Consider the following 57,671-nt stretch of genomic DNA (forward strand, 5'->3'; position numbering starts at 1 on the left):
ACGAAAAATCTATGCCAATCTGCAGGATTGTTTTATCAGTGATTCCCTAAAATGTCGTAAATCAAAAGCCTCCCCTGCCGCAGCGGGGGAGGTGGCGAACGAAGTGAGCCGGTGGGGGCGCTTTGAGCAATCAAGGAAGATCATCATAGGAATGGGAAACGGAACGGAGGGCATTTCACCCGATGAAGCGGATCGTTGTATCGGGGTACTACGGAGCGAAGAACGCGGGCGATGAAGCCATGCTCGCGGCAATGCTTGAGGTACTCGCGGATTTGGACCCGGAACTTCATATCACCGTAATCAGTGCGGACCCTGCCGACACCGAACGGCGCCACGGCGTGCACGCCGTCGGTTCGTTTGATGTGGGCGGGATCCTCGGCGCACTGCGCCGCGCAGACCTGCTCATCAGCGGCGGCGGCAGCCTCCTCCAGAACGTCACGAGCCGCCGCAGCCTCTACTACTACATGGGCATCATCCTGCTCGCCCTCCTGCTCCGCAAAAAGGTCATGCTGTATGCACAGGGCATCGGCCCCGTTACGGGACGTTTTGCCTGTCGCTGCATGCGCTGGCTCGGCAACCGCGTCTCCCTCATCACGGTACGCGACGAGGGATCCATGGCGGAGCTGCGCCGCCTCGGCATCACGCACCCGCCGATGGAGTGTACGGCGGATCCCGTGCTCGGCATCCATCCCGTCGGTCGCGGGGCAGGGCGTGCCATCCTCAGCCGCTATGGGGCGGACGGCGCAAAGCCCGTCGTCGGCATCTCCGTGCGCGACTGGCAGGGCTGGCAGCACTACAAGGAGATCCTCGCAGAGATCAGCGACGCCATTGTCCGTGAGCTGGACGCGCGCGTCGTCTTTCTCCCCATGCAGTACCCCGAGGACGTGCGGACGGCAAAGACCGTTGCCGCATGGACGCGCGAGGACTGCACCGTCCTCGCCGATGAGTACACGACGGGCGAGCTGCTCTCCCTCGTTGCCAACATGGATCTGATGATCGGCGTGCGCCTCCATGCGCTCATCTTCGCCGGCGTCATGGGCGTTCCCATGATCGGGATCTCCTACGACCCGAAGGTCGACCGCTTCCTGCGCTCCATCGGCGAAAAGCCCGTCAACGACCTGCAGGACATCACCACCGCGAGCGTCCTCAAGGAGGTGCGCCGCAAATGGGCGGCACGCCACGCGTTTACGGAGGGAAATGCCGAGCTCCTCGCCAAGATGCGCAGCCTCGCCGCCCGCAACGCCGAGCTTGCGATGGGGCTGGTGCGTTGAATTAGTATAATGATACGTTTATATGCAAGGATGATTCCTGTGGAGATGACAGTATTTCATGGAACCTGTTCTGCGCATAGAAGATCCATAGAGGAGTGTGGTCTCGACCCTGATAAGACACAGTATAGTGAACAACATTGGTTGGGGCAGGGACTTTACTTTTTTGAGGAAACATCAAAAGCGCAATGGTGGGCAACAAATATTTCCAGGAAATACCCGGACAGCTTTGTACTTATATATCAAGCGCTGATCAAAGCACCGACAAACAGAGTGCTGAATCTTGATAATTCGTGCGAACTGGATGCTTTTTGTACGGAAATGGCGGACTGTTTGCGCCAACCGTCACAGGGAAGCAGCGGGAAACAGCCAATTCTGTCGATGGATATGGGACGCGCTGTTTTTCTGGATTATTATAAAAAGAAGCATGATATAGCAGTCACTATTTATACGTTTGAAAAAGAATACGCAGGATACACCAGGCCAAGAAGCAGAGAAGATCTAGAGCTTCAAAAAAAGCTTTTGCAGAAGTTGCATATCAAACATCACGAAAAACAAATTTGTGTGTCGGATAAGACGGTCATTCAGAATACGCAACTGTACTATGATGAAGAGGAGGAAATACTGTGAAATTTGATAGAGCGTTATTTGACGCAATCTGCGAATCATACGGTGTCGAATTTTGTGAAGGTTATGATCGACCTATGCTGAGAGAAGCGGATGGCAGTATTCATTCTCTTGGAGAAAATGATGTGAAGCGCATGTTTTCTTCTCGCGTTTATAATATTCCTCAACAATGTGTCTATGAAAGTAATGATATACTGGCTGTTGCCTGTTAGGAGAGTATCATGAAGTTGAATGTCATGACAGAATATCATAGCCCACTCACATTGGAGAAACTGGAAATTGTAGAAGGGATATTTCGCAAGAAGGACAGCGTAGTTGACGAGTTGGATCTTACAATTCGTCCGCAATATCGTGTGGAGGAACAAAGCGGCGATTTCTACTGCGTTACGCTGTCTTTGACGCTTGCGGATAAAAATGAAGAAATCTACATTCATGTCAAGGGGAAAGCGTTGTTTCATACAACATCCGATAACCGAATCCTGATCCAAAAAAATACACTTGCGATTATGTTTCCTTATTTACGCAGCTACATAACGTCTCTTACAGCAAATCCTGGCTTCACGCCTATCGTGCTGCCTCCGATGAATATTGTTGCGATGCTTGAGGAGATGGATAAATCGTAAGATGGATCTGCTATTCAGCGCAACAAAACGGCTCCGCTGGAATCATCATTCCGCCGGAGCCGTTTTGTTGTGCTGTTATTCGTACGATTGGTGAACCCGTTTTGATCCTGCTACCCACGCAGCGTCTGCATCAACGCCTCTTTATTCTCGATTGGTGTTGTGGTTGGCCGCCCAAGATCGGCGCGGGAGCCGATGGCGGTGCGCACCTCAAGGAAGGTCAGTCCATCGCCCTGTGCGAATCCTGTGAGGGCGCGGGTCAGCTCCTCTGCCGTCGTCGCCGACGGCAGGACGCGATAGCCGAAACTCTCCGCAAGGGCGGGAAAATGGACGCTGTGCGCCGCCGTCGGAGCGCCGCCGACGCTCTCGTGTGCCTCGTTATTGAGGAGGATGTGCGTGAGATTCGGCGGAGCGGCGGCGCCAATGGTCGCCATTGCGCCTGTGTGCATGAGCGCCGCACCGTCGCCGTCGAGGACGATCACGCGTCGCTGCGGACGGTGCAGGGCAATGCTGAGCGCTATGGCAGAGGCATGCCCCATCGAGCCGACGGTAAGGAAGTCATGCGCGTGCCCCGCGCCGCGTTTCTCCCGCAGCTCGAACAGCTCGCGCCCCGTCTTGCCCGTTGTTGCGACGATGACGGCATCCCCTGCCGCATCGAGGATCTGGGCAATCGCGTCCTCACGGCGCAGGGTGTAGGCATTCGCGTATTTCCGTTTCGGATAGTCCAGTGCCCCGTCACGGACGAGGAGGGCGCACTGACCGCCTTCTTTTAGATGCGGGCGCATCGTCGCCATCCATGCCGCGACCTCTGCGGGCGTGCTGTCACGCGTCAGCACCATCGTCCGCACCCCCATCGTTTCAAGAAGCGGCAGAGAGAGGCGTCCCTGCACAAGATGCTGCGGCTCATCGTGCAGATCCGGCTCGCCGCGCCAGCCGATGACGAAGATGCACGGGATGCCGTAGACCTCCCGATGCAGCAGTGAGAGCAGGGGATTGACGAGGTTGCCGAGGCCGCTGTTCTGCAGGTAGACGAGCGGTACTTTGCCCGTTGCGAGGTGGCAGCCCGCCGCGAGCGCCGCCGCACTTCCCTCATTGGCAGCGATGAGATGCGCAGGGCTGTTTGCCCCGTACGTATCCATCAGATAATCCACGAGCGGGCGCAGCTTCGAGTCGGGGACACCCGTGAAGCACTCCGCACCGAGCACGGAAATCAGTTCGTTTACGTTCATGGTTACTCCTTTTCACACCGACCCGAACCACTGCGGGCGTGCCGCACGCATCGCCGGCCAGAACTCACCGTTGTTTGCGATCGCGCGCACAATTTCTCGGGCGCGCGGGTAGAAGAAGCGGCGGAGATCCGCGCTGTCCAGCGCATAGTCCTCCTCGAGTTCGTGGGCGCGCGGGTAGATTGCCACCTTTGCCTCGGCGAAGTCCACTGTTCCGTCCTCGTCGACCACCTCTTTCGTCTCAAGGCGCAGCGTATGCTCGTGCGTGCGCACGGCGAGCTTGTACGTCTGCCCCGGGAACATCGACATACTGACCACAGCATCGCGCTCCCGACCGCCAAAGACGGCGGGGAGGTTCCCGTCGATATCGGCGGCGACGGGAAAGCCTGCGAGGTGTCCGAGCGTGGGGTAGAGATCCGCCGTGCTCGTCAGCTCGTCCGTGACCACACCCGCAGGGACGCCCGCACCGCGCATCATCCACACGGCGCGCGTCGAATTTTCGCCGATCACATCCACCACGCCGCCCGTCGGGGTCGTGAACACCGAGTTCCCGTGATCGGAGTAGAGGCTGACGATGTATTCGTCCTCCGCGAAATGTTCCTCGATGTAGGCGAGCAGGTATCCGACGTTGCGGTCGACATGGCGGAGGCTCTGCCAAAACTGCTCCTGATAGATTGCTAGCTTCGGCAGACGCACGCTCGCGACGTGTTCGTCAATCTCAAAGAGGCGAGTGGCAAGTGGCAGATGCGTTTCCACCGCAGGATAAAATTTGAATCCCTTTGCATTCCATGGATGTACGTCTGTTGTATGGAGATAGAGAAATTGATCCGTTTCGTCCAGTGCTTCGAGCTGCATGATTGCACGGTCAGTCATCTCTGCGGACGGCAGCTTCCATGCGGCGACATTCATCATATCGTAGCCGCGCAGTGCGCCGCAGTAGACACTGTCGCTTGCACCCATCGGCGCAGCACAGTAGTAGCCGAGATCCGCCATGCACTCCGAGAGCGTCTGAAAATCAAGCGGAATCTCATGGCTGTCGCGCTCATTAAACACCTGCGTATGATGCGGCCAGCGTCCCGTCTCGATCACGGGCAGGGAGGGATAGGTACACTCGGACGTGGAGAAGTGCTGATCGAAAATTGTACCGCGTGCAAAGAAGCGCGCAATGTTCGGCATACAGTCAGGGAAACGTGTGCGTACCACATTCCATGGGAGTCCATCGACGAGGAGGTTCAGCACGAGCTTCTTCCGTGCGGGACTGTGACCGAGGCGGATCGGCGTGCCCACGGCGTAGGGCGTATCATCTGCCGCCGCGAGGCGTGTCGTTTCTCCGAGCCGAAAATGGCTGAACGCCCATTTGCCGAGATAGGCCGCTGCGGGCGGCGTGGATGCCGTCTCCACCGTCAGCTCCTGCAGATACTCTGTCCCCGCAACGGGGACAATGACCTCCGTCCCCTCTGGAACCTCGATGGTCACCGTGCCGCGCACCTCCTCCGCACGCTGCAGCTGAAAGGGGAAGTCGCGCTGCATCTTGTCAACGAAGACCGCCGTGTGGCGTACCTCCTCAATGAGCGCGCTCTTGTCCGAGAGGAAGGCGTTCTCCACGTAGGCAGCGACCCAGTGACGCGGCTTTCCTGCGGGCGGCGTCAGCGGCAGATGCTCGCCGACAAAGGCATCGAGGTCAAACCGCAGGCCAACCTCATCGAGAACGGCGCGGCTCTGCGTCATGGGGGCACCCGTGCCAAGCCCTGCGGCGACGGAGAGGCGATTCAGCCCCTCCGCTCCGCCGCTTGCGACCAGCTCAATGGGGATCTCTGAGCCGAGGTACAGCCCGTGGGCATAGCCGTACATCGTCAGCGCGTCCGCCGTGCGCCCGCGCCGCGCATGGATCGCCGCGAGCAGCTTCCACACCTCATAGTTTACGGGGCGGCGGCGATTGGCACGCTCCGCGCAGATCGCAGCACTTTCGACATCGTCATGGTGCAGGAGGTACATGGCGGCAAAGAGATCCGCACGCTCGGAGTCCGGAGCCGCTCCCCGATAGGCGGCGAGCAGCGCAAGGAAATCATCATCATACGCCCCGCGCTCCGTGCACGCCAAAAGGTCGTAAAAAAGCGCTTGGGCACGTTCGTCATTTTGCCAAAATACGCTGCAATCGTTCGTCATCTAAATCTCCTCCGGCAGCGGGAACATCTCCCCGTTGTTGCCGATCCCCTGTAAGAACTCCCGCACGCGTGGGTAGAAGAAGGAGCGCAGAGCGGGGGTATCCACCGCACGCCCCGGAATCCCCTCGTATGCACGCGGATAGATCGCAGCCTTTACCCGCGCGAGATCGGCCGTTCCACTGAGTGATACGGGATCGAGCGTTTCAAGGCAGAGTGTATGATCCTGTGCGCGTGCCGCGAGATAGTAGTGCTTGCGTGGGAAGAGCGAGTTGCTGTACGCGATCTCCCGCCCCGTTCCGCCGAAGATCTGCGGGAGCATACCGTCCACCGTTTCATCCACGGGGAAATCGAGGAGATGTGCAAGGGCGGGGTAGATGTCGACGGCGCTTGTCAGCTCATTGGCAACGACGCCCTCAGGAACGCCCGCGCCGCGCATCATCCACGCCGCCCCCGTCAGCTGCGCGTCCACGATGTAGTGTGCCTCACTGAAGATCGGCACGCCGTGGTCGGAGCAAAGACAGACGAGATAGTCCTCTGGGGCATAGTGCCGCTCAAGATAGCAGAACAGTGCGCCGAGTGCGCGATCCGTATCGTGCACCGCCTGCAGGAATGCCGTCTGGTAGAACGCACTCGGGCGCAGATAGGGGCTCGCCACCTTTTCCTTTGAACCCGAGAGGCGTCCCGCGAGCGGCAGGCGCATCTGTGCGGCAGAGGAGATCTGGAACGTCTCGCCGCCCCACGGGTGTACATCATTGAAATGCAGGAAGATAAAATGATCCGCCTCATGACACCCATTCAGATAGCGGATCGTGCGCTCGACCCCCTCGTATGCAAAGGTGCGATAGGGCGAGACGATGAGGCGGTCATAGCCGCGCGTCACCCCGTTGTAGATGCCGATGCCGTCGCCCATGAGGCTCGCTGTGGCATAGCCCGCATCACGCGCCCGCTCGGAGATCGTGATATATTCTTCGTTCAGCTCAATCGCAGCCCACTCACTGAAGATGCCCGTGTGCTGCGGGTACATCCCCGTCTCGATTGTCGCGAGTGATGGGTAGGTGTACTCAAGCACGGAGAAATGCTGGTCGAAGATTGTGCCGCGCGCGAAAAAACGCGCCGTCTCGGGCATGTGCTCGGCGAACGATGTGCGCAGCACCTGCCATGGCAGCGCATCCACAAGGACATGCAGGACAAGTTTTTTCCGTGCGGCATTGTGCCGGAGGCGGATCGGCGTGCCGACGATAAAGTCCTCCGACGAGGTGAGCTTCGTATCTTCATCGAGCCGAAAATAATTCGGTGTTGCAGGATTCAGCCAAATACAATCGTCCACCGTTCCTGTCGTTGCCGTGAGCACCTGCCCGTCCGCCGTACCGAAGATGGGAATGATCGCCTCCGTGCCCGCCTCAATGGAGATCGTCGCTTCCTTCGGCGCACGTGAGCCGCGCATGATGTCAAAGGTGAAATCCCCGCCGACATTGGCGGAGAGCCCCGCCGCATTCCGGATTGCATTCATCAGCCAGCGTTTGTTCCCGTGCACCTCCTGCTCCGTATAGGCACCGACATAGTAGTGCGGCGCAATGTGCTGCGAGACGGGCAGAAACTCCTCGAAGAACACCGTCGATTCTGCCGTAAGCCCCGCCTCGGGGGTGTACCGCATACGGCTCAGTGCGTATGGCGCGTAGTTCGCCTTGCCCGTCGCCCGCGAGAGGCGGGCAAGCGTCTCCTCCGTCAGCACGGAGGAGGGAACATCGAGCGTGATGGGCACATGGAAGAAGTTCAGCGCATACCCCTGCATGACGAGCGCGTCCGCATAGCGTCCGCACGCCGCATAAGCACGGGAGAGCACGTCCCAGACACGCGGCTCGACGGGGCGATGGCGGAAAGCGCGCTCTGCGCAGGCAGCGGCATCCGCTGCGTCACCGCTATGAAGCAGATACTCAGCGGCAAAGATATCCGCATGAACAGCATTCCCCTCTGTCCCCCGATAGGCGGCAAGTCGGGCGAGAAAGTCATCGTCGTATTCTTCTTTTTCCGCGCGTGCAAGGAGATCGTAAAAGAGATCATAGGCGCGCGCGTTGTTCCGCCAGAATACCGTGAAATCGTCCTGCATCGTGCTGTCCTTTCTTTGAGGATGTCGTGAGAGAGCGCCGTTTAGCGCTCTCTTATGCAAACACTTCCCCGTTATTTGCGATCCTCCCGTGCCGCACGGGGGGTTTATTCCTTCCCAAACCACTCCGGCCTAGCCTTTCGCATCGCCGGCCAGAACTCGCCGTTGTTGGCGATCTCACGCAGGAAATTGCGCGCACGCGGATAGAAGAAGCGACGCAGTTCCTCACTGTCCACGGCATAGCCGTCCTCCGCCTCATGTCCGCGCACGAAGATCGTCGGCTCACACCCCGCGAAGTCGACCGTGCCGTCGTCATCGACGACCTCGTCCGTCTGGAGTCGCAGCGCGTAGTCGTGCGTGCGCATGGCGAGCTTGAACGTCTGCCCGCGATAGAGGGAGGTGGTATAGACCGCATCGCGCGCCGTGCCGCCGAATGCGGCGGGCAGATTGCCGTCGATGTCAGGAGCGACGGGGAAGCCGCAGAGATGCCCCAGCGTCGGATAGAGGTCGATGGAGCTGGTCAGTTCGTGGGTGACGCCCTGCGGGATCCCCGCACCGCGCATCATCCATGTCGCTCCTGTCGAGTTTTCGCCCGTGACATCGACCGACCAGGTATCCGTGTCTATGCTGAAGATTGAAACCCCGTGATCCGAATAGAGATTGACGATATACTCGTCCTCTGCGTAGTTTTCCTCGATGAAGGAGAGCAATGTGCCCATCGTGCGGTCGACATTGCGCGCCCCATCGAGGAACTGTTCCTGATAGATTGCGAGGCTCGGCATGCGCACACTTGCCACGCCGTCCTCCGCAGCAAAGAGCCGCTCGGAGAGCGGCAGCTGCGTCTCCACCAGCGAGTTGAACTTATAGCCCTTCGCATTGTAGGGATGCACATCCGAGACATGGAGGAAGAGAAAGAGATCCGCCTCGCCAAATGCCTTGATGTAGCGGATCGTACGGTCTGCACCTGCATAGGCGGGATCGCTCCACGAGCAGGATGTAATCTGATCATAGCCGCGAAAAACATCGCTGTAGGTGCAGTCCGACATGAGCATGGGGGAGGCGCAGTGATAGCCCAGCTCCTTCATGCACTCGGCAAGAGTCTTATAGCGTGGGGAGAGGCGATGATAGTGCGCTCCGTTGAAGATCTGCGTATGGTGGGAGTAGCGTCCTGTCTCGATCGAGGGGAGCGCAGGATAGGTGAACTCGGATGTGGAGAAATGCTGGTCAAAGAGGATGCCCTTCTCGAAGAATGCGGCGATGCGCGGCATATCCTGCGCAAAACGAGCGCGCATGACCGGCCACGAGAGTGCGTCTACGAGAATGTTCAGCACGAGTTTTTTGCGCTGCGGACTGTGCCCGAGGAGGATTGGCGTGCCGACGGCAAAAGAGGCATTTCCCTCGGACTTAAGCGTCGTATCCTCATTCAGGCGGTAGTAGCCGAATGACCATTTGCCGAGATAGGCTGCGCGCTCGCCCATAGTCTTTGTCGAGATCAGAAACGGCTGGTCTACCTCGGTTCCCGCGAGCGGCAGGATCGCCTCCATCCCCTCGGGCACCTCGATCTCTACCGTACCCTGTGCCTTGCGTGCCTTCTGTATATGGAATGTGAAGTCGCGATGCCCGCAGACGGAGAACCACTTTGTGTGGCGTGCGTCCTCGATGAGGAAACTCTTCTCCGAGAGGAATCCGTAGTCCACGTAGCAGCCCACCCAGAACGGATCGCTGCCGGGCAGCACGGGGAGCGGCAGATCTTCGCCGATAAAGACATCGGGGCAGAACGTGATTTCTCCGTTTTCGAGATGGGCGCGTCGTGTCGCCATCGGCGCGTACGTCGTGTTCTCGATTGCGGCGGAAAGGTACGCGAGCGCCATCTCCTCGTCCGTATGCGTGAGGCAGAGCGGCGGGAGGGGATCGCCATAGAGGTTGAAGCAATAGCCGCGCATCATCAGCGCATCGAGTTCGCGTCCGGTCTTCTCGTAGGCGGCGGCAAGCACCTTCCACACCTCATAGTTCACGGGACGCTTCGCGTAGGCACGCTCCCCACAGACGAGTGCCGTTTCCGCATCGCCGTATGCAAGGAGATACTGTGCGGCAAAGATATCCGCCTTTTCGCTTTCGGGTGCTGCCTCTCGATAGGCAGCAAGCTGTGTCAGAAAATCGTCGTCGTATTCTTCTTTTTCCGCGCGTGCGAGAAGATCGTAAAAGAGATCACAGGCGCGTGCATTGTTGCGCCAGAATACCGTAAAATCGTCCTGCATGTCATATCCCTTCCCTCGTTCAAAGCGCCCCTCAGCCGAACACTTCCCCGTTGTTTGCGATCTCCCGCACGAAGTCCCGTGCACGCGGATAGAAGAAGCGGCGCAGTTCCTCACTGTCTACGGCATAGTCGTCCTCTAGCTCATGTCCGCGCAGATAAATGCGTGCTGTCGCCCCTGCAAAGTCCGCCGTCCCATCCTCCTGCGTAAAGCCCTGTGTCTCCACGCGCAGCGTATGCGTCGCACTCCGCACGGCGAGCTTGAACGTCTGCCCCGGGAACTGGGAGGCGGAATAGACGGCATCGCGCGCCGCGCCGCCGAAGACGGCGGGCAGATTGCCGTCGATATCACCTGAGATGTGGAAACCGCATAGATGTCCGAGGGTCGGATAGATGTCAACGGAGGAGGTCAGCTCGTCCGCAACGATGCCCGCAGGAACGCCCGCCCCGCGCATCATCCACGCTGCGCCTGTCGCATACGTTCCGATCACATCGACCGCCCGTCCGCGCGTGTTCGGATCGAAGATGGAGCAGCCGTGATCGGAGTAGAGATTTACGATATACTCATCCGTGTCATAGCGCTCCTCGATATAGCTGAGGAGGTGTCCGAGCGTGCGGTCGATATGGGCGAGGCTGATGCGGAACTGTTCCAGATATATCGGCAGATGCGGCGTTCTGACGCTTGGCACCGTCGGATCCAGGGGGACAAAGCGATCCGCGAGCGGCACGGAGAGTTCCGCTGCCGTTGAGAATTTGAGCGGGGTCTGTATGTTCAGTGGATGGACATCCGTGATATGCAGGAGCATGAAATGATCCGTTTCAGGGAATGCCTCCAGCGTCCGCAGGGTGCGCTCGACGCCCTCGTAGGCGGGCAGAAATCCATAGCTCGAGATGAGGCGGTCATAGCCGCGGTATGTGCCGTAGTAGCAGCACTGCCCCGTTGCCATCGGGGCGGTGCAGTAGTAGCCGAGCGATTTCATCTGCTCCGCGAGCGTCAGCAGCGTATGCGGCATCTCGTGGCTGTCCCGCTCGTTGAATACGTGCGTGTGGTGAGCGTAAAACCCCGTCTCGATGGAGGGGAGGGAGGGCAACGTGTACTCCGAGGCGGAGAAATGTTGATCGAAGATCGTGCCCTGCGAGAAAAAGCGTGCAATGCGCGGCATGTGCACAGAAAAAAGACCATCTGTAGCGGGGCGGCATAGCCCATCCACGAGAATGTTCAGCACGAGCTTTTTGAGCGCGGGACTATGGCGCAGTGGGATCGGCGTGCCGACGGCATAGGGAACGCCGTCCTCCGAGCGCAGCGTGACGCTCTCATTGAGACGGAAATAGCTGAACGCATACTTGCCGAGATGACCGATGTGCTCCCCGCTGCTGTCTTTGATGGCGAAGCCCTGCGCGAACTTCGTCCCCGCGACGGGCAGCGCGACAGGCACGCCATCCGACAGTTCGATGCGATGCTGCCCCGTGACCGTACTGACACGCTGCAGGTCAAAGGTAACGTCGCGGTCGTTTATCATAAAGAAGTGATCGTGCCGCATCTTTTCGTACACCATGCCCTTCGTCGAGAGGAAGCCCTCGTCCACGAAGAGCCCCGCCCAGAGACGTGGTACTCCCGCCCGCTCCATGAGGGGGATCTCCTCCCCAAGGAAGGTGTCGGGGCGAAAGTGCAGCGTCCCGTTTTCGAGATAGGTACGGCTGCTCAGCATGGGAGCACTGTTACAGGTGTTGGCGGCAAGCGAAAAGCGCTTCAACGCCTCGTTGATCTCTTTTTTGGGCAATGTGAGGGAAATGTCTTCCATCGGATACAGCCCTTGGATATGCCCCTGCATTGTGAGCGCATCCAGTTCGCGCCCAACGCCCTTGTAGGCGGCGGCGAGCACCTTCCACACCTCATAGTTTACGGGACGTTTCGCGTAGGCGCGCTCCCCGCAGACGAGTGCCGTTTCCGCATCGCCGTATGCAAGGAGATACTGTGCGGCAAAGATATCCGCATGCACGGTATTTCCCATTGCCTCACGGTAGGCGGCAAGCTGGGCGAGGAAGTCGTCATCGTAGGCGTCCTTTTTGGCGCGCGCCAAAAGATCCTGAAAGAAATCGTAGGCGCGTGCATTGTTCCGCCAGAATACCGTGAAATCGTCCTGCATCGTCCTGTCCTTTCCGCATCGTGAGAGAGCGCTGTGCGGTACTCCGTAACAAACCCTAGTGGAGCAAGCGGGAAAAAGTGTGCGACCCGCCCCCTGCGGATTTTAACCGGAGGGGCGCAGCGCGTTTGGAATCCGCAGGTATGGGGAATCACGAACGCAATGATGTTGTTCAGATTGGTGCAGATTTTCCGTCCTGTCAAGGAGATAAACCGGAAGCATAGCGGTGGCTATGCTGAGGATTTATCGACGCAGAGAGGGCGAAAAAGATGTGCCAAGATGGAGAGCTGAATGCGTCCGTGATTCCCTCGCGGACGAGCACACGACCGCTTGCGTAACGAGGGTTCTGCGAGGAGTACCGTTTAGCGCTCTCTTATGCAAACACTTCCCCGTTATTTGCGATCTCCCGCACGAAGTCCCGTGCGCGAGGATAGAAGAAGCGGCGCAGCTCCGCACTGTCCACGGCGCAGGCGGGATCGAACTCGTGCCCGCGCGGATAGATCTCTGCCATCGCCCCTGCAAAGTTCGCCGTCCCATCTGTTTCCGTAAATCCCTGCGTCTCCATGCGCAGGGCATAGTCGTGTGTGCGCACAGCAAGCTTGAACGTCTGCCCCGGGAACTGGGAGGCGCTGCACACGCAATCGCGCGGCGTGCCGCCGAAAACAGCGGGGAGGCGTCCGTCAATATCACCGGTGACGGGAAAACCGCACAGGTGCGCAAGCGTCGGAAAAATATCCACGCTGCTCGTCAGATCCTGCACCCGCACGCCCTCGGGCACGCCTGCGCCGCGCATCATCCACGCCGCGCCGGTGGAGTTTTCGCTGATGACATCGACCCTGCCGTCCGGCGGGGGTGGCGCAAAAATCGAGGAGCCGTGATCGGAGTAGAGATTGACGATGTATTCGTCCTCCGTATACCGCTGCGTGATATAGGCAAAGAGCTGTCCTAGGCTTCGATCCACATGGCACAGGTTTGCGAAGAATTGCCGCTGATAGATGGGGTAGTGGGGGAGACGGACGCTTAGCCCGTTCTTTTCGAGTGGAAAAAGCCGCTCCTCAGGCGGCAGATGTGTCTCAACCTCGGGCGCGAACTTATAGCCGACCCCGTTCCACGGGTGTACGTCTGCGCAGTGGAGAAAGAGGAACTGATCCGCCTCGTCGAACGCCTCCAGATGACGGATCGTGCGCTCGACCCCCTCGTGACAGGGAAGATTCCCCGTATGTGTGAGAATACGGTCATGCCCCCGCAGTGCGCCTGAGTAGATGCCGTCTCCACTCGCCATTACGGCGGTACAATAATAGCCAAGATCCTTCATGCACTCGGACAGCGTCCTATGGGCAGGGAGGAGGGGGTGACTGTTCTGTTCGTTGAACACTTGCGTATGATGTGGGCAGCGTCCCGTCTCGATAGCGGGCAGAGCTGGGTAGGTGTACTCGGAGGTGGAGAAATGCTGATCGAAGACGGTGCCGCGCGCAAAGAACTGCGCCGTCTCGGGCATCCGTGCGGCGAAGCATTCACGTACCGCCGGCCATGAAAGACCGTCCACGAGAATGTTCAGCACGAGCTTCCTGCGGTGCGGTGCATGTCCGACGCGAATGGGTGTGCCCACGATGTAGGGGCTATCGTCCTCCGCGCGCAGCGTCACGCTCTCATCGAACCGAAAGTAGCTGAACGCCCATTTGCCGAGTACGGCAGGACGCTCACTGCCTGACACGGAAACAAAGAGTTTTTGCCCCTCCTCCGTACCCGCCACGGGCACATAGACGGCACCGCCCTCGGTCACCTCAATGGCGCTTGTGGCACGGCATTCGTGCGCCTTCTGCAGATCGAATACGAAGTCCTGGCAGCGATACGCGAGAAGGTGTGGGTCGGTTCGGAGCGCGTCCAAAAAGATGCTGCGCTCGGACAAGACCTCGTTTTCAACATAGACCGCCGACCAAAAGGGAATCCCATCGGGCGTGTCTATGGGAAGCGGCTCGCCAAGGAGGAGATCGGGGGCAAAGTGCAGCCCTTCCTCGTCAATGATGGCACGCGTGGGGAGCAGGGGGGCGCAGTTCCCTGTATTGATGGCGACGGAAAAGCGCGCGAGTGCCGCGCGCATATTTTCCTCCGTCAAATGGAGCGAGAGGTGTGCATGAGCAGGATCGTGGCGATAGAGATAGCCCTGCAGGACGGCAGCATCGAGCGTGCGGCCGCACATCGCATAGGCGGCGGCGAGTACCTTCCACAGCGCATGATTCACAGGGCGCTTCGCATACGCGCGCTCGCCGCAGGAGACGGCGTTCTCCACGTCGCCGTGGTGCAGGAGATACTGCGCGGCAAAGATGTCCGCATTCTCACTTGTGGGCGATTCCGCACGGTAGACGGCAAGCTGGGCGAGGAAGTCGTCATCGTAGGCGTTCTTTGCGGCGCGCGCCAAAAGATCCTGAAAGAGATCGTAGGCACGTTCGTTGTTGCGCCAGAATACCGTGAAATCGTCCTGCATCGTCCTGTCCTTTCCGCATCGTGAGAGAGCGCTGTGCGGTACTCCGTAGCAAACCCTAGTGGAGCAAGCGGGAAAAAGTGTGCGACCCGCCCCCTGCGGATTTTAACCGTTCAAGCGCAGCGCGTTTGGAATCCGCAGGTATTTAGGCGGACGAGCACACGACCGCTTGCGTAACGAGGGTTCTGCGAGGAGTACCGTTTAGCGCTCTCTTATGCAAACACTTCCCCGTTATTCGCGATCTCCCGCACGAAATCCCGTGCACGCGGATAGAAAAACGCACGCAGTTCGGGGCTGTTCACGGCATACTCCTTTTCCAGCTCATGCCCGCGCGGATAGATGCGCACTGTCGCCTCTGCAAAGTCCGCCGTCCCATCCTTTCTAACGAAGCCCTGTGTTTCAAGGCGCAGGGCATGCTCATGCGTGCGCACGGCGAGCTTGTACGTCTGCCCGGGGAAATGAGAGGCGCTATAGACCGCATCGCGCTCCTTGCCGCCGAAGACGGCGGGCAGATTCCCGTCGATCTTCGGCGGCACATAGAATCCGCAGAGATGGCCGAGTGTTGGGTACAGATCCACCGTACTCGTCAGCTCCTGTGCGACAACACCTTCGGGCACGCCGGCACCGCGCATCATCCACGTCGCGCTCGTGGCGTACTCGCTCATGAGATCACCGCTATTCCCCGCCGTGCAGCTGAATACGGACGCACCGTGATCGGAGTAGAGATTCACGAGGTACTCCTCCTCCGCAAAGGTCTGCTCAATCTCGGAGAAGAGCAGACCAAGGTTGCGGTCGAGCTGGCGCATACGTTCCAAATACTGCTCCCGATAGATTTGGAGCGCGGCGAGACGTACACTCGGCGCGTCCTTGTCTTGGGCGGGAAAGCGTTCGGCGAGCGGCAGATGTGTCTCCACCGTCGTGTCGATCTTGTACCCGTGTATGTTGTACGGATGCACGTCGTTCGTGACGAGCAGAAGATACTGGTCGCACTCCTCAAAGGCTCGAATCTGGCGCAGGACACGATCTGTGCCATCAAGCGAATGCTGGATCCACGAGGAAGTGACGACGCGGTCAAAGCCGCGCAGCTCACCGTGCAGGAGCAGCTGATTCGCTGCCATTGGCGTAGCGCAGTAGTAGCCCAGATCCTTCATCTGCTCCGCCGTTGTCCGCATGGAGAGTGGCAGTTCATAGCCCGCATCCACGTTGAAAATATGTGTGTGGTGGGGGTAATACCCCGTTTCGATCGCGGCAAATGCGGGCAGCGTGTACTCGGATGTCGAAAAGTGCTGATCGAAGATCGTACCGCGTGAAAAAAAGCGCGTGATGTTCGGCAGATGCGTTGCGGCGTAGGGGCGTGCAATTACCCACGACAGTGCATCGACAAAGATGTTCAGGACGAGCTTGCGCCGCGCGGGGCTGTGTCCGAGGAGAATCGGCGTACCAACCGCGTATGGGGTATCGGAGCGAAGTTCGGTATCCTCGTCGAGACGCAGAAAGCTGAACGTCCACTGACCGAGCGCCGTCTCATGCGTGTCGTCCGCTGTGCGGATGAAGAGGGGCTGATCTTCCTCCGTCCCTGCGACGGGAAGGATCGCCTCACGCGCAGGGACTTTGAGCGAGACGATGCCGCACGCTGCGCGAGCCTTTTGCAGATCGAAGAAGAAATTGCGGTGCCCGTACGAGAGGAACCAGTCGGCATGACGCCCCGCAGCGAGGGTGTGGCTGTGGGCGTAGATCCCCTCGTTCTCAGCATAGACTCCGCTCCAAAAGCGCGCGCTGCCCTCCGGCATCGTCATAGGGATTTCCTCACCGACAAAGGCATCGAAGCGAAAGGAAAGCTCCCCATTTTCCATATAGGCACGGCTCCCCGCAACGGGCAGCTGAAAGCATTTTCCCATCGCAAAGGTGAGGCGTCCGAGTCCTTCCTCCACCTTATCCGCCGTGAGGGATAGGGCGAGCTTCGGCGTGCCGTAGAGTCCGTAGGCACGACCCTGCATGACGAGAGAATCCATCTCCCGATGAAGCGCTTTGTATGCAACGGCAAGGATCTTTAGAACCTCGTGATTCAGCGGGCGCTTCGCATAAGCACGCTCGCCGCAGATCACTGCATTCTCCACGTCGCCGTGGTGCAGGAGATACTGCGCGGCAAAGATGTCCGCCTTTTCGCTTTCGGGCGATTCCGCACGGTAGGCGGCAAGCTGGGCGAGGAAGTCGTCATCGTAGGCGTTCTTTGCGGCGCGCACCAAAAGATCCTGAAAGAGATCGTAGGCGCGGTCGTTGTTTCGCCAGAATACCGTGAAATCGTCCTGCATGATGTCCTTTCGTTTTGAGAAATGTCGTGAGGGAGCACTGCTGCGGAGTACCGCGCTGTCGCATATCGCCTCTACGCCTTTAGTGCCGCTTCCAACACGCGGAAAAAGCCCTTGATATCCGTCTCGTCAATCGCGCCGAGGGCGCAGAGGCGGAACGTCGAGGAGGTCTGCATCTTGCCGGGATAGATGGTGTAGCCGCGCTCGTAGCAATAGTCGTGTACTCGTGTGAAATCAAAGTCCGCCGACGGATATTCCACGGCGACGACGAGCCCCGACTGGATCTCACGGGGGATTGCCTCCGTGAGACCAAGCCTCGCGAGCCCTTCATGAATGGCATTGATGGTTCGCGTATGGCGTGCCCACTTCTTCGCCGCACCCTCGGCAAAGTACTCCGCGAGTGCGCGCCTTGCGGCATACACGGTCTGCACGGGTGGGGTGAAGCGCATCTCGCCCGTCTCCTCGAATCCCTCGTACTGCATGACGAGATTCGTGTAGTAGGAGCGCACGGGATATGCCTTTGCCGCGTCGAGGACGGTCTTTCGCGCGATCACAAAGGACAGCCCCGTCATGCCCTGAATGCCCTTCTGTGCCGAGGACATACAGACATCGATGTTCATCTCATCCACCGTGAACGGGATCATGGCGTAGGTCGAGATCGTGTCCGCAATCATGATGGCACCGTGCGCGTGGGCGAGGGTGCCGATCTCGCGCACGGGATTCAGGATGCCTGTTCCCGTCTCCTGATGCGTCGTGTAGACGGCGGCGATGTCCGGATTCTCATCGAGTACCCGTTCAACCTCCGCGAGATCGGGCAGCCCGTCGATGGGGAACTGTAGGTCGATATGCGGCACGCTGTAGGCGCGCGCCATCGCAGCCGCACGCGCGGAGTACGCGCCGTTGTTGACGATGAGGAGCTTCCCATCCGCAGGGACGAGCGAGCTGACGCAGGCATCCATCGCAATGGTTCCCGAGCCGCAGAAAAGGACGGTCGCCCAGTCCGCAGGATCTGCGTGGACGACCTTGCCGAGATCCGTGCCGAGATCCCGCATCAGCTGCCCGAACTCCCGCTCGCGCGGGCAGATATCGGGGACGAGCTGTGCACGTTTGACCGTGTCGGTGGTCGTTGCGGGGCCGGGGTTGAGGAGAATGTTGCGTTTGATATCCATAGGTCACTTCCGATACATAAAACAGGTAAAGACGAACGGGTTGTTCCAGTAATGCGCCAGTTCGAGACTGGGGAAGAGGATGGAGAGATCATGCGCAGCAGCAAAGCCCTCGAAGAAGGAGCGGCGGTAGAATAGGCGGCTCAGCCCCTCATAGCGTTCGTCATAGTTTGGGATGTTCGCGCGGCGGAAGGCAAGATACTCCTGTCGTGTCGCGCGGTCATGCAGCTCCGTGATGCCAATGGCGTGCGTGCTCTTTTCGAGCATCCGCTCGAGCACGCGGGTCGTGTAGTCATGATCGGGGAAATAGGAGAAGACGCCGCAGGAATAGACCGCGTCGTACTTCTCCTCCGTCGGAATGTCCGCCGCCTCCATCGCGCCCATCTCGCGTGCGTCGGGCACGACCATACGTGCCGTCTCGACCAGTCCCGCGGCATAGTCGCTGCCGCCGACAATCAGCCCCTCGCGCTGCATGAGGTACATATTCGCGCCTGCACCGCAGCCAACCTCATAGACGGACTTGCCCGGCGTGAGGTCGAGCAGCTCCACGAGACCTGCGTTGAAGTTGAGATAGGAGTCCAGCGGGATGCCGCCCTCTATCACATCATAGCCATTGAGGCGCTTCAGTTCGAGAAAGACTTCCTGCCAATCGCCGTCGAGTCCGCCCGTGACGGGTCTCCTGCGGTTCCAGATTTCCTTCCATTTATTTCCCAATTACATTACCTCAATCAGCCGAATGATGTCCTTGATCGGCAGCAGCGTGCTGTCGATCTCGCGCGCGCGGTGGTGCGTGAGAATGGAGCGCGCCGCGCTCTCCATGGCGGGAAATGCCGCGCGTGTCAGCTGGTTCGCGTAGATGACGATGCGCACGCCATGCGCCGCGAGCTCCGCCTCCGTGATCGTGTTGTAGGAGGAGGGGACGGCGACGATGGGGATGTTCGGATGCTTTGCGTGGAATGCGTCGCAGAACGCGATGACCTCGTCGGGGGACTTCGCGCGCGAGTGGATCATGATGCCGTCCGCGCCGGCTGCGACGTATCCCTCCGCCCGTGCGAGTGCGTCATCAAGCCCCTTTTCGAGGATGAGGCTCTCGATGCGTGCGATGATCATGAACTCCTCTGTACGCTGTGCCGCTTTGCCCGCCGCAATCTTCTCGGAGAAATTCTCGATTGTGTCCTGCGTCTGCGCGACCTCCGTGCCAAAGAGCGAGTTGCGCTTTGCACCCGTCTTGTCCTCGACGATGACAGCGGAGACGCCGATGCGCTCCAGGGTGCGGACGTTGTATGCGAAATGCTCCGCCGTGCCGCCCGTGTCCATGTCGAGGATGATCGGCTTCGTCGTCACGTCCATGACCTCGTTGATGGTCTGGATGCGGTCGGAGAGGTCGACCAGCTCGATGTCGGGCTTGCCGCGCGAGGTCGAGTCGCAGAGGCTTGAGATCCACATCGCATCGAACTGGTCAAGCCCGCCGTCGTTCTCGACCACCGTCTTTTCGGCAATCAGCCCGGTCAGGCCGTTGTGTACCTCGATGGTCTTAACGATGGGAACAATGTCCAATAGGCGGCGGAGTCTGCCGCGTCGCGCCTCGGGCATGGCGAGCTGCTCGCGCATCCGCCAGTCCATATTGCGGACTTCGACATTCTCCGTGTACGGCGGCTCTACGAGTTCGCCGCCGCAGCGTGCGAGCGCGGCGAGCACGTTCTTGCGGATGGAGGACTCGGGGCCCTGCGCCCAGTTGCTCCCATGCACGACATAGTCGGGACGCAGCTGCTCGATGATCTCGTCGTACATGATGTGTTCCTGTACGACCACCTCTGCGACCTCGGGCAGCACGCGGATCATCTCCATACGTTCCTCAAGGCTTTTGGTCGGAAAGCGGTTGTAGCGCACCATCTCCGGATCGGACAGCACGCCGACCGTGACCTCGCCCAACTCCGCCGCCGCACGCAGGAGGTTGCGATGCCCCGCGTGAATGATGTCGGTGCAGAAACAGGTGTAAACTTTCTTCATGTGGCAGTTCTCCCTCTATCCCAGTGTAACTTTAAGCCTCCCCTGCCACGGCGGGGGAGGGGGACCGCGTGAGCGGTGGAAGGGGCGCTTTGGACGATTTGCATATCCCTATCGTAAGAAAGCCGCAGTTCCCACCGGCGCCCCTATCGGCTCACTACGTTCGCCACTTACTGACCTGTCCAAGAAGCAAGTCCGTAGGACGAAGCTGATTGGGAAACAGGTCGTATGGGAAAACGTCCCAAGAACACGAGCGACAGCGACGTGTGATTGGATGACGTTGACCGCTCCCCCCGCCGCGACGGGAGTGCTTATTTTTCGCGCATCCGCGCCTCCAGTTCTCGCAGCTCCTCCACCGTGTCGATCTCCCATACGTCCTCCCGCCGACACTCCCGTATGTGGATGGAGAACGCGGGCAGATAGTATTTCAGCGCGATCTCGTCCCAGTAGAGCTGACGATACTGCTCCTCGTGGTAGAGCGCATTCGCACATGCCGCGAGCCGCTGCCCGTCCTCCGCCGTCCAGTAGGACAGCCCGAGCATCTGATGACAGGGGTGGTCGCTCTTTGTGTCGATGTGTGTGATCGTTCCGTCCGCATCCGCGTCGAAGCACCAGTCGTCCGTCGCGGAAACAGGAAATGCGATGTAGTTCGTCCGCGTCTGCGTGGGCGTGATGACGGCGGGATTCGCGAGGTAGAGATCGCCCTCGATGACATAGCTGTCCGCGAGGAGTCCTGCACGCCCCGCAAGCGCGACGGAGGAAATATTATTCGCCGTCGCCCAGTCAGGGTTGTCGATGTAGGCGAGATGCGGATATTTCTCGTGAAGCGCGTCAAACGCCTCGCCAGAGTAGCCCCGTATAATAGTTATCGACGAAACCCCCGCAGCATTAAGCGCATCTAAAATGGTCATGATGATCGGCACGCCATTCACGGGCACGAGCGGCTTCGGCATCCGATCCGTCAGCGGCGCGAGCCGCGAGCCGCGTCCCGCCGCGAGAATGACGGCGCGTGTTACACGGTGCGCACCCATCAGCACAGCCCCATCTTGCGCATCGTCTTCTTCAGCGTTTTCTCCGCGATGTGCGCGGCACGCTCCGCGCCCCTTGCGATCTCCGCATCGAGATATGCCTTGTCCGCGAGGATGCGGGCATACTCCTCACGGATCGGGCGCAGCTCGTCGGCGACTGCCGTGCCGACGGCAGTCTTGAAGTCGCCGTAACCCTTGCCCGCAAACTCATCCGTGATCGCCTCGAACGACTTTCCTGTGACGGCGGAGTAGATCGTCATCAGATTGTTGATGCCGTCCTTGCCCTCGCGGAATGCAACCTCCGCTTCGCTGTCCGTCACGGCGGACTTGAACTTTTTGAGGATCGTCTTCTCATCGTCGAGGATGTAGATTGTCGCCTTCGCATTCTCGTCTGACTTGCTCATCTTCGCCGTCGGCTCCGCGAGACTCATGACGCGCGCGCCCGCCTTCGGGAAATAGCCCTCAGGCAGACGGAACGTCTCGCCGTAGACGTGGTTGAACCGCGCGGCGATGTTCCGCGTAAACTCAAGATGCTGCGTCTGATCCGCGCCGACGGGCACATAGTCCGCCTGATAGAGAAGGATATCTCCTGCCATCAGCGCCGGATACGTAAACAGCCCCGCATTGATGTCCTCGGGGTGCTTCGCCGACTTGTCCTTGAACTGCGTCATGCGCGAGAGATCGCCGAACGGGCTGAGGCAGGACAGCATCCACCCCATCTGCGCGTGCGCGGGGACGTGGCTCTGGATAAAGACAAGACTCTGCGCGGGATCGAGACCGCACGCGAGCAGCAGAGCAAACGCCTCACGGCTTGCCTTGCGGCGCGCAGCGGGTTCGTGGTACACCGTCAGCGCATGGAGATCGGCGACAAAATAATAGCAGTCGTACTCCTCCTGCAGGCGCCGCCAGTTCTTCACCGCTCCGAGATAGTTGCCGAGGGTGAATGTGCCGGTGGGCTGAATGCCGCTCAGGATAATCTTGCGGCGGGAGTTGACTGCTGCTGTATTGTCGTTCATGACGTTCCTTCCTTTACTGTAGAATACTTTTCATTATATACCATGAGAGAAAGATAAGCAAAGGAAGAATGGCGCACCGTTTCAGTGGAATCTTATTGATTCGCTCAAAGCGCCCCTTCCACCGCTTCGCGGTCCCCCTCCCCCGTACTGACGGGGGAGGCCTGAGATCGCTGCATGAGCCTCCCCTGCCGCGCGGGGGAGGTGGCACGCGCCAGCGTGACGGTAGGGGCGCCTGTGGCAGATATGACTTTTGAACGCTAGAACCCTCGTGATTCGCTCAAAGCGCCCCTTCCACCGCTTCGCGTGATCCCCAGGGGCATTTTCTCTACTGCGCTCAAAAATCCCCTTGCCAACATTCCTTCTCTCTGTTACAATATCTTCCGTACCATCAAAAGCAAACCACAATATATAGTATAAGGAGCTCAAATATGACAGTGACGACCGTAACGAAGCGTGCAGGCCATGCCGTCCCTTATGACCGCGCGAAGATCCGCAACGCGATTGCAGCGGCGAGCAAGGAATACGTCCACCCGATGACGGGCATCGAGATCGACAATGTGACAAGCGCCGTCGAGGCGTCGTTCGGCGACCGCACGGAGATCAGCGTCGAGGAGATACAGGATCTCGTCGAGAAGCAGCTGCTTGTGCACGGCTTCCACGACATCGCGCGCCGCTACATCACCTATCGTCAGCGGCACGCACAGCGCCGCCTCGCGCAGAAGCACCTCATGGCGAGCTACCGCGACATCTTCTTCGCGGACTCCGTCGACTCCGACCTCAAGCGCGACAACGCGAACATCAACACGGACGCCTCCATGGGCATCATGCTCAAGCTCGGTGCCGAGGGCGCAAAGCACTTCGTCGACAACTACGTCCTCGACGAACGCTATGCGACCGCCGACCGCGAGAACTTCATCCACATCCACGACAAGGACTTCTCGCTCATCACGTTCAACTGCTGCCAGATCGACCTGCTGAAGCTGTTCCGCGGCGGCTTCTCCACGGGGCACGGCTTCCTGCGTGAGCCGAACTCCATCCGTGCCTACGCGAGCCTTGCGTGCATTGCAATCCAGTCGAACCAGAACGATATGTTCGGCGGGCAGAGCATCAACGCATTCGACTACGCGATGGCGGACGGCGTGAAGAAGTCCTTCCGCAAGGCACTCGTCGAGGAGGCGTGGAAGGCACTCCTCTACCGCATTGGGCGCGGCCATTTCACACACGAGGCGTTCAAGAAGGCACTGCGCAGCGAACTTGACTTTGCCGTCTGCGTCTATGCGGAAAAGCAGGACGAGGCGCGTGCGGAAAAGGCACGTGCAGAACTCGCACGCGCCCTGCACGTCGTCTACAGCACGGCGTTCGAGACACCGGTCGCACAGGAACTCGAAGCGGACGTGCGCACCGTCTATCAGCTTGCGTGTGAGAGCGTCGAGGAGGAGACCCATCAGGCGATGGAGGCGCTCATCCACAACTTTAACACGCTGCACTCCCGCGCGGGCGCACAGGTCCCGTTCAGCTCCATCAACTACGGTATGGACACCTCCCCCGAGGGACGCCTCGTCATCCGCGAGGTGCTCAGCGCAATATGGCAGGGGCTTGGCAACGGCGAGACGGCGATCTTCCCGATCTCCGTGTTCCAGCTCAAGGCGGGCGTCAACTACAACCCCGAGGACCCGAACTACGACCTCTTCATCGAGTCCTGCCGCGTCAGTGCACGCCGCCTGTTCCCGAACTACGTCAACCTCGACGCGCCGTACAACCTCCAGTACTACAAGCCGGGGGACTACAACAGCTGCGTCGCGACCATGGGCTGCCGCACGCGCGTTATGAGCAACGTCAACGGCCCCGAGCAGTCGGGCAGCCGCGGCAACTTCTCCTTTACGACGATCAACCTGCCGAAGCTTGCGCTGGAGGCAAAGGGCGACCTCGATAAATTCTGGGAGCTGTACGATCACTACATTGATCTCTGTCACGACTACCTCCTCGACCGCCTGAAGATCATTGAGGAGAAGCACGTTTACAACTATCCGTTCCTCATGGGGCAGGGCGTGTGGATGGACAGCGAGAAGGCGAGTCCGGTCGACTCGATCAAGGATCTTCTCAAGCACGCCTCATACTCCATTGGCTTCTGCGGACTTGCCGAGTGCCTTGTCGCCCTCACGGGCAAGCACCACGGCGAGAGTGCAGCGGCACAGGAGCTCGGGCTGAGGATCGTCGGACATCTCAGAGAGCGCACGGACGCGTACACCGAGGCGGAACAGCGCAACTGGACGACGTTCGGCACGCCCGCCGAGAGCACAGCGGGGCAGTTCCAGCGTGCGAACAAGAAGGCGTACGGCATCATCCCCGGTGTCACGGATCGCTCCTACATGACGAACTCCAGTCATGTGCCCGTCTACTACGACATCAGCGCGTATGACAAGATCTGCATCGAGGCACCGTATCATGCGCTTGAGAACGCGGGGCACATCGCCTACATCGAGATGGACGGCGATCCGTCGAAGAACGTCAAGGCGTTCGAGAAGGTCGTCCGTGCGATGCACGACGCGGACATGGGCTACTTCTCCATCAACCATCCCGTCGACCGCGACCCTGTCTGCGGCTACACGGGACTCATCGAGAACGAGTGCCCGCACTGCCACCGCAAGGAAAGCTCGTTTGGTACCATGACCGTGCCGCGTATGAAGGACTGAGTAGAATATTTGGGCTGCTGCATGAATTGTTTTGATTCGTGCAGCAGCTCCTCTTTTTATGCAAACATATTTATGGAATCACTGATAAATAGTGGATAATCACAGCCAGCTGATCCGCAGACACAAATTTCACAAATTGCAATACAAACTTACATGCCTAAGGGCACCATCATAAATGAAAAGTTTAGATTCATAGCGGCAATCCGTATGCTATAATTGAATAGACGGTATAAGACCGGTTCTTTTTTGAGCCTAGAGCCCGTGATACAAACTGGTCTGGCCTCTTATTTGTACCACACTTTGTCCAGAGCAGCCGCTCGAAAGGACGTATAACAAAATGAGTTGTTATAGAGAGGCCACGTCGTACAAATCTAGCATGGAGGTGTCAATCATGGAAGTATTGTACGAACGTTGTTGTGGGATTGATGTACACAAGAGGGTTCTGGTTTGCTGCTTGAAATGCGGCAATAAACAGGAAATCAGGACCTTCGACAGCAACAATGACGAGATTCGTGAACTAACCAAGTGGCTGCAGCAGCGCAAATGTCAGATCATCGCTATGGAAAGTACCGGTTCCTATTGGAAGCCGCTTTACAACATTTTTGAACTATCTGGGCTCGACGCTATCGTTGCGAACGCTCGTGACATCAAAAATGTGCCAGGACGAAAAACCGACATTGGCGATGCTGAATGGATCGCTGATCTACTCAGGCATGGACTAATCAAGGCGAGCTATATCCCGAATCGTGAGCAACGTGAGCTCAGAGAACTCTCTAGATACCGTATCAGTCTTGTACGGGAACGAGCACGTGAACTCAACCGATTGCAGAAAATGCTCGAGGGGGGTAACGTAAAGTTGTCCAATGTCGTCTCCAATATCAATGGACGTAGCGCTCGTAAATTACTCCAATCCATGCTTGAAAGCGATGAACCATTGACTCGAGAATGTGTTGAGGGGATGATTCACGGTAAACTTGTCAGGAAAGTGGATGCGATCCTAAAAGCCATGAACGGATTCCTCACACCGTTGCAAAAGGAGCTCATTCGAAGAGTTGTGGATCATATCGATGATATGAGTCAGCGGATTGGCGAAATGGATGACATGTTAAGCCGTTATCTGCAACCGTATCAAGAAGCCATAGAAAAATTAGACGAACTACCGGGCATTGGTAAGCGTAGTGCAGAGACAATCACAATCATCATTGAGACGGGCCTTGATATGAGTCGTTTTGCCACAGACAAGCATTTCTCTAGTTGGGCGGGGCTTGCCCCCGGAAATAACGAAAGCGCCCAAAAAAGGCGAAGGTGCCGTGTTGTAAAGGGAAACCAAACACTTCGAACGACGCTCGTGCAGTGTGCTAAGGCAGCATCACGCTGCAAGTCTTATTTTCGTGCACAATACCAACGGTTGGTTGTACGCAGAGGTGCCAACAGAGCTACAGTCGCTGTTGCACATAGTATGCTCATTGCGATTTATCATATTCTAAAGAGTGGCAAGACCTTTATTGATCTAGGAGAAGATTTTTACACGCAGTTCAACCGCGATAAGAAGATTACTCACCATCTCAAACAATTAACAAAACTTGGTTGGCTTCCTCATGCCGCAGAGGATGTTGCTATTGCATAATTTTTTTCATTCAAGATAGCTATGGGGGACTTTTGCGCTTTTTTATTCTTGTATAAACTTTTCATAACAAAAGAGCGTGCAATGATCTGCCCCCCAAAAGTTAGATCCTATCAGTCTAACTTTTGGGGGTCACTACATAAGAATTTATCAGTGTTTCCTATTTGACTGCTTTCGCGTTCATGACATACTTTCGTCGTTTATGACATACTTTGTTGATATTTCTCGTAGATGTGAGAAAATATTGATAGGATGTATAGGAATCACGCGCAGGAGGCAAATGATATGTATCAGGAAATCAAATCAAGACGGCTGGCGCTTCTCGTCGCAATCGCACTGACGGGCGGCTCCCTCGCGGGGGCGACGAATGCGTATGCGGCAGAGGTGACGGGGCAGAACGTGACGATCAATGCGTCAACCCCGCCGACCAACAATGCCACGGATCCGTACGGCAATACCGGCAGTGCTGCCGGTGCCATCAACGATCCCGCAAATGGAGACGATGTATCGGGCAACACGCTGACCTTGGCGAACTATGACTACAGCGGCAAGAATATATTCGGCGGCTTCACGCGCGGTACGGGGCGCGCGAAGGACAATATTGTCCATATCCGCAGCGGCGGAACAGTCGACAGCGCCGTAGGCGGCGGCACCTACGGCGGCGGCGATGTCGTGGGGAACCGGGTCTATCTCCATGCAGGAGGGCTGGTGGATGGGGTCGTGGGCGGCTACGTCGACGGTGCATCCGGCAGTGCAGAGGACAATCATGTTGTCGTAGAGAGCGGCACAGTGAAGAACTTCATCTACGGCGGCAACATCGGGATCGCGTCCACGGGACATGTGACGGGCAACACGGTCAAGATTGCGGGCGGAGTAATCGGCGCACCTGTGTATGGCGGCTATACCAATGGAAGCGGCCATGTGACGGGCAATACGGTCACAATCACGGGCGGCGAGATTCGTGATCACGTCTACGGCGGCTTTACGAATGGGGATGGCGATGTCAAGGACAATATCGTCAACATCGGCGACGGTGCGCATGACCTCGCGGCAGGCACGCGCATTCAAAAATCCATCTACGGCGGCTCCAACGGCGGAGGTTCGGGAACGATCTCGGGCAACATCCTCAATGTCAATGCATCCGCTTCGGCGCAGAATATCCACAATTTCGACACGATCAACTTCTCCTTTACGAATACGCTCTCGCCCAAGCTCACGCTGAGTGACACTGCGGGCACGACCATTAAGAGCCTGAGCGATATTACCGTGAACGGCTTCTCGACAATCGGTACGAGCACGCTGATCGAGAACGTGAACGGCATTACCGTGTCGGACGGTACTTTATCAGTGACCACTACGGGCGATACCGCAGAGACAATCCTGAGCACAGACACAACGGGTCAAAAAATCGACTATGCGCGCTATATCTTCAAGGGTGCACGCACTGCCGAGAGCAGCATCTACAATGAAACATGGGGCGGACGCTCCGTCATCGGCAACACGACGACGGGCAACGAGATCACGGTTACGAGCGGTACGCATACGGACGTGTACGGCGGCTGGACGAGGGAGGCATCCTCACAGACTGCAACAGCGGACAAGGGCAACAGCACGTATAACAAGGTCACAGTCGACGGCACTGCCACGGTCAGCGGCAATGTCTATGGCGGTATGACGACTGTGATGGACGGCAAGGCATCGAACAACGAAGTGACGATCAACGGGGGCACACTGAATGGCATCGGCGATGTCTATGGCGGAAGTGCCAACAGCGGTTCTTCGGTAGACAACAACAAGGTCTACTTGAACGGCATAAGTACGCCGGGCACTGTTTACGGTGGCTCTGCCGGTCTTGGGACGGCAAATGGCAACGAAGTCCATCTGAACGGCGCGACGGTGGGGGGGACTGTCTTCGGCGGCGCTGGCCCTACCTCGACAAGCAAGAACAAGGTTTACTTGAACGGCGCGCAGGTGACGGGTGACGTCTACGGCGGCAATGCTACCTCGGCAAACGACAACGAAGTCCATCTGAACGGTGCGACGGTGACGGGGGGTGTCTCCGGCGGCGCGGCAGACGGCACGGGCAATCTGCTCAGTGTCAAGGGCGTGAACAGCGCCGGGCAGATTGCGTGCTTCCAAAAGGTCAGCTTCGATACGGCGGGTGTCGCTGCGGGTGCGACTATGCTCACCATTACGAATACCGCCAACCGGACGGCGCTCGATTGGAATGCGCTCACAGCCACAGGCACGGCGCGGGGCATCGATTTGATCTATCACGAGCAGGGCATTGACCTTTCGCACTACACGGCGGGCAGTGTAAAATCCGCATTGAGCGCAGACGGCAAGAGCGAGTACGACATCGAAGCCGTCGAGGCGGGCGGCACTGTCAAGAGAATCGCCTACAACAGCTACCAGTTCAAGGACGCACGCACTGCCGAGACGGTTGGGGGCGAAACATGGGGCGGCCGCTCGAGGGTCGGCAACACGACCACGGGCAACGAGATCACGGTGAGCAGCGGAACGCATACGGAGGTCTACGGCGGCTGGACGAGGGGGGCATCCTCACAGACTGCAACAGCGGACAAGGGCAACAGCACGTATAACAAGGTCACAGTCGACGGCACTGCCACGGTCAGCGGCAATGTCTATGGCGGTATGACGACCGTGGCGGGCGGCAAGGCATCGAACAACGTAGTGACGATCAACGAAGGTGTCACACTGAATGACAGCCGCTATGTCTATGGCGGAAGTGCCACCAGCGGTTCTTCGGTAGACAACAACAAGGTCTACTTGAACGGCATACGTACTTCGGGCACTGTTTACGGTGGCTCTACCGGTTTTGGGACGGCAAACGGCAACGAAGTCCATCTGAACGGCGCGACGGTGAGGGGGGCTGTCTTCGGCGGCGAAGGTGCCTCGGCAAGCAAGAACAAGGTCTACCTCTTGAACGACGCGCAGGTGACGGGTGACGTCTACGGCGGCAATGCTACCTCGGCAAACGACAACGAAGTCCATCTGAACGGCGCGACGGTGACGGGGGCTGTCATTGGCGGCGCGATAGACGGCACGGGCAATCTGCTCAGTGTCAAGGGCGTGAACAGCGCCAGGTGGATTGCGGGCTTCCAAGAGGTCAGCTTCGATACGGCGGGTGTCGCTGCGGGTGAGACCATGCTGAATCTGAACGGCAGCGCGGGCACGACGCTCGACAGGGGCGCGATTGACGCCACGGGCGACACGGTCAGCGGCGGCATTTCCCTCCTGCACAATGCGAACGGCATCACGGTCAACGGGCTTGCTGCGACCGATAACATTCTGAAATCCGAGGCGGATGAGACGACGGAGAAAAATATCGCCGCCCATAGGACGGGCGGCAATATCACGGACATCCGCTACGAAGGCTACCAGTTCGCGGGTGTAACGACCCCTGTCGTCAGTGGCACCGACGCCTACGGCGGCATCTCGCGGGCGGGCAACTCCACGCACAATAATGTGATCACCGTAAACGGCAACTACGCGAACGTCTACGGCGGTCACACGAGCGGCGCAGGTACGACGAGGGCCGACAAGGATAACAGCTACAGCAATACCGTCACCATCACGGGCGGGACGCTTGGCAACGTCTACGGCGGCTATACGGCGGCGGCGGACGGCACGACGAACAATAATACCGTCACGCTTGCGGGCGGCACGGTCACGGGCACAGTCTCCGGCGGCAACCGCACGGCGGACGGCAATACGCTGAACGTCGTGGGCATGAACAACCGTGCGGGCAGTGTTGAGAACTTCCAAAACATGAACTTCGATGCGACGGGTGCTGTGAAGAACAGCACGCTGCTGACCGTCACGGGCGCTAATGCGACCAAGGTGGACTGGACGAAGGTCTCGGCGACGGGAACGTCGGTGAAACCGCTCACCCTGCTGAAGAACGAGAGCGGCATCGACCTCACGGGCTATACGGGCGCGGCGAAGTCCGAGACGACGGACACGGCGGAGACGAACGTCGATGTCCGCAAGAACAGCCTCGGCAGAATCACCGCAATCACCTACGAGGGCTACCAGTTCGCCCGCGCAGAGTCTGCGAGCGTCATAGGTGCTGACGCCTACGGCGGCATCTCGCGGGCGGGCAACGCAACGCATACGAATCATATCACCGTCAACGGCAACTATACGAACGTGTATGGCGGTCACACGAGCGGCATGAGCACAACAGCTGTCGAGAAGAAGAACAGCCATGACAATACGGTCACCATCACGGGCGGCACGCTCGGCAACGTCTACGGCGGCTATACGGCGGCGGCAGACGGCACGACGAACAATAATACCGTCACGCTTGCGGGCGGCACGGTCACGGGCACAGTCTCCGGCGGCAACCGCACGGCGCAGGGCAACAAGCTCGTTGTCAACACAAATGCGCGTGTCGGCAAGATTGAGAACTTCGAGAAATATGTCTTTAACTACAAGGAGTCAATGACTGCAAATCCGATGCTGACGCTCACAGGGGGCGCAGCCTCTATGCGCCTCGACGCCATCGAAGCGAACGGCACGGTGACGGAAACACCTACGACCCTCGTACACAACGCGGCAGGTCTGACCATCGCCGACTATGACAACAAGCCGAAGTCCATGCTGAACGCCGACGGCACGCGCGAGACGAATCTCGACGTGAGGAAGACCGGCACGCTGCTGACCGACATCGTTCGCTACTCCTCCTACAGCCTCAAGGGTACGACGGAGAGCACGACCTCCGGCGGGAACACATGGGGCGGCCGCTCCTCTGCGGGCAACACGACGGCGGAGAACAGCGTCGCCATCACGGGCGGCAATCACACGGACATCTACGGCGGCTGGACGACGGGAACGGGTTCTCAGGCTGCGGCAGACAAGCGCGGCGACAGCATTTCCAACAAGGTCACGGTAAACGGCTCGGCTGCGGTCAGCGGCACAGTCTACGGCGGTTTTACGGATGTTGCAAATGGCAAGGCGACGCGCAACGAGGTCGCGGTTGAGAAGGCAATCGCGGGCAGCGTTGTCGGCGGTCAGTCGGCGGGCGATGCGAAGGGCAATATTGTCAATATCAAGGCAGACAGCGGCGCCATCACGGGCGGCAAGTCCGCAGGCGGCGAAGCCACGGGCAACAGCGTCACGGTCGGCAATGGCACAGTCTCCGGCAATATCGTCGGCGGCGATGGTACGACGACGAATAAAAATATCGTCAGCCTCGCACAGGCGAACGTCACGGGGAGTATCACGGGCGGCAGCGGCACGACTGCAAACGAAAACACGGTCAATATCGACCGCACGAATGTCGCGGGTACAATCACGGGCGGCGCGGCAGACGGCACGGGCAACACGCTGAATGTTGCGGGCACGAATATCGCCGCGAACATTGGCGGCTTCCAGAAGGTAAACTTTGATGCGGCGGGCGCTGTAAAGAACAGCACGCTGCTGACCATCACGGGCGGCGCGCAGACGAAGGTCAACTGGACGAATCTCACGGCGACGGGAACGGCGGAGAAACCGCTCACCCTGCTGAAGAACGAGAGCGGCATCGACCTCGTGGGCTACACGGGCGCGGCGAAGTCCGAGACGACGGACACGGCGGAGACGAACGTCGATGTCCGCAAGAACAATGACGGCAAAGTCACTGAAATTACCTACGAAGGCTACCAGTTTGCGCGCGCAGAGTCTGCGAGCGTCATAGGTACTGACGCCTACGGCGGCATCTCGAAGGCGGGCAACGCAACGCATACGAATCATATCACCGTAAACAGCGACTATACGAACGTCTACGGCGGTCATACGAGCGGCGCGGGCACGACGAAGGACGACAAGGATAACAGCTACAGTAACAGTGTCACCATCACGGGCGGCAAGATTGGCAATGTCTACGGCGGCTATACGGCGGCGGCGGACGGCACGACAAATAATAATACCGTCACGCTTGCGGGCGGTACGGTCACGGGCACAGTCTCCGGCGGCAACCGCACGGCGGACGGCAATAGGCTGAACGTCGATGCGGCGGCGCGTGTCGGCAGGGTTGAGAACTTCGAGAAGGTCGCGTTCAAGGATGCCGCCTCGAAGCTGACGCTGACGGATACGGGGACATTCAACCTCGATACCCTTGCGACGAACTTTGATGCGACGGCGAACCCCGTGACCCTCGTCGAGAGTGCAAACGCGCTGACCCTCGCGGGCGGCAAAGCGTTCAAGTCTGAACTGAATGCCGACGGGACGCAGGAAACGGATCTCGATGTTCGCGGCGGGAAAAAGATTGTCCGCTATGCCTATACCTTTGCAGGTGCGAAGGCGGCGACGACCGTCGGCGCTGACACATGGGGCGGACGCTCGGCGGCGGGCAATACGACGACGAACAATGAGATCACGCTCGCGGACGGCAGCTATACGAATGTGTACGGCGGCCGGACGACGGGCGCAGGCTCTCAGGCTGCTACGGATAAGCGCGGCGACAGCATTTCCAATAAGGTCACAGTGAATGGCACGGCTGCGGTCAGCGGGATAGTCTACGGCGGCTACACCGATGTCACGGGCGGCAGGGCAACGGGCAACGAGGTCACGATTGAAAAGGCGACCGTTGGCAGCGTTGTCGGCGGCTATGGCACGACCGCGAGCGGCAATGCGATCAACCTGACGGATGCGACCGTCTCGGGCAGTGTCACGGGCGGCAGAGGCACGATCACGAACGACAATATCATCCGCCTCCGCAACACCAAGGTTACAGGCACGGTTACGGGCGGCAGCGGTACGATCACGAACGAGAACCGCACCGGCTTCCGCAGCGTGACGGTCAGCAGCACGGCTGCAAGCGGCACGGGCAACACGCTCGCCGTTTACTATGGCACGGGCACGACGTCGATTGGCGACCTCGGCGGCATCCAGAACATCCATTTTGATCTGGAGGATGCGCCGACGGACGGCACGGCACATACGCTGCTGAGTCTTACGAATGCTGCGGGCGAGAAGAATCTTTCCGATATCCATCTCGTGGTTCACCGCAGTGGCGCGACGAAGAAACTTCGGAAGGGCGACACGTTCACCCTTGTGGAGAACAAGACGGCGGGCGGCTCGGTCAGCATTGGCGACAATGTGACGGCCGAGGGCACGGACGGCGTCACGCGCAACTATACGTTTGGCATCGCAAGGAATGCGGACGGCAAGCTCGTTGCGACCGTCACGAAGGCGGGCATGAACGGACAGGCCAAGTCCCTCGTCGAGACGCGCGCGGGCGCGAGCGCATTCCTGAACGACGGCGCGGACTTCCTCGCGGGTGCAGGTATGTCTGCGGCGCAGAAGGAGGCGGCTGCTGCGGCGATGACGAGCGGCGGCGTATATGGTCTCTGGGCAGGCATGGGCGCAGGTTCTCTGCGTCACAAGACCGGTTCATACGTCGATATGAAGGGATGGAATCTCGGCGTCGGCTGGGCGCGTGAGAATGCGGTGAAGGCAGGAACTCTGACCTTTGGCCCCTTCATCGAATACGGGCGCGGCAGCTATGACTCCTACCTCGACGACGGCACGCACGGCAGCGGCAAGACGAGCTATGTCGGCGTTGGTATGATGGCGAAGCTGGAGACGAAGGCGAACAGCTGGATCGACGGTGCGCTGCGCGTCGGCCGCACGAAGAGCGACTATACGGGGCTTGACACCAGCTACGATACAACGAGCACCTACTACGCGATGCACGTCGGCGTGGGCAAGGACTTCCGCGTGCGTGAGGGCGATACCGTCAGCGCGTATGTGCGCTACTCCTACGCGCATACGGCGGGTGCGAGCGCACATCTCAGCTCGGGCGAGACCTGTGACTTCGATGCGGTGAACTCGCATCGCCTGCGCATCGGCACGCGCTACACGCACGGTGAGACGGCGCTGAGTCAGCTCTATGCGGGACTTGCGTGGGAGTATGAGTTTGGCGGCGATGCGCGTGCGACCTACGATGGAGACAGCGCGCCGAGTCCGTCGCTGAGGGGCGGCAGCGGGCTTCTTGAGCTGGGCTATCGCTTCGCACCGAAGGCGGACAGCCGTATCAGCTACGATCTGAACCTGAGCGGCTGGCAGGGCAAGCGTCAGGGCGTCACGGGCGGCATCTCCGTCAAGTGGGCGTTCTAACGACAGCAATAGCCGCCCCGCTGTGGCAGGGAGGCTTGGGAGCATGGCATATTAGCCTCCCCCGCCGGAGCGGGGGAGGTGGCGAGCAAGGCGAGCCGGAAGGGGAGCCATGAACGATGCAGCTGAAGCATCGTATGCGTCACCGAACAACGCTTTACGCATTTCCAAACTCCTGATTTTCTGCTGGAATAAAAGCGAAACGAAAGGAGAAGTTCCCATGCACGAGAAACGATGGCGCGACTACGAGATGACCGTGAACGGACTGCCGCAGCGCATCCGCTATAACGCCGATACGGTGGAGGGGCTGTTTCTGCCGTTGCTGCGTCGCCTTACGGAGATGCAGCGTGCGGCAGCGCGGCGCATCCTCGTCTTCCTCGCCGCGCCGCCCGCCACGGGGAAATCCACGCTGCTGCTCTTCCTCGAACAGCTCGCGCGGCAGCACGAAGAACTCACGCGCGTTCAGCCACTCGGTATGGACGGGGTTCACCATCCGAACCGTTATCTGGAGACACATACCATCCTGCGCGACGGTGTGGAGATACCACTGAAATCCATCAAGGGTGCGCCCGAGACGTTCGACGTATCTGCGCTCGCAGCAAAACTGCGTGCGGCGAAGAACGGGCGGACACTCTTCCCCGTCTATGACCGCCGCATTCACGATGTTGTACCCGATGCGCTCATCGCAGACGCGCCCATCCTCCTCATCGAGGGCAACTGGCTGCTGCTCGATGAGAAGCCGTGGCGCGATCTGCGTGCCCTCGCCGACTATACCTTGCGCATCGACGCGCCGCCCGCATTCCTGCGTGACCGCCTCATCGCCCGCAAGGTGCAGGGCGGAGGCTCGGAGGCAGAAGCAACGGCGTTCTACGAGACGAGCGATGCGCCGAATGTCCTGCGCTTTGCCGCGCACGCAGGTGCAGCGGACGAAGTCTGGCAGATGGAGGCGGACGGCGACTTTGTGCGCGGATAAAGCTACATACGAAAAATCCCACTGCGTTAACCAGGCGCAGTGGGATTTTTGTCGTCCGTTGTGTTATACTGAAATAGCCACGGCCCAACCAAGCCAATCCGGCAAGGAAGGGAGGGTGTCTCATGATGTTCTATGACTTTGTCGTATCTCTCCTGATCAGTATTCTGGGAAGTATCCTGGGGGCGCTGATCCTTCGACTGTTGAGGTGGTAGCGGAGAGCATCTCATGTGGCAGACAGTTGATGCGGTCTAACCAACCGCAAAAGAACGCCCTGCGGTAACCAGCCGCAGGGCGTTCTTTTTTATGGATTGTCCATGACATTCCATGACTTCTATAGACAGTATAACACGTTTATGTTGTTTTGCAAGGATAAATTTATGGAATCGCTGATAAAACAGCCCCTCAGATATTTATCAGTGCTTCCCTAAGTTGCAGACGAAATTGCACACGAAAAATCCCACTGCGTTTACCAGGCGCAGTGGGATTTTTGTCGTCCGTTGTGCTATACTGAAGCTGCCACGGCCTTTACCGAAGCCAATATGGTTAGGGGAGGAGGCTATCAGATGACACTAACAGACTTTTTGCTTTCCCTGCTGAACAGCGTACTCGGGAGTATTCTCGGGGCGCTGATTTTGCAGAGGCTGAGGCGGTAGAAGCAGCCGCCATTGTGGCATCAGCCTGACGCGACATTACCGGTCGCAAAGAAAGACCCCTGCGGTTACCAAGCGCAGGGGATTTTCTTTCTTTTGGCCTAAAATGACACATTCAGACTTTCTATGGTTATTATATCATTTTTTTTTGCTTTTTCAAGTCTTAAGGAATCGCTGATAAAATAAAGTCCGTCAGATTGGCGTAGATTTTTCTGTCCGATTGAGGAGGCAAACCGGACGCATAGCAAGGGCTATGTGGAGGATTTGCAGGCATTGAGCGGGCAAAAAAGATGCGCTAAGATGGCGTGGCTGAATTTATCAGTGCTTCCTTAATTCACCCCGCCGCCGCATTCTCGATGATCGGTGCGGCACCCTCCGTGATGCACTCCGCTGTCACGGTGACGCGGCGCGGTGCAGTCTCACGCGGGATGTCGAACATCACGTCGAGCATGACCTCCTCGATGATCCCCTTCAGGCTGCGTGCGCCCGTCTTGCGCTCGATCGCCTTCTTTGCGACGGCGCGCAGGGCGTCCTCGGTAAAGATGAGCTCCACGCCGTCCATCGCGAGCAGCTTCTCATACTGGCGTACGGGTGCGTTGATCGGCTCCGTGAGAATGCGCAGGAGCGCGTCCTCGTCGAGCGTCTCAAGCGTGCAGATCACGGGCAGGCGGCCGATGATCTCGGGGATGATTCCGTACTGCATCAGATCCTCGGGCGTTACCTGGTGGATCAGCGTGTCGAACTCCTTCTCCACCTCTTTGCCGCGCACCTCCGCGCCGAAGCCCATCGCGACGTTCCCCTTGCGCAGACGCTTTGCAATCGTCTTTTCAATGCCGACGAATGCGCCGCCCACGATAAAGAGGATGTTTTTCGTATCCACCTTGATCGTCGGTGCCTCGGGGTGCTTGCGCTGGCCGCGTGCCGTGAACTCGACCACGCTGCCCTCGAGCATCTTGAGCAGCGCCTGCTGCACGCCTTCATGCCCGGGATCGGCGGTGATGGAGTTGTTCGCACCGGACTTGCGCGCGATCTTGTCGAACTCGTCGAGGTAGATGATGCCGTGCTCCGCCTTCTCCACGTCCTTGTCCGCCGCATAGTAGAGATTGCGTACGGCGACCTCCACATCTGCGCCAACAAAGCCCGCCTCCGTGAGGCTTGAGGCGTCCGTCACCGCAAACGGCACATCGAGCAGCTTCGAGAGATGGGAGAGGAGCGCCGTCTTGCCGCAGCCCGAGGGACCGAGCATGATCACGTTCGACTTCTCGATCTCCGTGTCCTCTCCCTTGTTCTCGTAGCCGTACTTCATGCGCTTGTAGTGGTTGTAAACAGCAACGGCAAGGATCTTTTTTGCGCGATCCTGCTTGATGATGTAGTTGTCCAGATACTCCTTGATGAGGTGCGGGCGCGTCTTTTCGAGCACGTCGTCCAGCTGCATACGAAACGAAGACCGCTCCTCGGAGGAGACGGAGGCATCGTGCTCATCGAGAAAGCGGTTGATCTCCCGCACGCAGTCCTTGCAGATCGCAAAGCCCGTGTTCGGATCGTAGATCGGCATATCGTATTGGTCGCGGACATCAATGATGCGCTTGCAAAAGCTGCACTGATGCTTCACCGGATTTTTCGACATTTCAAATTCCTTTCAGGATCATTGTCCTTTGATAAATTCTATCATAGAATAACACAGGAACGTGAAAGAAACAAGGAACAATCATCTGCGGAACTGTAATTATGGATGGAAAAATTTTCTGCTGCATATGCTATTTTATGGTAGAATGGGTTCGTATTCAATGAAATTCTTTAGCATTCGAAGAGAAAGGACGTGGGGAGATGAGGAAGGGGATTCTGCTCGGGCTTGTTCTGGGGGCACTTATCTATTTTTTTGGTCCCGGCCTGGGACTTTGGGAAAAGGATGCACCCGCTGCGCAGCCAATGACAGCAGCACAAACGGACAAGGCGGATGCCAAGACCAAGGAGGATGGGGCGAGCGGCACGAAGAAGGGCAGCGAGAAAACAACGGCGTCCCCTGTGCGTACGGACAAACCTGCGGCTCAGAGTGCCTCTGCACAGGAGCCTCCGCCCGCCGCACAGACGGAGTCCCGCCCCTCTACGCCGCTCGCCGGGCGTGTGGAGTCCATCTCGCGTGCATCCTCGCTGACGGGTCCGATGGGAACCGTGCAGGGACCCTTTGCTCTCGTTAAACTGACGCTTGCGAACCGCGGTTCGAGCAGTATCGACATCGTGAGTTTCAACATCCGCATGGTTGACACGGACGGCAACAGTTACGCAGTCTCGGACAGCGGCATGGGCGTACTCTTTCACAAAGGGGTAGCTACGTTCCACATGGAAAACATATCGCCGGGGATGCAGACGACAGCAAGCGTCGTTTTTGCCATGCCCGCAGGAGCGACTCCTGCAAAGATACTGGTAAAGCCGCATGGACTGAATCAGCCAACAACGGAGATTACGCTGTAGGACGGGGCTGCGCGCAGAGAGCAGCCCTCTGACAGAGGAGGAGAATGTATGGATATCCGAACCTATTATGAAGAGCAGCGCGGACTCATGTGTACCGCCATGCGGGAATCTCTGCCGTACCTACGGCGTCTTCTGCGGATGGATGCGGAGCAGTTTGCGGCGGTATTAGGCATTCACGAACAGGAGCTGGCAGACATCGAGGCGGGGGGCGAGGAGCTCGGTGCGACGGTGTTCCTCGCGATTGCCGCTGTGCTGGACGATGCTGTGCGGGAGATGCCGGAGATTGCCGTGCGGATTGAGACGATCCTCTCGCTCAACGCACCCGAGGATGAAGGCTTTTTCGATCACCTCGGTACGATCTCGCTGACACAGCGGTGGCTCGATACATTCCCCACCCCTTTCGAGACACCCGCATGGGATCGTACACAGGACTGGCTGACGGAGGAGGACTACCACACCTTTGCGACGGATTGTCGCATCTTCCTCGACCACAGCATTATCGCATCGGAGGGCTTCTTTGCAGCAGCAGAGCCGCTGATAGCTGCATTGCGTGAACATGGCAGCACCTTCCTCGTCTCCCTTGCGACAGTGCGGGCTCTGGAGGTGGATCTGCGAAGCACGGACGATGCCGTGCGCAGGAATGCTAAGAACGGTATGCGGCATTTGGTGCACCTGCAGGAGAAGGGCTTGGTCGACCTGCGCGGCGAAGACGACGATGGGACGGAGCTTAGTACCTTCTTCTCGGTGTTTGCACGATTCAAGAATACCTATCAGATCGTACTCTTTACGAACGCGTCTGATTGTGCCGCGCAGATCACGCTGCTGAACCGTGCACAGCTCGGCGGTGGGGAGATCGACCTTGTTGGATATCAGAGCGAGCACGGCTTCTATCGCTGGCAGGCTTCGGGCACAGACTGTCACGTACCCTCCTATGCGGATGAGGACGGTGATGATGCGGATATGCGGGAGCCGATGCGCGGATGGGACGACCTTGACGCTGCACTTGCAGAGCCATCTGATCCGCCCAACGGAACCTTTGAGGATATCCCGACCATCGAGGAGATTGAACGTAAGGTTTCTTCTGCGGAGGAGATACCGGATGCGGACGAGGTGGTCATCTTTGACGAGCCGGATGCTGCGGAGATCGAGGCGATGGCGGCAGAGATGCGCGCACTCGATGCCGGGGGGCAGGAGAGCTCTCCTTCCGCTGCGGCGATGAACGATGTCGCGGCAGCTGAGCTCGTGGATTGGCAGAGCGTTGATGATGGCGATGACAGCACATCGCCCACACCGAAAAACACCACACCGGAGCCTGCCCGCAGCACCTTGCCGCGCGGATGGGACGAGATCGGCTGATGAGAGAAAAACATAGGGGGTGGAGCGCGTGCGTGTAGGGACGGGACGCGACATGAAGGAGCGGCAGGAGAAGCTGCTCGATATGTATTTCAAGGACTGGAAGGTGTTCATCGACACCTGCAGTCTGCTCAAGGAGGCTGCGCCGACGTTCTGGGAACGTGCCAGACCCTATATTTTGAAATACAACAACCCCGTCATTGTCCCAGAGCGTGTGTTTCACGAACTGCAGAAAATTTATAGGAACGCTGCGGGGACATACGATCCTGCGGATGTGCGGAATGCGGAACGTTGTTTGTCGGAGTTTTTGCCAAAGTATCAGCAGGAGAACCTGCTCGAATTTCACGGAGAGCCGGTTGATCGGGAAGGGCACGCAGATAACGTCTTCATCACACAGTTTACGCGCCACCGCATGACGTACAATCTCCTGCTCATCACGCAGGACGCCGACCTCGGCGCGGACATCCGCAACCTTGTTAACCAACGTTCCGTTCAGCGCGGCAAGAAAATCCATGTGCGGCGCATTGACGGTGGCGGCAACCTTTTCCCACAGGATGGAAAGAAGCCGCATGCGAAAAGGACGGACTCCCCGAGCGCGCAGACAGACGGTGACCGTCGGATGCATGGTGGGCATGGGCGCACGGCAGGGCAGAGACCCGCGCCGCAGCGCACGGACAGCCGCCCATCCGCCATGACCGCTGCGCGAAAGACCGCCGTCACGACCATCGCTGACGATCCGCTGCCCGTAACGCACATCCCTGTTGAGGGCGAGATGGTCTGCCGCATGCAGAACGGCATACTGGAGCGCATCCGCCTCGGCAAGGAGATCGGTAAGGGCGGCGAGGGCAGGATCTACGAAACGGGCACACCCTACGTTGCAAAGATTTACGCGCGGGACTGCCTGACCGCACGGCGACGGGAAAAGATCCGCCGAATGCTCAGCCGCAGTATCTCCTATGCGGGCATCTGCTGGCCCTGTGCAGAACTCTCAAACGAGAGCGGGGACTTTGTCGGCTATCTGATGCCGCGGGCACAGGGACACTCCCTGCAGATCGCCGTATTCAGTCCGCGGCGTCTGCAGAAATTTTTCCCGCACTGGAAAAAGGTCGATCTCGTCACCCTCTGCATTACCATCCTTGAGAAGATCAAGTACCTTCACGACCGCAGCATTCTCATCGGTGATTTGAATGACCAGAACATCCTCGTCGTCTCCGCAACTGAGGTCTACTTTGTTGATACAGACAGCTACCAGATCGAGGACTTTCCCTGCCCCGTCGGCACCCCCGTTTACACAGCCCCCGAGGTGCAGGGGCAACCGTTTTCAAGCTTCCTGCGCACGAAGGGAAATGAGGCATTTGCCATTGCGACCCTGCTTTTCCGCATCATGCTCCCGGGTAAAACGCCATACTCTCAGCAGGGGGGCAACGATCTGCAGGAGAACATTGCACGCGGTGATTTCTCCTATCCCTGCGGAGAAAACTCTAATCGCCGCGCCCCCGACGGCCCGTGGCGATTTATCTGGAGTCATCTCCCGCGTCGTGCAATGAAAGAACCGTTTTATCAGACCTTTCGTAAGGGCGAGGTGCATTACGAAGAGTGTGACCGCCTCGACGTGAACGCGTGGCTTGCAAACCTGCGTGAGTACAAGAACCTTCTCACAAATGGGAAATACGCGGAGCAGGATGCCCTCTCACTCGAGATTTTCCCGAACCGTTACAAGCACATTGAAACAAATGTGGATGCGAAGTCCCCGCAGCAAACAAAGACATGGGATCGGCCGACGGCACGTACAAAGCCCGGGACAAAGCCGCCGAAGCCGCCCGAGAAACGTCCGTGCCGGGTCTGTAAGAGCGAGGTGCCGGTCACACAGCTCGACCGCGGCATATGCTCCTGGTGCAGAGGAGAAACTTATGAATGGAAGCAATGCAGGACGTGCGGCAGCCGCTTCCGTATCACCGCCGCTGAGCATGCCTTCTTCGTAGATAAGGGGCTGGCACAGCCCGAGAACTGCAGGGAATGTCGCGAGGAGCGAAAGAAGGAGCGCGAGGTGGGGCGCACGATACCGCAGAAAAACACCCCTTCGCGTACGCCTCTCCCGCAAAGTGACCATGCGGAGGAGAGCTCATTATTTGAGACCGTTATCGGCATCGGCATCGGGCTTTTTGGGACCGTTATCATCGGGCTTTTTGAGACCGTTATCGGCGTTATCGGCATCGGGCTTGCCATTGCCTATGCCGTCGTTCATTTTCTGTTATAATATGGGAGGAACACCATGAAAGACCTGCACCTCATCCGCATGGACGATCTCGTCACCAATCCGACGCCGCGCGTTCCCGTCTGCCTCTGCCTTGACACAAGTGGCTCCATGGCGGCAGTTGAGGCGGGGAGCTACGTCGGCACCGGGGAGACCATCCGCCAAGACGGAAAGCTCTGGCAGATCGTCGAGGGTGGAAAGAGCCGCATACAGGAGCTTCAAAAGGGCATCGAAATGTTCTTCGAGGCAATCCGCACCGACATACTCGCCGCTGATTCCGCTGAGATCAGCATCGTCACCTTCGACAACGAGGCAAAATGCCTGCTCGACTTCGCCAACATCGAGCGGCAGACCGTCCCACAGCTGCACGCAAATGGACTCACGGCGATGGGGGAGGGGGTCAACCTCGCCCTCGACTTGCTGACGCAGCGCAAGAAAGAGTATCAGGATAAGGGGGTCGACTACTATCAGCCATGGCTCGTCCTCATGAGCGACGGCGAACCGAACGGTGACCCCGCCGAGCTTCGCCGTGCCGAACAGCGCGTCACGGAACTCGTGAATGCAGGCAAGCTGACCGTTTTTCCCATCGGCATCGGAAACGAACCGGGCATGGATGCACTTGCCGCACTCTCGCCGAAATGGGAGCCGCTGCGGCTCGACGGCCTGAAATTCCAAGAATTTTTTGCATGGCTCAGCAGCAGCATCAAGGTCGTATCGAACTCCACCCCGGGAGATAAAATCAAGCTTGATGTCGATCGTATCAAAGACTGGAGTACACTCTCTTGAGCGAAGAACACAGTACACTATGGCACTTTGCGGAGTGCGCCGTCACAGGGCGGCGCCATCGTGCCGCAGATCTGCCGTGTCAGGATAAGACCCATGCCTGCGAATGGCATGGCACTGCCGTCATCGCTCTCGCTGATGGCGCAGGTTCTGCAGCATTCTCCCAAGAGGGGGCAGAGACCGTTTGTCGGGAGATTGCGATGGTATTCTCTAGCTCCTTTGATGCCTTTGATGCAGAGATAGACGGGACACTCGTCAAACAACAGATCCTTGCACGGCTGCGTACGGCACTCGCCGCACAGGCGGACGAATGTGCGAGCAGCGTTGATGCTCTTGCCTCCACACTGCTCGCTGTTGCGGTCAAGGGGGATCGCTTCATCCTCCTCCATATCGGCGACGGTGTCATTGGCTGCCTGCACGACAACCGGCTCGTAGTCCTCTCCCAGCCGGTCAACGGCGAGTTTATCAATACCACCGTATTTGTCACCTCGCCCGAGGCGACAGATACCATGAAACTTGTCAAAGGGGATGTGTCAGACATATATGGCTTCGTCCTTCTCTCCGACGGCACGGAGATGAGCCTCTATGATCGCCGGCAGAAAACTCTCGCGCCTGTCCTGCACCGCGTCTTCAACGCAGTCTGCGAAGAGGGACGCGCGAACGTGGAGGAAATGCTGCGTGGGAGCTTTGAGAACAGTGTCATTCAGGCGACTGGTGATGATTGCAGCATCGCACTGATGGTGCGGAATATAAAAAGTTGAGAAAAAGTTGAAAAAGGGGGTTGACGAGGAGAAGTGCTTTGTGTTATATTGTGACAGTCGCGCCGATGAGGGCAGCACGGAGATGAAAAACTCCACGAAGCTAGGAACGGCGCCGGATGTACCCTGAAAACTACACAATGCAAAACAAGTTAGAGGAAACTCTAACAGCCAGATGCAACATCGTTGTGAAGGTGGCAACACCTTCGGTCAACGAACACAATTCTTTTACAAGAATGAAGTAATGAGCCAACAGGCTCTCGGATAGGGGCAAGCCTTTCGCGGAGAGTTTGATCCTGGCTCAGGACGAACGCTGGCGGCGTGCTTAACACATGCAAGTCGAACGGGATGATTTAGAAGCTTGCTTTTAGAGAATCTAGTGGCAAACGGGTGAGTAACACGTAGACAACCTGCCGACAGGATGGGGACAACATTCCGAAAGGAATGCTAATACCGAATGAAGCAGAGAAGGGCATCCTTTTCTGATGAAAGATGGCCTCTGAATATGCTATCACCTGTCGATGGGTCTGCGTCTGATTAGCTCGTTGGTGAGGTAACGGCTCACCAAGGCGACGATCAGTAGCCGGTCTGAGAGGATGAACGGCCACATTGGGACTGAGACACGGCCCAGACTCCTACGGGAGGCAGCAGTGGGGAATCTTCCGCAATGGGCGCAAGCCTGACGGAGCAACGCCGCGTGAGTGAAGAAGGTCTTCGGATCGTAAAGCTCTGTTGATGGGGACGAACGTACGGAGTGCAAATAGTGCTCTGTAATGACGGTACCTATCGAGGAAGCCACGGCTAACTACGTGCCAGCAGCCGCGGTAATACGTAGGTGGCGAGCGTTGTCCGGAATCATTGGGCGTAAAGGGAGCGCAGGCGGGCATGTAAGTCTTTCTTAAAAGTGCGGGGCTCAACCCCGTGATGGGAAAGAAACTACATGTCTTGAGTACAGGAGAGGAAAGCGGAATTCCGAGTGTAGCGGTGAAATGCGTAGATATTGGGAGGAACACCAGTGGCGAAGGCGGCTTTCTGGACTGCAACTGACGCTGAGGCTCGAAAGCCAGGGGAGCGAACGGGATTAGATACCCCGGTAGTCCTGGCCGTAAACGATGGATACTAGGTGTGGGAGGTATCGACCCCTACCGTGCCGGAGTTAACGCAATAAGTATCCCGCCTGGGGAGTACGGTCGCAAGACTGAAACTCAAAGGAATTGACGGGGACCCGCACAAGCGGTGGAGTATGTGGTTTAATTCGAAGCAACGCGAAGAACCTTACCAGGCCTTGACATTGACTGAAAGTGCTAGAGATAGCACCCTCTCTTCGGAGACAGGAAAACAGGTGGTGCATGGCTGTCGTCAGCTCGTGTCGTGAGATGTTGGGTTAAGTCCCGCAACGAGCGCAACCCCTGTTCTTTGTTGCCATCACGTAAAGGTGGGCACTCAAAGGAGACTGCCGCGGAGAACGCGGAGGAAGGCGGGGATGACGTCAAGTCATCATGCCCCTTATGGTCTGGGCTACACACGTACTACAATGGAACGGACAGAGAGCAGCGAACCCGCGAGGGCAAGCGAACCTCAAAAACCGTTTCCCAGTTCGGATTGCAGGCTGCAACTCGCCTGCATGAAGTCGGAATCGCTAGTAATCGCAGGTCAGCATACTGCGGTGAATACGTTCCCGGGTCTTGTACACACCGCCCGTCACACCACGGAAGTCGTTCACACCCGAAGCCGGCGCAGCCGTCTAAGGTGGGGAAGGTGACTGGGGTGAAGTCGTAACAAGGTAGCCGTATCGGAAGGTGCGGCTGGATCACCTCCTTTCTAAGGATTAAGATGAACCTAACGGTTCACAATCTTAGGTCGGTCATTTGGCTTAGTTTTGCATTGTCTAGTTTTGAGGGCGCATCGGACGCAAGAGATTGCGTAGTTGTGACCTTATTGTTCACTGAAAACTGCACAGAAGAAACAAGAAAATCTAACAAAGGGAGACTTTGTGTACTCATGTCATAAAGTTTTCCTCACTGAGGTCTTCTACCGCAAGGTAGAAAGTAACAGAATAGATTTTCCCAAGCAAATTAGGATAAAGCGAAAATACCTTTTATCGCGAGATGAAGTTCCGATTCCATGTTGGATCGGCGCTGAAGATTCCGTTAGATGCGCGGAAGCCGACAGAGACATAGTACGCTATGTCGATGAGGCTGACAAAGCAGATGACGGGATATGCAGTGCCGCTGATGTGCGAAGTGGAAGGTTAAGTCAAGTGAATAAGGGCATACGGCGGATGCCTAGGCGTTTCGAAACGAAGAAGGACGCGATAAGCTGCGATAAGCCATGACGAGCTGCAAGTAAGCCTTGACTCATGGATTTCCGAATGGGGCAACCCGGCAAGAGTAACGTCTTGTCACTCTACCTTCGAGGTAGAGAGAAAACACCCGATGAACTGAAACATCTAAGTAGTCGGAGGAAAAGAAATCAACTGTGTTCCGCTCATGAATAAGCTGGATTGCAGATGCGAAGGATGATTTCTTCAGATGCACGGAAGAGGAGCGCGTCATAGCGGTGGCTATGGCAAGCGACGATGACAAAGCAGATGAGGAATCAGACAAGCAGATGCGCCAGAGTATTCATGAGTGGAGCACCGAGATTCCCTGAGTAGCGGCGAGCGAAACGGGAGGAGCCCAAACCAAGAGACTTCGGTTTCTTGGGGTTGCGGACCTGCAACAAACTGGACACTTTAGTGGAAGCATCTGGGAAGGTGCGGCAAAGAGAGTGAGACCCTCGTACACGAAAGAGTGAAAAGCGGGCAGGGATCCAGAGTACCACAGGGCACGAGGAACCCAGTGGGAAGCAGGGTGGACCACCATCCAAGGCTAAATACATCGAAACGACCGATAGCGAAGAGTACCGTGAGGGAAAGGTGAAAAGAACCCCGGGAGGGGAGTGCAATAGAACCTGAAACCGTATGTCTACAAACAGTCGGAGCACTATTTATGTGCGACGGCGTGCCTATTGAAGAATGAACCGGCGAGTTAATTTATGCTGCGAGGTTAAGCGGGAGACGCGGAGCCGAAGCGAAAGCGAGTCTTAAGAGGGCGAAAGTAGCATGGATTAGACCCGAAACCACAGTGATCTATACATGTCCAGGTTGAAGCTCAGGTAAAAATGAGTGGAGGACCGAACCCGTGCGTGTTGAAAAACGTTGGGATGAGATGTGTATAGGGGTGAAATGCCAATCGAACGTGTAGATAGCTGGTTCTCCCCTAAATAGCTTTAGGGCTAGCCTCAGGCGAATAACTATAGAGACGGTAGAGCACTGATCGGGCAAGGAGGCGTAAAGCCTACCGACCCCAGTCAAACTACGAATGGCTCATATGGGCAGCCTGGGAGTCAGAATGCGAGTGATAAGACCCGTATTCAAGAGGGAAACAGCCCAGACCGCCGGCTAAGGTCCCAAATGCTGTGCTAAGTGGAGAAGGATGTAGGACTTCGAAAACAACCAGGATGTTGGCTCAGAAGCAGCCGCCATTAAAAGAGTGCGTAATAGCTCACTGGTCGAGAGGCCCTGCGCCGAAAATATCCGGGGCTAAAGCACAGAACCGAAGCCGCGGCATCGTACTAGGTACGATGGGTAGGGGAGCGTTCCTGTTTGGACGAAGGTAGACCGGAAGGACTGCTGGACGAACAGGAAGTGAGAATGCCGGTATGAGTAGCGAAACGACAGGTGAGAATCCTGTCCACCGAAAGCCTAAGGTATCCCGGGCAACGCTCGTCGTCCCGGGGTTAGTCGGGACCTAAGCCGAGGCGAAAAGCATAGGCGATGGACAACTGGCGAAAATTCCAGTACCGGGCGTCTTCGTTTGAGGATGGAGTGACGCAGGAAGGAAGCTGAGCGCGCGATTGGAAGAGCGCGTCGAAGGCGGTAGGCTTGTATGGAGGCAAATCCCCATACTACAAGGCCGAGAACCGATAGATAGAGTAAGCTACGGCGAACTTGAATTCAGCTGCACTACACTGCCAAGAAAAGCTTCTAACGAGAAGACGTCTGCCCGTACCAAAACCGACACAGGTAGGCGGGGAGAGAATCCTAAGGTGCGCGGGAAAACCCTCGTTAAGGAACTCGGCAAAATGCATCCGTAACTTCGGGAAAAGGATGGCCGTTGATGGTGAAGGTGTTTACCACCGGAGCTGTTGACGGCGGCAGAAAAGAGGCCCAAGCGACTGTTTACCACAAACACAGGTGCCTGCGAAAGCGCAAGCTGAAGTATAGGTGCTGACGCCTGCCCGGTGCAGGAAGGTTAAGGAGAGTTGTTAGTCCTTGAGATGAAGCAGCGAACTGAAGCCCCTGTAAACGGCGGCCGTAACTATAACGGTCCTAAGGTAGCGAAATTCCTTGTCGGGTAAGTTCCGACCCGCACGAAAGGCGTAACGATTTGGGCACTGTCTCAACGAGGGACCCGGTGAAATTGAAATACCTGTGAAGATGCAGGTTACCCGCGACTGGACAGAAAGACCCCATGGAGCTTTACTGCAGCTTGGCATTGGTCTTTGGCATATAACGTACAGGATAGCCGGGAGACTGGGAAGTCATATCGCTAGATGTGATGGAGTCACCGTTGGGATACCGGCCTTTATATGCTAAGGATCTAACCGGAACATTAACAGTGTTCGGGACAGTACCAGGCGGGCAGTTTGACTGGGGCGGTCGCCTCCGAAAGAGCAACGGAGGCGTCCAAAGGTTCCCTCAGCGCGGACAGAAATCGCGCGAAGAGCATAAAGGCAGAAGGGAGCTTGACTGCGAGACTGACGGGTCGAGCAGGTACGAAAGTAGGGCTTAGTGATCCGGTGGAAAGAGAGTGGAATTGCCATCGCTCAACGGATAAAAGCTACCCTGGGGATAACAGGCTAATCTCTCCCAAGAGTCCATATCGACGGGGCGGTTTGGCACCTCGATGTCGGCTCATCACATCCTGGGGCTGAAGCAGGTCCCAAGGGTTGGGCTGTTCGCCCATTAAAGTGGTACGTGAGCTGGGTTCAGAACGTCGTGAGACAGTTCGGTCCATATCCATCGCGGGCGTAAGATACATGAGGGAGGCTGCTCCTAGTACGAGAGGACCGGAGTGGACGGACCAACGGTGTACCAGTTGTCCTGCCAAGGGCATGGCTGGGTAGCTGCGTCCGGAAGGGATAAACGCTGAAAGCATCTAAGCGTGAAGCCTGTCCCGAGATGAAGTATCTCATTCCTATAAGGAAGTAAGACCCCTTGAAGAAGACGAGGTAGATAGGCTGGGTGTGGAAGCACAGCAATGTGTGGAGCTGACCAGCACTAATCGGTCGAGGGCTTGACTTACAAGCCTAACAATTTGCTTACAGTTTCTTCTGTGAAGTTTTGAGTGTACAACACTCAAGAAGATGCGGTGATGATGCCTGAACGGTTCCACCTGTTCCCATTCCGAACACAGTAGTTAAGCGTTCAAAGGCCGAGGGTACTTCGTTGGAGACGACGTGGGAGAGTAGGTAGTTGCCGCAATCACTCCTCGATAGCTCAGTCGGTAGAGCGTCTGACTGTTAATCAGAATGTCACTGGTTCGAGTCCAGTTCGAGGAGCCATTTTTGCATTTACAGCGGCGTCGCCGCTTTGGATAGTTGGGGTATCGCCAAGTCGGTTAAGGCACGGGACTTTGACTCCCGCATCCGTTGGTTCGAATCCAACTACCCCAGCCAATTTGTATCATTTTGGCGGGTACTGTGGCGCTGATAAAGGTTCACTAGCTCAGTTGGTAGAGCATCTGACTTTTAATCAGAGGGTCCCGGGTTCGAGTCCCGGGTGAGCCACCACTATTTTCTCACTTATCATGACTCACTAGCTCAACTGGCAGAGCAACTGACTCTTAATCAGTAGGTTCACGGTTCGATTCCGTGGTGGGTCACCATTATGGGCGATTAGCTCAGCTGGGAGAGCGCTTGCCTTACAAGCAAGATGTCGGCAGTTCGATCCTGTCATCGCCCACCATAGGTACTTATCCGATCTACGGCCCGGTAGTTTAGTTGGTTAGAATGCCGCCCTGTCACGGCGGAGGTCAGGGGTTCAAGTCCCCTTCGGGTCGCCATTTTTATGCCTCGGTAGCTCAGTTGGTAGAGCAGGGGACTGAAAATCCCCGTGTCAGTGGTTCGATTCCGCTCTGAGGCACCACTTCGTATATCATCACAGCGTCTGCGGCATACGCCGCTTGTGCATGTCGCTGGCGTAGCTCAATCGGTAGAGCAGCTGACTTGTAATCAGCAGGTTGGGGGTTCAAGTCCTCTCGCCAGCTCCACGCGGGTGTAGCTCAATGGTAGAGCCCCAGCCTTCCAAGCTGGTCACGTGGGTTCGATTCCCATCACCCGCTCCATTTTGCATTTCGCCGGGGTGGCGGAACAGGCAGACGCAGGGGACTTAAAATCCCCCGATCGAAAGATCGTACCGGTTCGATTCCGGTCCTCGGCACCAAATATCATACTCTATTGTCACGCGGTCGTGGCGGAATTGGCAGACGCGCTACTTTGAGGGGGTAGTGTTCACAAGACGTGTGGGTTCAAGTCCCACCGACCGCACCATCCTTTTCTTTACAATTTGATAGTCACGCGGTCGTGGCGGAATGGCAGACGCGCTAGCTTCAGGCGCTAGTGATGGCAACATCGTGGAGGTTCAAGTCCTCTCGACCGCACCATTTAACTTCATATCATGCGGTTGTGGCGGAATTGGCAGACGCGCTACTTTGAGGGGGTAGTGTTCACAAGACGTGTGGGTTCAAGTCCCACCAACCGCACCATTTGGAAACGTATCGCTGTAGGAAATTACAGCGATTTTTTGTTGCTGTTACTCATGCTTGCGATTTTATGCAGAATACGCTAGAATAATTGCAGGAGGGGAGTTTATGGCACTGGATACGGAAGAAGCACGTCGGGCATTGTACCGAGAAATCGTTCAGAGTTTAACATTGATGGATGATATCTTTATGACGGCGGTGTTTCAGAACAGTCTCCCCTGTGTCGATCTGGTCTTGCAGATTATCTTGGAGAAGCCGAATCTTCGCACGACGAGTGTCGTTACGCAGGATACACTCAAAAATCTTCACGGTCATGATGTGCGGCTTGACATTCACGCGTTTGCGGACGGGCAGGAATTCAACATCGAGATTCAGCGCGCGAAAAGGGGAGCAGAACCACGCAGGGCGCGTTATCACAGCAGCATGATGGATGCGAATGCGCTGCCTGAAGGAATGGATTATAAAAAGCTGCCCGAATCGTATGTGATCTTTATCACGGAGGCAGATGTACTTGGGAAGGGGAAACCGCTCTATCTGATAGGACGAACGATTGAGGGGGATGGGGAGTCCTTTGGAGACGGCTCGCATATTGTCTATGTAAATGGTTCGATGGTCGATACGGAGACGCCTCTTGGGCGGCTGATGCACGATTTTCAGTGCGTGCAGCCCGAGGAGATGTACTATCCGGTTCTTGCAGAGCGGGCGGGAGTGTTTAAGAATACGGAGAAAGGAGAGATTTATATGAGCTCGAAGTGGGAACAGTTTGTTCAGGAGATCAGCAAAGAGGCGATGGAGCGCGGCATGGAGCGTGGCATGGAGCGTGGCGCAGAAAATGCGTATCTTTCTTCTATCCGAGCAATGATGGAAAAGCTGTCGGTTACGGCAGAGAAGGCGATGGATGTGCTTGCGATCCCCCAGTCGGAGTGGAGCAGGTATAAGGCGATGCTCTGAAATGTGTTTTTGATTTAACAAGAGAACCCGTCGACAATCATGCCGACGGGTTCTCTTGTTTTGTGTCAAAACGCACGGAATTTTTCGCGCATATATGATATTTTATGATGTGTGTCGGTACGCGGGCAAAGAATACGCAGCATAATGCGCTATTTAGGGTGTCGAGGTACTGATGATATTTGAGTTGTTGGAGGGCATGGTGGAGCAGTATGGCGATTGAGGTAAAACGCGCGGGGGTACGGCGTGCGCAGTGCAGCTGCAGCATGCCCGCCGTCTGGTGGGCGCTCTCGTACGCGCGGGGCGCACTGGTTATCTTTCACAGCCCGCGCTCCTGTGCGCATGTGGTGCGTGAAAAGGATGTCGGCAGCTTTCATCGACTGATCGGCGCGGGCACCTACGCGCCGCCGTCGCCCGTACCGCTGCTGACGAGCGGGATCGGCGAGGGCGATGCGGTGTTTGGCGCGGCGGAGCGGCTGCGTGCGTGCATCCGTTTTGCGGCAGAAAGATATCGGCCGCGTGCCGTCTTTGTCGCGGGTTCCTGTGTGAGCGGCATCATTGGGGACGATACGAGGGCTGCGGCGGAGGAGATGGAGGAGGCGTTGGGGCTGCCCGTCGTTGCCGTGCCGACGGGCGGCTTTTTGGACGATGAGTCCTTCGACGGCTACCTGTCGGTTGCGCGGGTGCTGATGGATCGCTTTATGCAGCCGCCTGCGCGCGTGCGTCAGGGGACGGTGGTGTTTCTCGGGGACTACGGGGGGCTTTACAGTGCCTACGTGCAGGAGCTGAAGCGGCTGCTCGGCGGCCTCGGGCTGCAGCTGGCGGGGCAGTTTCCCACCTATACGCCGCTCGATGAGGTGCAGGCGGTGCCGGAGGCGGAACTCCTCGTCGTGCTCGGCAGTGCGATGTCCGATGAAAAGCAGGCGCTGCTCATCGCGTTCGCGGAGGAACTTCACACGCGCTTCGGTACGCCGTATTTCGCGGAGGCATTTGCGGGCGGCGCAGAGGAGACGGCACACTGGCTGCGCTGCATCGGCGCGCGCTGCCATCGGGAAGCGGCGGCGGAGGAGACGATCCGGCGTGAGGAGGCGGCGTTCGAGCGCAGTCTCGCGCGTGCGCGGGAGACGCTCGCGGGGCGGCGCACCGTGCTCGTCGTCGGGCGCGAACTGCACTGGCTGCAGCCCGAGATCCTCCTGCGCCTGATCGAAAGGGCGGGGGTACGGCTCTCCGGCATCATCCTCCTCGCGCTCTTTACCGAGGCGCAGCGCAGGGAGGTGGAGGACGGCCTTCGGGCGTGCTGCGATGTACCGATTCTCGCGGTGGAGGATCCCGCGAGTGAGGAGCTGCTGCGGTCGGCGGATTTCGTCTTTACGACACATGAGCTGGTGGACGTACAGCTGCGGCAGATCCTGCTCGGCAAGCTGCCTACGGTCGGCTGGGCGATGGAGCGGCAGCTCATCGAGGATATGGAGCACGTACTCTATCGGCATACGAGCAGGGGAGGGCTGATCTATGGATGAGGGAATTCTCTCCTTTGACGATATGTCCGTGTGGATGGAGAGCTGTGCGCTGACGGGCGCGGCGGCATTCTTCGCGGGGCTGCACGGCTGCGCCGTCGTGGTCAACGGGCCGCTGTGGTGCTACCTCTTTACGCAGCGGCACATCGAGCAGACACAGAGCGATATCTCCCACCGCATGAAATGCACGCAGCTCGACAACGATGCGATTGTGTTCGGCGCGGAGGAGTATCTGCGCGAGGCGCTGCAGGCGCATATCGAGCATCCGCCCGCGCTGCTCGCCGTCATCAGCGGCAGCTCGGCAAGTCTGATCGGCGATGATGTCGGTGCGATTGCGCGCGCGGCGGGCGTAACCTGCCCCGTGGTCGCCATTGACAGCGGCGGACTGACCGGCAGCTTCGCGGACGGATGGCGGCACGCCTCCTGCGCGGCGCTTGCGGTGCTGCTCCGCGAGACGGCGGCGCCCGCGCGGCACGGAGTCAACCTCATCGGCATGACTGCGTCCTACTACAACGGCGAGAACGATGCGCGGGAACTGGTACGCCTGCTGACGGGGGCAGGGTATGCGGTGCGCCATGTATTCGGGTGTGATATGTCCCCGGAGGACATCGATGCACTGGCGCAGGCAGAGCTCAATATTGTCGTGCATGACGAGCTCGGGCTTGCGGCGGCAAAGTATATCGAGCAGCGCTGCGGCACGCCCTGCATCGCCCCTCTTCCGCCCTATGGGCGTGCGGGGACGCGGCGGTGGCTGGAGGAGATCTTTGCCGCGCTGCCGCCCGCGCATGGGGAGGCTGCTATGGCGGAGATCGAGGAGGCGGAGCGCAGAGACTTTCTGCGGATCAACGATCTCAAGAATACGTGGGGCGAGCTGCGCTTTGATACCGCACTCATCCGCGCACCGCGGTCGGCGGCGTGGGGGCTTGCCGAGGCGCTGCGTACGGAGTGGGCGGATGTCCGGCATCTCGCTGTTGCGGCGCAGGTGCGCGATGCTGCCGCAGTGCAGATCGTGGATGAGCGGCTGACGGAAACGGATACGGTGCGGGCGCAGGAACTCCTCGCGGCGATGGAGCACGGACTGCTCATGGCGAGCAGCAGCGAGTCCGTGCTTTCCGATCCGTGCAGGATGCTCTACCTCCCCGTCGCCTATCCCGTTGTGGATCGCCTCTGCCTGTCGGATCAGCCGTTTATGGGGCTGCGCGGTGCGCGGCACATCGAGGACGCACTCTGGAACGGGAGTATCCTGCGGCGTGAGATATCCGTCCGCGCATAGGCAATTGGCAGCAAAAAGCTCCGAGCACGTACAGGTGCTCGGAGCTTTTTCTGTGGGGAGGTAAAATCATACCGCAATCCAATGCCTCCCACGCCGCAGGGGGGAGGGGGAGCGCGAGCGGTGGAAGGGGCGCCAGAGACTTGTATGACTTTCTTACGATAGAGAGTCATGGATCGTCCAAGGCGCCCCCACCGTCACGCTGTCGCGTGCCACCTCCCCCATTGTGATGGGGGAGGCTGATCTACCGCGTCCAATGCCTCCCACGCCGCAGCGGGGGAGGGGGACCGCGAGCGGTCAACGTCAGCCAATCACACATCGCTAACGCTCGTGTTCTTGGGACGTTTTCGCATACGACCTGTTTCCCAATCAGCTTCGTCCTACGGACTTGCTTCTTGGACAGGTCAGCAAGCGGTGGAAGGGGCGCCTGTGACTTGTATGACTTTCTTACGATAGAGAGTCATGGATCGTCCAAGGCGCCCCTACCGTCACGCTGTCGCGTGCCACCTCCCCCCATTGTGATGGGGGAGGCTTGGATTGCGTTAGAACTTCCAGTTGAAGCCGGCGTTAAAGGTCACGCCGCGCTGTTTGCCCGCCCAGCCCTCGACGCTGAGGTCAGCGGAGGCGTTCTTGCCCATGGGGGCTTTCCAGCCGAGTTCAAGGCTGCCGGAGAATCCCTTGAGGGATGGTGAAGGCGTGGTATGGGTGAATCCTCTGCCATATACGGTGGCGCTTGAATCGCCGCCAAACTCGTACTGCATGGAGGCGCCGAGGATGAGGGTGCCGCTGCCCTGCGGGATCATCCAGCGTGCGCCCGTGCGCAGACGCTGACTCTGCACGGCGTCGAACTCGTAGCGCTCACCCGTGGAGAGCGTTGCATCCGTGCCGTTCTGCCGCGTGTAGAAGTAGCGGACGTACAGCTCGCGCTCGTTGCCGCTCTGCTCCGTGACGCGCTGACCAAAGCCCAGATGTGCGCCGATGTAGTTCGTATCGGTATCATAGGAGGTCGGCGTGCCCGAAAGGACCGCCGAATAGTCCATGGATGAGCGTCCGAAGCGCAGGCTGCCCTCGTAGAACGTGCCGTCCTTCTGCTCCTGCCGGATGAAGCCGCCGACGCCGACGTAGCGGACGGAGCCGTCGCCGTGCGCATCATTGACGTAGCTGTCGTAGGTGCCGCGTCCGTACTCGACGATGGGGCCGAAGAGGATGCGCTCATCGCCGCGCAGGACTTCACGCGAGAAGCCGACGGCGAGGTTCATGCCCTTCATATCGACGTGGGAACCCGTCTCATGCCGCATGGAGGAGCCGCCGATGGCCGCAAATGGGGCAAAGCCCTCGGCTGCCGCCGCCTCGACGGATGCACTCGTCATGCCGCCGCCCGTCATGAGGTCTGCACCTGCGCCGAGGAAGGCTGCCGCTCCCGCCATCGTCTCGACGACGGACTTGCGGTTGTCCTCTGCCTGCCGCTTGAGGTCATCGGGCGTCGGTGTCGGCGTTGGTGTAGGTGTAGGTGTAGGTGTAGGCGTTGGTGTAGGTGTAGGCGTTGGTGTAGGTGTTGGTGTCGGTGTTGGCGTTGGTGGTGTCGGCGGTGGGGTTGGAGGTGTCGGTGGTGTTGGCGGCGGCGTTGGCGGTGTCGGCGGCGGTGTTGGGGGTTTCGGCGTTGGCTTATCGCCCTCGTCGATGGCGGAGCCGTCGGTCTTGACAATCAGCTCCTTATTATCCTCGGTGATGCCGATCTTCGCCGTAGTGACATCCGAGACGCCCTTCCAGACGGTCATGGTGGTCGTGCCGTCCTTCTGGATCTGCGCTTTCTCTGTGTAGAGGAGGCGCAGGCGCTTCTCCGTCTCATCGCCGCGCAGATGCGCCGTGATGTCCGTGCCCGTGAGGTCAGTATTGCTCGTGGACGAGAGCCAGAGCATCGTGTCGTCCTTCGTCATACCGGCGGGCAGCCAGAACTCGAGTTTTTGGAATCCATCGATGCGCTTTGCCTTGATGCCCTTGGTCTCCTTGACGACGAGCGCGTTGCCTGCGATGTTCTCCGTCGCGCCGTTTGCCTTGTACCCATAGAGCTGCGCCGCAGAGAGGTTGGGCGTGCCCGTGATGACGATGCGGTTATCCTTGACGGTTGCGACGGAGCCGGCAGTACTGCCCACGTTCGCAGCGCCGCCATAGATGCTGTCCTGATAGATGCCGCCGCTGATGTTCACAGTGTTCTCGTTTGCCGTCGCCTGTGCCGGCGCGCCGTCTGCGGTGGCGGAGCCGCCGATGATCTCCGACGTAAATGTACCGTATGCGAGGTTCAGCGTGTTCTCGTCTGCCGACGCCGTCGCAGCCGCCCCCTCCGCGTTGGCATTGGCCCTGCCGCCGCGAATCTCCTTCCACGGAGCAACGGCAGAGAGGGTGACGGTATTCTTTGATGCCGACGCAGTAACGGGGGCGTCCTTGCCGACCGCATCTGTTTTGCCGCCGTACACAGCGCTTGCCGCCGTCAGCGTGCCGCCCTCTACGGTGACGCTGTTGCTGTCTGCCGCAGCCGCTGCGCCCGCGAGCTCTGCCGTGCCATCGGCGACGCCGCCGATGAGCGCCTGCACTGTGCCGGAGGCGTTCTTCAGCTGCAGTACGTTTTCATTGGACGCAGCGGATGCGGTCTTCCCTGCCGCCCTTGTACGGGCAACGGCATGGCCCGCGCGGATGTGGGCGTCATCGAGCGCGGCATCCGTGAGATCGACCGTGTTCTTCGTGAGGGTGGCAGTCGCCGTGCCCGTCTCTGCGAAGACGTATGCCACACCGCCCCGCACGTCGCCCGCAAATGTGCCGNCTGTGCCGGAGGCGTTCTTCAGCTGCAGTACGTTTTCATTGGACGCAGCGGATGCGGTCTTCCCTGCCGCCCTTGTACGGGCAACGGCATGGCCCGCGCGGATGTGGGCGTCATCGAGCGCGGCATCCGTGAGATCGACCGTGTTCTTCGTGAGGGTGGCAGTCGCCGTGCCCGTCTCTGCGAAGACGTATGCCACACCGCCCCGCACGTCGCCC

30 protein-coding genes, 13 tRNA genes, 3 rRNA genes and 1 pseudogene are annotated in these 57,671 nt (G+C 58.3%); 33 read left to right on the forward strand and 14 right to left on the reverse strand.

Going from position 1 to position 57,671, the window contains the following annotated elements; genetic code table 11:
• The first annotated feature begins 182 nt into the window (after positions 1 to 182).
• From csaB to C8273_RS01415, 4 genes are read left to right on the forward strand one after another with little or no spacing between them, the layout of a single operon-like run.
• Positions 183 to 1,271 carry a polysaccharide pyruvyl transferase CsaB gene (csaB, locus tag C8273_RS01405; protein ID WP_106626073.1) on the forward strand — a complete coding sequence of 363 codons (1,089 nt, stop codon included), beginning with the start codon at positions 183 to 185 and terminating at the stop codon, positions 1,269 to 1,271.
• A 39-nt stretch (positions 1,272 to 1,310) separates the two neighbouring features.
• Positions 1,311 to 1,898 carry a hypothetical protein gene (locus C8273_RS01410; RefSeq protein WP_106626074.1) on the forward strand — a complete coding sequence of 196 codons (588 nt, stop codon included), beginning with the start codon at positions 1,311 to 1,313 and terminating at the stop codon, positions 1,896 to 1,898.
• The gene (locus tag C8273_RS12605) at positions 1,895 to 2,107 is read left to right on the forward strand and encodes a hypothetical protein (RefSeq protein WP_159060725.1); all 213 of its coding nucleotides are present in this window, start codon (positions 1,895 to 1,897) and stop codon (positions 2,105 to 2,107) included. Before C8273_RS01410 ends, C8273_RS12605 begins: the two co-directional genes overlap by 4 nt.
• Positions 2,108 to 2,116: 9 nt before the next feature.
• Positions 2,117 to 2,518, forward strand: a complete 402-nt coding sequence (locus C8273_RS01415) for a protein-export chaperone SecB (RefSeq protein WP_106626075.1) — start codon at positions 2,117 to 2,119, stop codon at positions 2,516 to 2,518.
• A 110-nt stretch (positions 2,519 to 2,628) separates the two neighbouring features.
• Here the strand turns inward: C8273_RS01415 and aepY are convergent, their stop codons facing one another.
• The 12 genes from aepY to trpS all read right to left on the reverse strand — a co-directional run bounded on the left by aepY (position 2,629) and on the right by trpS (position 22,416).
• A complete protein-coding gene (gene aepY / locus C8273_RS01420; protein ID WP_106626076.1) occupies positions 2,629 to 3,744 on the reverse strand; it encodes a phosphonopyruvate decarboxylase in 1,116 nt (371 codons plus the stop codon).
• 12 nt (positions 3,745 to 3,756) lie between these two features.
• Complete coding sequence (locus tag C8273_RS01425; RefSeq protein ID WP_106626077.1) at positions 3,757 to 5,907, reverse strand: sulfatase-like hydrolase/transferase; 2,151 nt, start codon at positions 5,905 to 5,907, stop codon at positions 3,757 to 3,759.
• The gene (locus tag C8273_RS01430; RefSeq protein ID WP_106626078.1) at positions 5,908 to 8,013 is read right to left on the reverse strand and encodes a sulfatase-like hydrolase/transferase; all 2,106 of its coding nucleotides are present in this window, start codon (positions 8,011 to 8,013) and stop codon (positions 5,908 to 5,910) included.
• A 104-nt stretch (positions 8,014 to 8,117) separates the two neighbouring features.
• A complete protein-coding gene (locus tag C8273_RS01435) occupies positions 8,118 to 10,268 on the reverse strand; it encodes a sulfatase-like hydrolase/transferase (protein ID WP_106626079.1) in 2,151 nt (716 codons plus the stop codon).
• 31 nt (positions 10,269 to 10,299) lie between these two features.
• Positions 10,300 to 12,411, reverse strand: coding sequence for a sulfatase-like hydrolase/transferase (locus C8273_RS01440; protein ID WP_106626080.1), 2,112 nt, complete (start codon positions 12,409 to 12,411; stop codon positions 10,300 to 10,302).
• A 370-nt stretch (positions 12,412 to 12,781) separates the two neighbouring features.
• Positions 12,782 to 14,893 carry a sulfatase-like hydrolase/transferase gene (locus C8273_RS01450; RefSeq protein WP_106626082.1) on the reverse strand — a complete coding sequence of 704 codons (2,112 nt, stop codon included), beginning with the start codon at positions 14,891 to 14,893 and terminating at the stop codon, positions 12,782 to 12,784.
• A gap of 209 nt (positions 14,894 to 15,102) precedes the next feature.
• The gene (locus C8273_RS01455) at positions 15,103 to 17,202 is read right to left on the reverse strand and encodes a sulfatase-like hydrolase/transferase (RefSeq protein WP_106626083.1); all 2,100 of its coding nucleotides are present in this window, start codon (positions 17,200 to 17,202) and stop codon (positions 15,103 to 15,105) included.
• Between the two features lie 71 nt (positions 17,203 to 17,273).
• On the reverse strand, positions 17,274 to 18,368 hold the full coding sequence (locus tag C8273_RS01460; protein WP_106626084.1) for a 2-aminoethylphosphonate aminotransferase: 1,095 nt from the start codon (positions 18,366 to 18,368) through the stop codon (positions 17,274 to 17,276).
• Positions 18,369 to 18,371: 3 nt separating this feature from the next.
• Complete coding sequence (locus tag C8273_RS01465; protein ID WP_106626085.1) at positions 18,372 to 19,079, reverse strand: class I SAM-dependent methyltransferase; 708 nt, start codon at positions 19,077 to 19,079, stop codon at positions 18,372 to 18,374.
• A complete protein-coding gene (gene aepX / locus C8273_RS01470; RefSeq protein ID WP_106626086.1) occupies positions 19,080 to 20,375 on the reverse strand; it encodes a phosphoenolpyruvate mutase in 1,296 nt (431 codons plus the stop codon).
• 308 nt (positions 20,376 to 20,683) lie between these two features.
• On the reverse strand, positions 20,684 to 21,403 hold the full coding sequence (locus C8273_RS01475) for a phosphocholine cytidylyltransferase family protein (RefSeq protein ID WP_106626087.1): 720 nt from the start codon (positions 21,401 to 21,403) through the stop codon (positions 20,684 to 20,686).
• The gene (gene trpS / locus C8273_RS01480) at positions 21,403 to 22,416 is read right to left on the reverse strand and encodes a tryptophan--tRNA ligase (protein WP_106626088.1); all 1,014 of its coding nucleotides are present in this window, start codon (positions 22,414 to 22,416) and stop codon (positions 21,403 to 21,405) included. Before trpS ends, C8273_RS01475 begins: the two co-directional genes overlap by 1 nt.
• A gap of 428 nt (positions 22,417 to 22,844) precedes the next feature.
• On the opposite strand from trpS, the gene C8273_RS01485 reads away from it, so the two are divergent.
• The 5 genes from C8273_RS01485 (at position 22,845) to C8273_RS12905 (ending at position 36,810) form a co-directional block, all read left to right on the forward strand.
• Positions 22,845 to 25,109 carry an anaerobic ribonucleoside triphosphate reductase gene (locus C8273_RS01485; RefSeq protein ID WP_106626089.1) on the forward strand — a complete coding sequence of 755 codons (2,265 nt, stop codon included), beginning with the start codon at positions 22,845 to 22,847 and terminating at the stop codon, positions 25,107 to 25,109.
• Positions 25,110 to 25,500: 391 nt separating this feature from the next.
• Positions 25,501 to 26,736, forward strand: a complete 1,236-nt coding sequence (locus tag C8273_RS01490; RefSeq protein ID WP_106626090.1) for an IS110 family RNA-guided transposase — start codon at positions 25,501 to 25,503, stop codon at positions 26,734 to 26,736.
• Positions 26,737 to 27,018: 282 nt separating this feature from the next.
• The gene (locus tag C8273_RS01495; protein WP_106626091.1) at positions 27,019 to 34,857 is read left to right on the forward strand and encodes an autotransporter outer membrane beta-barrel domain-containing protein; all 7,839 of its coding nucleotides are present in this window, start codon (positions 27,019 to 27,021) and stop codon (positions 34,855 to 34,857) included.
• A 217-nt stretch (positions 34,858 to 35,074) separates the two neighbouring features.
• Positions 35,075 to 35,827 (forward strand): nucleoside/nucleotide kinase family protein, encoded by a 753-nt coding sequence (locus C8273_RS01500; protein ID WP_234343774.1) that lies wholly within the window; start codon positions 35,075 to 35,077, stop codon positions 35,825 to 35,827.
• Between the two features lie 869 nt (positions 35,828 to 36,696).
• Entirely contained in the window at positions 36,697 to 36,810 is a 114-nt protein-coding gene (locus tag C8273_RS12905) for a secretion protein HlyD (RefSeq protein ID WP_106626819.1), read from the forward strand.
• Between the two features lies 1 nt (position 36,811).
• Here the strand turns inward: C8273_RS12905 and clpX are convergent, their stop codons facing one another.
• Positions 36,812 to 38,104 (reverse strand): ATP-dependent Clp protease ATP-binding subunit ClpX, encoded by a 1,293-nt coding sequence (gene clpX, locus C8273_RS01510; RefSeq protein WP_106626093.1) that lies wholly within the window; start codon positions 38,102 to 38,104, stop codon positions 36,812 to 36,814.
• Between the two features lie 200 nt (positions 38,105 to 38,304).
• Here clpX and C8273_RS01515 point away from each other — a divergent pair, with 200 nt between their 5' ends.
• The 24 genes from C8273_RS01515 to C8273_RS01630 all read left to right on the forward strand — a co-directional run bounded on the left by C8273_RS01515 (position 38,305) and on the right by C8273_RS01630 (position 54,641).
• The gene (locus tag C8273_RS01515) at positions 38,305 to 38,949 is read left to right on the forward strand and encodes a DUF4352 domain-containing protein (RefSeq protein ID WP_106626094.1); all 645 of its coding nucleotides are present in this window, start codon (positions 38,305 to 38,307) and stop codon (positions 38,947 to 38,949) included.
• A gap of 48 nt (positions 38,950 to 38,997) precedes the next feature.
• Positions 38,998 to 40,305, forward strand: a complete 1,308-nt coding sequence (locus tag C8273_RS01520) for an XRE family transcriptional regulator (protein ID WP_106626095.1) — start codon at positions 38,998 to 39,000, stop codon at positions 40,303 to 40,305.
• Positions 40,306 to 40,333: 28 nt separating this feature from the next.
• Positions 40,334 to 42,559: a zinc-ribbon domain containing protein gene (locus C8273_RS01525; protein WP_106626096.1), complete on the forward strand. Its 2,226-nt coding sequence runs from the start codon at positions 40,334 to 40,336 to the stop codon at positions 42,557 to 42,559.
• Positions 42,560 to 42,574: 15 nt separating this feature from the next.
• Positions 42,575 to 43,342, forward strand: a complete 768-nt coding sequence (locus C8273_RS01530) for a vWA domain-containing protein (protein WP_106626097.1) — start codon at positions 42,575 to 42,577, stop codon at positions 43,340 to 43,342.
• The gene (locus tag C8273_RS01535; RefSeq protein ID WP_159060726.1) at positions 43,339 to 44,100 is read left to right on the forward strand and encodes a PP2C family serine/threonine-protein phosphatase; all 762 of its coding nucleotides are present in this window, start codon (positions 43,339 to 43,341) and stop codon (positions 44,098 to 44,100) included. The genes C8273_RS01530 and C8273_RS01535 overlap by 4 nt, the downstream gene beginning before the upstream one ends.
• Before the next feature lie 275 nt (positions 44,101 to 44,375).
• Positions 44,376 to 45,918, forward strand: a 16S ribosomal RNA gene (locus tag C8273_RS01540).
• A gap of 433 nt (positions 45,919 to 46,351) precedes the next feature.
• Positions 46,352 to 49,444 (forward strand): 23S ribosomal RNA (locus C8273_RS01545).
• A 63-nt stretch (positions 49,445 to 49,507) separates the two neighbouring features.
• Positions 49,508 to 49,624, forward strand: a 5S ribosomal RNA gene (rrf, locus tag C8273_RS01550).
• The 16S, 23S and 5S rRNA genes sit together here with 13 tRNA genes alongside, the layout of an rRNA operon.
• Positions 49,625 to 49,628: 4 nt before the next feature.
• Positions 49,629 to 49,704: transfer RNA gene (locus C8273_RS01555), tRNA-Asn, on the forward strand.
• Between the two features lie 37 nt (positions 49,705 to 49,741).
• Positions 49,742 to 49,818: transfer RNA gene (locus C8273_RS01560), tRNA-Gln, on the forward strand.
• A gap of 38 nt (positions 49,819 to 49,856) precedes the next feature.
• Positions 49,857 to 49,932: transfer RNA gene (locus C8273_RS01565), tRNA-Lys, on the forward strand.
• A gap of 19 nt (positions 49,933 to 49,951) precedes the next feature.
• Positions 49,952 to 50,027 (forward strand) — tRNA-Lys (locus C8273_RS01570).
• Between the two features lie 4 nt (positions 50,028 to 50,031).
• Positions 50,032 to 50,107: transfer RNA gene (locus C8273_RS01575), tRNA-Val, on the forward strand.
• Between the two features lie 20 nt (positions 50,108 to 50,127).
• Positions 50,128 to 50,204 (forward strand) — tRNA-Asp (locus C8273_RS01580).
• Between the two features lie 7 nt (positions 50,205 to 50,211).
• Positions 50,212 to 50,287, forward strand: a tRNA-Phe gene (locus tag C8273_RS01585).
• 48 nt (positions 50,288 to 50,335) lie between these two features.
• Positions 50,336 to 50,411 (forward strand) — tRNA-Thr (locus C8273_RS01590).
• A gap of 1 nt (position 50,412) precedes the next feature.
• Positions 50,413 to 50,486 (forward strand) — tRNA-Gly (locus C8273_RS01595).
• 11 nt (positions 50,487 to 50,497) lie between these two features.
• Positions 50,498 to 50,584: transfer RNA gene (locus C8273_RS01600), tRNA-Leu, on the forward strand.
• Between the two features lie 21 nt (positions 50,585 to 50,605).
• Positions 50,606 to 50,691 (forward strand) — tRNA-Leu (locus tag C8273_RS01605).
• A gap of 27 nt (positions 50,692 to 50,718) precedes the next feature.
• Positions 50,719 to 50,804 (forward strand) — tRNA-Leu (locus tag C8273_RS01610).
• A 16-nt stretch (positions 50,805 to 50,820) separates the two neighbouring features.
• Positions 50,821 to 50,906 (forward strand) — tRNA-Leu (locus C8273_RS01615).
• A 105-nt stretch (positions 50,907 to 51,011) separates the two neighbouring features.
• On the forward strand, positions 51,012 to 51,854 hold the full coding sequence (locus C8273_RS01620) for a PD-(D/E)XK nuclease family transposase (protein WP_106626099.1): 843 nt from the start codon (positions 51,012 to 51,014) through the stop codon (positions 51,852 to 51,854).
• A 209-nt stretch (positions 51,855 to 52,063) separates the two neighbouring features.
• Positions 52,064 to 53,371, forward strand: a complete 1,308-nt coding sequence (locus C8273_RS01625; protein ID WP_106626100.1) for a nitrogenase component 1 — start codon at positions 52,064 to 52,066, stop codon at positions 53,369 to 53,371.
• Positions 53,364 to 54,641, forward strand: coding sequence for a nitrogenase component 1 (locus tag C8273_RS01630; protein ID WP_106626101.1), 1,278 nt, complete (start codon positions 53,364 to 53,366; stop codon positions 54,639 to 54,641). Before C8273_RS01625 ends, C8273_RS01630 begins: the two co-directional genes overlap by 8 nt.
• A gap of 539 nt (positions 54,642 to 55,180) precedes the next feature.
• Here C8273_RS01630 and C8273_RS13530 read toward each other — a convergent pair.
• A pseudogene (locus C8273_RS13530) lies at positions 55,181 to 57,286 on the reverse strand (autotransporter outer membrane beta-barrel domain-containing protein); the annotation flags it as partial.
• Positions 57,287 to 57,671 lie beyond the last annotated feature (385 nt).

The sequence above is a fragment of the Candidatus Centipeda massiliensis genome, assembly GCF_900290285.1.
GTDB classification, from domain to species: domain Bacteria; phylum Bacillota; class Negativicutes; order Selenomonadales; family Selenomonadaceae; genus Centipeda; species Centipeda massiliensis.

What these genes read in the sequence shown, in the direction of transcription:
- csaB (WP_106626073.1), top strand. Translation starts at nt 183, where the DNA reads ATGAAGCGGATCGTTGTATCGGGGTACTACGGAGCGAAGAACGCGGGC.
- aepY (WP_106626076.1), bottom strand. Translation starts at nt 3,744, where the DNA reads ATGAACGTAAACGAACTGATTTCCGTGCTCGGTGCGGAGTGCTTCACG.
- C8273_RS01435 (WP_106626079.1), bottom strand. Translation starts at nt 10,268, where the DNA reads ATGCAGGACGATTTTACGGTATTCTGGCGCAACAATGCACGCGCCTGT.
- C8273_RS01515 (WP_106626094.1), top strand. Translation starts at nt 38,305, where the DNA reads ATGAGGAAGGGGATTCTGCTCGGGCTTGTTCTGGGGGCACTTATCTAT.
- C8273_RS01455 (WP_106626083.1), bottom strand. Translation starts at nt 17,202, where the DNA reads ATGCAGGACGATTTCACGGTATTCTGGCGAAACAACGACCGCGCCTAC.
- C8273_RS01520 (WP_106626095.1), top strand. Translation starts at nt 38,998, where the DNA reads ATGGATATCCGAACCTATTATGAAGAGCAGCGCGGACTCATGTGTACC.
- C8273_RS01460 (WP_106626084.1), bottom strand. Translation starts at nt 18,368, where the DNA reads ATGGATATCAAACGCAACATTCTCCTCAACCCCGGCCCCGCAACGACC.
- C8273_RS01625 (WP_106626100.1), top strand. Translation starts at nt 52,064, where the DNA reads ATGGCGATTGAGGTAAAACGCGCGGGGGTACGGCGTGCGCAGTGCAGC.
- C8273_RS01415 (WP_106626075.1), top strand. Translation starts at nt 2,117, where the DNA reads ATGAAGTTGAATGTCATGACAGAATATCATAGCCCACTCACATTGGAG.
- aepX (WP_106626086.1), bottom strand. Translation starts at nt 20,375, where the DNA reads ATGAAGAAAGTTTACACCTGTTTCTGCACCGACATCATTCACGCGGGG.
- C8273_RS01485 (WP_106626089.1), top strand. Translation starts at nt 22,845, where the DNA reads ATGACAGTGACGACCGTAACGAAGCGTGCAGGCCATGCCGTCCCTTAT.
- clpX (WP_106626093.1), bottom strand. Translation starts at nt 38,104, where the DNA reads ATGTCGAAAAATCCGGTGAAGCATCAGTGCAGCTTTTGCAAGCGCATC.
- C8273_RS01490 (WP_106626090.1), top strand. Translation starts at nt 25,501, where the DNA reads ATGGAAGTATTGTACGAACGTTGTTGTGGGATTGATGTACACAAGAGG.
- C8273_RS01500 (WP_234343774.1), top strand. Translation starts at nt 35,075, where the DNA reads ATGCACGAGAAACGATGGCGCGACTACGAGATGACCGTGAACGGACTG.
- C8273_RS01475 (WP_106626087.1), bottom strand. Translation starts at nt 21,403, where the DNA reads ATGGGTGCGCACCGTGTAACACGCGCCGTCATTCTCGCGGCGGGACGC.
- C8273_RS01425 (WP_106626077.1), bottom strand. Translation starts at nt 5,907, where the DNA reads ATGACGAACGATTGCAGCGTATTTTGGCAAAATGACGAACGTGCCCAA.
- C8273_RS01440 (WP_106626080.1), bottom strand. Translation starts at nt 12,411, where the DNA reads ATGCAGGACGATTTCACGGTATTCTGGCGGAACAATGCACGCGCCTAC.
- C8273_RS01530 (WP_106626097.1), top strand. Translation starts at nt 42,575, where the DNA reads ATGAAAGACCTGCACCTCATCCGCATGGACGATCTCGTCACCAATCCG.
- trpS (WP_106626088.1), bottom strand. Translation starts at nt 22,416, where the DNA reads ATGAACGACAATACAGCAGCAGTCAACTCCCGCCGCAAGATTATCCTG.
- C8273_RS01630 (WP_106626101.1), top strand. Translation starts at nt 53,364, where the DNA reads ATGGATGAGGGAATTCTCTCCTTTGACGATATGTCCGTGTGGATGGAG.
- C8273_RS01430 (WP_106626078.1), bottom strand. Translation starts at nt 8,013, where the DNA reads ATGCAGGACGATTTCACGGTATTCTGGCGGAACAACGCGCGCGCCTAT.
- C8273_RS01450 (WP_106626082.1), bottom strand. Translation starts at nt 14,893, where the DNA reads ATGCAGGACGATTTCACGGTATTCTGGCGCAACAACGAACGTGCCTAC.
- C8273_RS01495 (WP_106626091.1), top strand. Translation starts at nt 27,019, where the DNA reads ATGTATCAGGAAATCAAATCAAGACGGCTGGCGCTTCTCGTCGCAATC.
- C8273_RS01620 (WP_106626099.1), top strand. Translation starts at nt 51,012, where the DNA reads ATGGCACTGGATACGGAAGAAGCACGTCGGGCATTGTACCGAGAAATC.